Origin of the sequence: Prevotella sp. DNF00663, assembly GCF_001553265.1 — a bacterium.
In the GTDB taxonomy this organism is placed as follows: domain Bacteria; phylum Bacteroidota; class Bacteroidia; order Bacteroidales; family Bacteroidaceae; genus Prevotella.
In genome coordinates this window covers 58,635-113,375 of the sequence record NZ_KQ960663.1, presented here as the reverse complement: position 1 = coordinate 113,375, position 54,741 = coordinate 58,635, and the positions used below count along the sequence as shown (strand labels likewise).

Sequence of the window (54,741 nt, the reverse complement as noted above, 5' to 3'; positions counted from 1 at the left end):
CCAATATTTTGCAAAAAAACGAGATTTTAAGCGCAACATTGATGTGAGTCAAGGGAAAAGACAAGCTTTTTCGCAAAACAGCAAGAATTGACAAACCATAATATACAGCTTACAAACTAACAAAAGCAAACGGCAAAAGATCCTTTACAGAGTTTACAATATAAACTCCATCTGTACCATATAAATATACTTCCATATCAGAATGATAACGCTCTTCTATCTCTAACATCACTTGTCGACATGCTCCACAAGGGGTTATCGGCGATTCTAGCATTCCCTTATCATTTCGTGCCGCAATGGCAATTGCCTTTATTGCCTGCATAGGTTGTTGAGCTTGGGCAGCAAAGATAGCTGTACGTTCAGCACACAAACCAGAAGGAAATGCCACATTTTCCTGATTTGCCCCTATCACAACATCCCCATTATCAAGCAACAAGGCTGCTCCGACATAAAAGTGACTGTAATCTGCATACGAATTCTGCGTTGCGGCAATAGCTTTATCTATCAATTCTTGACAGACAGCATCCAATTCTTCTTTCTGACAATATTTATATGAGATTTCAATTTTACGATTTTCCATATTAACTATATCTTTATTTATATTCTAATCTTTTGTACTCTGTCTTTCATAAGCTCCAATATCAGGATGTTCTAATCTAGGTATTCCTGTCCTATCAGTATACGAGGATTTGGATTTATCTCCTTTATCATTTGCCAAAGATGCTGATGATAAGCGGAAATCATATACTAAATTTCGTTCGTCAACCTTCATAAAGTTCTTCTTTCCTGCAGCGATGGTATCATCCACATTCTCATATTGCACATTCAAAAAACGATTGACATTCTCACTTGTAGGCTCTACTGTGCGCAAAAGGCATGATGAAAATTGATAATTAAAGGTCGATGCTTTATTATTAGAACCTCCAATAACATCCTTAGCATAACCTGTTATCAAACTATTATCACACGTAAATAACTCAAGCGCACCACTCGAATTAGAGATATTCAAAGCATATCCACGCGCAGAATCAAAAGGATAGAACTGCGCTATCGTGCAACCTTGTACCTCTACGCGTCCACCATTCGCAAACAGACAATCATTCAAACTGTTCGATAATTGACTATCATGAATCTTTAAATGAGCCGATTGAGCAGTAACTCCATAGCCTTTACAATTATGTATGGTGGAATTAGAAATGGTCAACTCAGAATTCTCATCGCATTGCACACCAGTATGCGCCCCATGCAATTCGACATATTGCAGTCGATTGTTCGTAGATTCAGAGTAAAACCGTAGCCCACCCCACTGTCCACTCACACGGTCATAAGGCAAATAGTCGAACACTCTGTCCAATCTATCGCCACGCATCAAAACTTCAGAATCCTTGTTCCCCTCACAGACAAGTGTCCCTTTTACATCAATTCCGGCACCATCATGAAAATACAAAGATGTTCCTCCAGCAATGCGAAGCGTAGCTCCACGGCTAATCGTTACCTTACCATATATTATAATAGGTGTAGATGAAGCCAATTGGGTATCTTCACTAACTACTAGATTATTCATTTTCAAAGCATTCCAAGTCCACGCTTTCAAATGAACCTTCTGCTCTACTCCACTTTCCAACTTAAAAACAAGTTCATCCTGACACAGTTGTGGTTTATCTTGATTGGTCGTTGGGGCTGTAAATTCCACATAAACTCGCAGGCTATCTCCACTACGAACCTCCAAGTCGTTTACTTGATAACCCGCTGTTTTACCTAGATATACTCCGTCAATATTTGCTCTAAAACCGTTTTGATTTCCACCAGCCAACTTCGCATTGGCCAATTTAATTCCTTCTCCCGAACGATTATAAACCCAAAACGAACGCGTAGACGAAGGTATATTGGAAAACACAGTATCAATTGATACCGTATCAGCAGAATAGACTAACATCTTATTCGGTGAAGTTGTGAACGATTCTTCGTTCATACAAGACACTGATACAAGCGAGAATACCGCTACTAAAAATATAAAACAAAATGTTCTCATCACTTATAATAACGAAAATCACCTGTTTTTATTTCTTACATACCAAGAATGGGTGAAGAAATTGTATATGATTAAAGATAATACCACCAAACATAAAGCCAACAAAAGCACCTGCTCTCGACTGGCTTGAAGAAAATAAAAGCTAACAAACAAGCCAACCGCCAATCCTCCTTCCCACAGCAGAAAGAACGTACTCTGCGAAGTACCACGTTCACAATGACGACTTAACTTAATGAGAAACAACAAAGTACGCGAACTTACTAAACCAACACCTAAGCCTAATAAGAATGCCGAAATCCATAAATGTGTCAATCCATGACGAAGATACATAATCAATATAGAGGCTCCAATACAAAGAAAACCTGAAATATTTTCACTCTTCAAATCGGCATTTGCAAACGCAAACTTCTCTGCAAGGAGAGCTACCAAGAAGCCTCCCATCAATAAAGCATAGAATGTTTCCGAATGGCTCAAACTAAAAAGTAAGCCAACAGCAATAGTTGTTAATAAGAAATTAAAGAACAACATGGCTCCATGCGACAAGAAAAATCGGTCGAAACTCATAACATGTGCATCTTCTTCCGGGGCTCTAAAAGAAAAATGTACGACCGAAAGGAACACAAAAGCAAGCACAGCTAATACAGCCGAAACCAAAAATGTATCAAGAATATTGAATTTAAACACCACCAACATTCCCACAACCGGTCCCAACGACAAAGCAAAACGACGAAGCCAAGCTGCCGAATAATTTGCTTCCGTACGATAGAACGACTCGCAAGAATCAATGACCAACGTACTTGCAAGAACCATCTCGGCCAATCCAAAGAATGCTCCCAACAAGAAACGCATAGCCAACATGCCAACTGCAAGTCCCCCCTGTGAGAACAATCCTGCATTCTTAAACATCAACCACATCAACACATACAAAGCCGCTACTACCAAAATAGCCTCCTTGCACACCAAATGTCGACATCTGGATTTGACCAAATAAGAGCAAAATGCCCCCAAGGCAAACAGACCTATACCATAAGTTCCGAAAGCTAAACCTACAATATCAGAAGATGCAAAGTAGGTTTTACCCAAATAAGGTATCGACACCATCTGCACATACACAGACATGGTCAAGAACAATCCCACCAATGCCAGCATCCAAAAACTACGATGCCATAATCCTATGTGTATAGGGGAGTTTTGCGTATCCATTGCATTATCTCTAACAAAAATATCAATAACTTTCGTTGCCGTTTGGAAAATCAACCTCTTTGACTGCATTGATATAATCCTCTACCCCTGCCGTCATCTGCCCTCTTAATTCTGCAAACCGTCTCAAGAACTTTGGTTTGAACCCCTCTGTCAACCCCAGCGCATCTGCATAAACAAGGATTTGCCCATCAGTAGCATTACCCGCGCCGATTCCAATAGTTGCACAAACCACCGATTCAGTAACCTTTGCCGCCAATGCTGCAGGTATTTTTTCTAGCGTAATACCAAAGCATCCCGCTTCTTCTAGTGCATGAGCATCGGCCAACAACTTCTCTGCTTCAGCCTCTTCTTTCGCTCTCAACCCATAACCACCAAACTGATGGATACTTTGAGGGGTCAGACCAAGATGCCCCATCACCGGAATACCAGCATTGACAATAGCCTTTACCGTATCAACAATTTCAATACCACCCTCCATTTTCAATGCATCAACACCGGTCTCTTTCATGATTCTAATAGCATTTCGGAGCGCTTCTTCCTTGCTTATCTGGTACGATCCCATCGGCATATCACAAATTACCAAAGCATGCGAAACTGCTTTTGCCACCGATTTTGCATGATATATCATTTCATCAACAGTGATCGGGAGCGTATCAGCATTTCCTGCCATCACGTTGGAAGCCGAATCTCCTATCAAAATTCCATCAATGCCGGCAGCATCTATAATGCCGGCTGTCGTATAATCATAAGCAGTCAACATAGCTATCTTTTCACCGGAATTCTTCTTCTCAATGAATGTTTTGACCGTAACTTTCTTCTTATCTGTAGTTAAATATCCCATTTTAAATATTCTTTTATACATTCATACTCACTCATCTAGTAAGTATTCCATTTTAACTATATTTCTATCAATTTGGTGCAAAGGCCTAACAGTAGTGCTGCTTCCATTTTGCAGCGAAACTGCATAGGCTTGTCAGCAAGACTGCCAAACGTTTGCAGCAAGCTCATATCATTTCAACATGAAGCAGATTGTGGACTCTTACTCTGTTTAAAAGCACTTACTAACTCTTTAAAACCCTTATTTATATAATCCGTCCATACCACATCTGCATACGGAAGGATAGCTTCTTGGGGATTTGTCGTAGCCAAACCAACAACAAACATTTGCGCCGAACATACCGCACGCAGCCCATTATAGCTATCTTCTAAACCTACACAAACTTGTGGAGAGGCTCCAAAATGCTGAGCACCAAGCAAATAACATTCCGGATGGGGCTTACCATTCGTAAAGTCTTCGCTCGTAAAAACATGGTCAAACAAGTCTAAAAATTCCTTATGCTGCGCATATACATTCTGCATCTTAGGCCGATTACTGCTCGTTACTACGGCAGTCTTTACTCCATGCTTGCGTAAATCTAGAATAAATTCGACCACACCGGGCAGATAATCAAAGTGCATCTGAGTTTCAAATTTATTCAGTCGTTGAGTGATTTGTGGCTGTTCAGACCGAACATGCCCGAAATACTTATCGTAAATTTCGACAAGAGTTTGTCCCTTTATCTTTTGTTCCAAATTGGGAATATCAGGTTGATAACGTAAACACTCGCCTCTCCAAAACTCTGTATATTGAGGTTCCGTATCGAAAACCACTCCATCCAAGTCGAAGAGCGCGACTTTGAGTTCTTCCATTTTCACCTTATTTATTAATATTAGATGCAAAGTTACAATCTTTTTATGTAATTTTGCCCACGATTATGAAGAAATTACTGGTAGCGGCTTTGGTTGCATTGCTTGTAGTCTCATGCGGAAATTATGGTCATTCAATTTCCAAGTTGAAGGATATTGAGTTCGACAGTGTGACTGTGGATTCAGTATATAACTTGACGAAAGAGCCCAACTCGCCTCGTATTTCGATTTCATTCAGGATATTGTATGCAAAAGGTAAAAAGGCCAATATCATCAACGATAGCCTTCTTCAATCCGCAATGTTAGGATATAGAAGCATTAGTGCTCACAACAATCATCTATCCTTTAAACAGCGTATAGACACCATTGCCTCGCTACTAATTGCCGATTACAAGGATTCATATTCTGATATGTATATGCTAGACCGCAATAATCCTGATAATTATAATTTCAAATGTCACATCAGAACAAAGGTTGAAAGCTTCAAAAACAACATCATTACATATACGGCAAATGTGTATTATCGACTGAACAAGGAATTAGAAGTACACCTACCAGTTGCCCTAAACTTCAACGCAACTACCGGACAACTTATCCATTTGGACGATCTATTTGTCAGCGGATACCAACCATTGCTGAACGAAATAATAGAAAAGGAACTCATTGAGCAATTCCATGCTGGTGACCAAGCCGGCTTGAGAAAAATGAAAATATGTGCTTACACACCGATATATCCGTCTGAAAATTTCATTTTGAAGAAAGATAAAATTATATTTGTGTACGAACAAGAAGAAATTGCCCCACACGACAAAGGAGAAATACGTGTAGCCATTGACAACGAAGAACTAACAAAAATACTCAAATAGATATTTCATGATAGATATTATCACTAAATATTTCCCAATTTTATCTGAGACGCAGTTGGAACAATTCCGCCAACTGATGCCTCTGTATACTGATTGGAATGCTAAAATCAACGTGATTTCTCGAAAAGACATCAACAATCTCTATGAACACCACGTGCTTCACAGTCTAGCTATTGCCAAGAAGATAGCCTTCAACGATGGAACCAAGATACTAGATTTCGGTACCGGCGGAGGTTTTCCCGGCATTCCATTGGCTATACTGTTTCCAAACTGCGAATTCAAACTCATTGATGGGACGAGTAAGAAGATTCGCGTAGTTCAAGAAGTTGCACAAGCTATTGGACTGAAAAACATTACAGCCGAGCACCTAAGAGGTGAAGATGAAGATGGGAAATACGACTTCATCGTGAGCAGAGCAGTCATGCAACTATCATCATTAATGCACATTATTCGCAAGAATATCAAGAAAGAGTACTGCAATAAGCTGCATAATGGATTGTTATGTCTGAAAGGTGGAGACCTAACGAACGAACTTGCTCCATTCAAAAAACAAATACAAGTAACTTCACTCGACACCTATTTCGAAGAAGACTGGTTCAAACAAGATAAGAAACTCATCTATATTCCGATTTAATATGCTGAACATCAAGAAATTTGTATGCAATATGATTCAGGAGAATTGCTACGTTGTGAGCGATGAGACACGCCAATGTGTCATCATTGATTGCGGTGCATACTATCCTGAAGAGCGTCAAGCCATCGTACAATATATCAAAAATGAACAGCTCACTCCTGTCCATTTACTGGCCACACATGGCCACATTGATCATAACTTCGGCAACAATACCATTTATGACGAGTTTGGGTTGAAGGTTGAAGCGCACACCAACGAAGAGACAAATATGCAGCAACTAGACGCTCAGGTAAAGTCTTTTGTAGGTGTAACACTGGACTACACACTTCCACCTGTCGGGAAATATCTGCACGATGAGGATACAATAGCATTCGGTAACCACCGATTGACTATTATACCGACTCCCGGTCACACGGCTGGTGGGGTATTTTACTATTGCCAAAAAGAAAACTTGGCTTTTTCAGGAGACACGTTGTTCCGTCGCTCTATAGGGAGAACAGATCTTGGAGGCTCCATGTTCCAGATTATACAAAGCCTCCGTATGGTATGTCAGTTACCCGATGAGACTCGCATTTATCCCGGACACGGAGAGTCGACAACCATTGGAGAGGAACTAGCCGAGAATCCATATTTGGACAGATAAAGCTATAAAATTGAAACAGAGGGTTGAAAAAATAATACTGGGTATCGACCCCGGCACCAACATCATGGGATATGGAGTGCTGAAAACGAAAGCTAACAAGGCTTCATTGATTGCAATGGGTGTCATCGACTTGCGTAAGATAGGTGATATGTACTTGCGTCTAGGTACCATTTTTAAGAGAGTTACGGGCATCATAGACGAATATCTACCGGATGAAGTAGCCATAGAAGCACCATTTTTTGGTAAGAATGTACAATCAATGCTGAAACTTGGGCGTGCTCAAGGTGTAGCTATTTCAGCTGCAATCCTACGCGATGTGCCGATTCATGAGTATGCTCCACTGAAGATTAAAATGGCTATCACAGGACAAGGACAAGCCAGTAAGGAGCAAGTAGCAGGTATGTTACAGAAGATTTTACACATTCAAGAGCAAGACATGCCAAAGTTTATGGATGCCACCGATGCCTTAGGAGCTGCCTATTGTCATTTTTTGCAAATGGGAACACCCATAACCGACGCTACACACTATAATAGTTGGAAAGACTTTGCTAGAAAGAATCAACAGCGAGTTAGCAATAACGATTAAACTAGGATATGAATCATAAGATAATATCTATCCACCAAGGGATTGCCCGAATGCCGGAATGGCGTTTTACACAGCCCGTTGATTTCGAGATGTGTAAGGGAGAACAAATTGCCATCGTTGGTCCTAACGGTGGCGGGAAGTCGATGTTGGTAGATATTATCATTGGAAAACATCCACTCATTACCCACAGTCCTAAATATGATTTTACCCCTAGCAAGAAACAACTCGTTAGTGAAAACATCAAATACATCACATTTAGGGATTGCTATGGAGGAGATAATGACCGTACATATTTCCTTCAACAAAGATGGAATCAACAAGAAATAGATACAGAGACTCCTACGGTTGGCAGCAAACTAGAAGAGGCTTTCTTGCTATCCGGTGAAGATACACCTAAGCATAGAGCACTACAACAGCATATCTACGAATTGTTTGGGCTGGAGAATCTGCTAGATAAGTATATCATCTTACTGTCTAGCGGCGAGCTTAGAAAGTTTAAACTAGCCGGAATGCTATTCTCTAATCCTAGAATTCTGATATTGGATAATCCTTTCATAGGCTTGGATGCCGAAACAAGAGATAAGTTAAAGGTGCTTTTGAAAACGCTTGCAACAGAAGAAGGATTGCTGATTATCTTGGTTTTAAGTAAAACCGATGATATTCCAGACTTTATTACGCATGTCGTTGAAGTCAGCGATATGACGGTAAAACCTAAACGTCTCGCTGCTGACTTTATAAAACAGCAGGCCGAAGTACCTGCTCACATATTGGAAGAAAGCAAACGAAGCCTTATCTTAAATCTGCCTGCAAAAGATAAAGTCTACCATGCCAAAGAGATAGTAAGGATGAACCATGTCAAGATACAATATGGTGAACGTACAATTCTCAAGGATTTGGACTGGACAGTAAGGAATGGTGAGTGTTGGGCATTAAGTGGTCAAAACGGTTCGGGAAAGTCAACACTGCTTAGTTTGGTGTGTGCCGATAATCCACAGAGCTATGCTTGCGACATCACACTGTTTGATCAACCGCGTGGTAGTGGCGAAACTATATGGCAAATCAAGAAACATATTGGATATGTTTCACCTGAATTACATCGCGCTTATCAAAAAGATATGCCTGCCATTCGAATTGTTGCCAGCGGGTTAAAGGACTCTGTAGGCTTGTATAGCAAACCAAATCCAGAGGATTATGACGTTTGTCGATTTTGGATGCGTGTCTTTGGACTGAAAGGATTGGAAGATAAAAGTTTCTTAAAACTATCTAGCGGAGAACAAAGATTGGTTTTATTGGCACGTGCTTTCGTCAAAGATCCGGAATTACTCATCCTAGATGAGCCTCTACATGGTTTGGATTTAAGAAATCGAAGATTAGTAAAAGATATAATAGAAACATTCTGTAAACGCCCGAACAAGACGCTGATAATGGTTACACATTACAAAGAAGAACTTCCAGCATGTATCAACAACTATATATATTTGACGAAAAACTAACATTTGGAAATATGAAAAGAGTATTATTTGTTTTAGCCTTCATTGGCTTTACATTCACTTCGGTAAGCGCACAAAACGTTTACAGCGAAATCAAACGTTTGTCTGAGGCCGTAGCCAATGACCAAACAAAGGACATAGAAACACGAAAGATTGCCACTTTCAAGGTTGATGAACTGAACTATATGGCTGCCAAGAGTGCCGAGCTGATGCCGGATAGCAGCATGCGTATGCTTGATTATCAAGCTTATGCCATGTATGAATACGTGAATTTGTTCCTCGACAAACTCACCAAAGCAGAGAAGAAGACCGACAAAGACGAGGTAAAGGAAATCTTCAAAGTAGCTTCTATCAACAATAGTCGCTTCAATGACATGGACAAAGAATTGGTATTGGCCTATTATTCAAACCCAAACTACATAACACAGTTCAGTCTTGATACCGATTGGGTAAAAGCTTTGAGAGATGTAAAAGAATCTTTGGGGATTGAATAATCCCCATCCATCCTAGTTTGGAATACGGTTTCGGTAATAATACCAGAACCAATACGTGTCCCCATAAGAATCCCTTAGCATGCTATAGCGTTCTAAGGGATTCTTACTTTTATGTTGTAAGGACTCAAAATCTTGGAAGTCTGTATCAAGTATATCATTATGATAAGAGAGCAAAGGATTTTTTCGCAAATGATTATACAATACCAAAGCCTCTCTATAATGTTTAGGCAGATTCGTTAAAGAATCATGATGCTGTCTCAATGACTGTACGAACAAATCTAACTTACCATCAATCAGATAAGCACACAACCTATAATCATCAAGCTTCTTGTTCACCTTATGATGCTTACTCATATATTGGAAGTAGCGATAAGGGGGCATATATTGCTTAAACCAACCACCAAGAGACTTGTATAATCGGCTCTCTGGAAACATCATAAACTTGACACTACTACCATTAGGTAGCATAGACATAGTTCCACCAACCAAAGGATATTCGAATAACTTTTCTCCTAATTGATTCGTTTCGGACAATGCGGTGATACGAATAAGAGTGAGACTTGAATCAGAAGCATTCTCTCCCTTCCCTATTGTCAATGCCTTTTGATAGTCACCATCCAACAACGCCTGCTCAGCTTGCATTCGATAATGGAATACATCATCATGGTTTGCAAACAACCCAACTAGAAATATCATACAAGCCATCGTCAACAAGTTTATCCACATATCTTTTGAAAATAGTCCATGAGATGGTTTTAACGTATCAGGTAATTGTATTTGCAATACCAACCACACCAAACCTACATAGCAAACCACTAAAATGGGAATTGCATAAAGCCAACCACCCCAAGAAAGACCACCATCTATGTTTGGACTTATATCAGTAATGACTGTTAATATCAATAAAGATGGGAAATAAGTCAGTGCATGTACCTTTCCATCCAATCGTGTCCAAAAGTAGATTCCTAACTGTATCAGCCATAAAACGGTTGTAATCAAGGTAGCTCCAATCTCTCTATTATAGTGCGTTTGTCCCTTTGACAAGACATGTTGAGCTACAGCCAAGACATCGGCTTGGAAACTATAAAGGTATAAGAATGTAAAAACGAGAAAAACAATAGCGCATGCCATTCGAATAATGACAGTGCTATTGGTATAAGAAGATCTCATAAATCAATTTTTCTTTAGTACAAATGCAGTACGCGCAGGTAAATATAACTTCAACCATTCCTTATGTTCATTGACATACAATGGATCATAAGTAGTTAGATGTACGATAGAGTCATCATTCAATCCATTCCCTCCAAATTCCTTTGCGTCCGTATCTAACACCACATCATAGCCTCCTGTCGGCACCAAGAAACCATAATCTGTAAACGAATTGACCGGAGAGAAATTGAATACAAACAATAGATTGCCACGCATAAAGGCCAATACTTGGTCGCCATCATTGTGCCAAATCTCTTGAACATTCGTCAAATTGAATCGCTTCTCACTCTTGATAACTTTTAACATGGCTTTGTCAAAGTCACCCAAATAGTGATAATCCAATTCTAGATTATCCACAAGATTCCATTGTCTACGCGCATATTTATGGCTCCAACCATTTCCTTCTCGTGGGAAATCTATCCATTCAGGATGCCCAAACTCATTTCCCATAAAGTTAAGATAGCCACCATTGATGGCTCCGGCAGTCACAAGGCGTATCATTTTATGCAAGGCTATGCCACGGTGAACGGCTTCATTCTCATCCCCTTTCTTGAAATGCCAATACATATCAGCATCTATCAAACGAAAAATAATAGTCTTATCACCTACCAAAGCTTGGTCATGACTTTCGCAATAAGAAATAGTCTTCTCATCACTACGACGATTTCTCACTTCCCAGAAAATGGAGCTAGGCTTCCAATCCTCATCTTTCAGCTCCTTAATAGTCTTTATCCAGAAATCAGGAATATTCATAGCCATGCGGTAATCAAACCCATAACCACCATCTTCAAAGCGTGCTGCCAAGCCCGGCATGCCACTAACTTCCTCAGCTATCGTTATCGCGTGCTTGTTAACTTCATGTATTAACTTATTGGCTAAGGTCAGATAACATATCGCGTTATCGTCTTGTCGACCATTGAAATAATCACCATAGTTAGTAAAAGCCTCTCCTAGCCCGTGACTATAATACAACATGCTGGTCACACCATCAAAGCGGAAGCCATCGAAATGAAACTCTTCAAGCCAATACTTACAATTGGAAAGCAAGAAATGAACCACATTGTCCTTCCCATAATCAAAACATAAGCTGTCCCAAGCCGGATGCTCGTGACGGTCGCCCGGATAGAAATATTGATTCGGGTCGCCTGCTAAATTACCCAAACCCTCCTTTTCATTCTTCACAGCATGAGAATGTACCAAGTCCATAATGACTGCTACACCATGCGAATGAGCTTCATCTATTAATTCCTTCAATTCTTCCGGCGTACCAAACCGGGATGAAGAAGCAAAGAAAGAACTTACATGATAACCGAAACTTCCATAGTATGGATGCTCCTGTACGGCCATCATTTGTATACAGTTATACCCGTCTTTGATAACGCGTGGAAGCACTTGTTCCTTAAACTCACGATAAGTTCCCACCTTTTCTGCATCCAAACCCATTCCTACATGGCATTCATAGATGAGCAATGGGTCCTTATGTGGAGTGAATTTAGGCTTCTTCCAGATATACGCAAGTGCCGGATTCCACACCTGAGCAGAAAATATTTTCGTCCTTTCATCTTGTACAACGCGTGTTGCCCAAGCCGGAATACGCTCGCCTTCTCCCCCATCCCAGATGACGTACATCTTGAATAAGTCACCGTGTTTGACTGCTTTTGCACTCAATTTCAGTTCCCAATCCCCGGTCTCCGAGATACGGGTTGCACGATAACGGTCTGTTCGTTGCCAATCATTGAAGTCGCCTACCAAATAGATTTCTTTCGCATTGGGTGCCCATTCACGGAATACCCAACCTCTCGAAGTCTTATGTAAACCATAATACTGGTATCCATTAGCAAAATCACTCAGTGTCTTTTTACCTTGACTGGTCAATTGGTTAATTTTCCATAGCGCATGTTCATGCCGCCCCCTTATAGCATCTTCATAAGGTATCAAGTATGAATCATTCTTAACCAATCCTATGTGCGAAGGCGCAGTATTCGTCTTCTTCAATGCAGTTTCTTTTGCCTTCTTTACCATATCGTGTTTATTTTAATTTCCAGTTAGTACATAGCAACCTTGAAGATTGCCTTCTTTAATTCTGCAGACTCACATATCCCCGGTGCATGTCCGTCTTGTGGAAGACATATAACCATATTTCCGAGTTTACAAGTTAGGAATGTCTGACATGAGACTCCTTCCACTTTAGCGAAATCCTTCTGCACATCAAAATCCACACTTGGCAATTCCGCAACAGGAGTATAGCCATATTCTTCTTCCGAAGTCAGTGGTATTGCTATATCCATCATCTTATGGTGATATTCCAATACAGCATCTTCCCGCTGCTTACCTTTCACCAAATCTATATTCACATAGACATTCTCACCGTCTATAAGATGCCTGCCTACAGGCAAGTCAATTAAAGAATGCGTTTCTACAAATTTACAAACCAAAGCTATACGAGGATTGAGCACCGTATACATCTTTAGGTTTTCAAGTTTATCAATAATCATCTGATGCTAATTTTCAAATCGCCTTCCCAATTCATATCGCCCTTTCTTGACGATTTGACCATTCCGATCTTTCTCCACAAACTTACCATCACGCCGGCCATCTACATAACTTCCTTCAAAACGATTGCCGTCTTTATCTTCTTCCAAAGCAATACCATTGGGTACACCTTTCTTATATGTACCGCGGAACTTGCTTCCATTAGCATAGTGAATAATCACTTCTCCATTGAGTTCGCCATTCTTGAAAGTTCCTTCAAAGACGTCACCATTCTTCTTAGTCAACTTTCCTATACCGTTTTGCAAGTCATCTTTCCACAGTCCGGTATATATATCGCCATTCGACCATGCCAAAGTACCCTGCCCATCTTTGTTTCCTTCAAAGAAATGGCCGGTATATTTATCACCATTAGCGTATCTGAAAATTCCTTCACCAGTACGTTCGCCCTGCACATAGTCGCCTTCATACATGTCGCCATTTTGGAATTTATAGATTCCACGACCATTTTGTATGTCGTCTTTCCATTGTCCTATGTAAGCATCACCGTCTGCATACTTGTTTACTCCTTTCCCAGAACGCTGGTTATCTACCCACTGTCCATCGTAAGTAGTGCCATCTCCCCAATCAAAGATGCCCTTACCGCTCTTTTGGTCGTTCATCCATTGCCCATCGTAATAAGCCCCACTGGAATACGTATACTTTCCCTTCCCTTGACGTTTATTCTCTACCCAGTCACCGGCATACTTATCACCATTATAATAATACATCACTCCATGGCCTTGTTGCTTATCTCGAAACCACAGTCCTACATACTTATTATTGTTGAGGAAATAAAAGGTACCACGCCCATGACGCTGGTCTTGAAACCATTGACCATCATATTTTTTACCATCGGCATAGGTATAGATACCGGTACCTTGCCTTTTACCTTTCAGATATTCACCTTCATAGGTATCGCCATTGCCAAATACAGTACTTCCTTTACCTTGTGGCCGGCCTGAAACCATCTGCCCTTTATAGGTACCACCATCATGCGTGGTACATGAACCAAGCGTTATCTTCTGTGAAAAACCAGAAAGAGGGACAAGTAAGAGGAATAATGTTAATATCTTATTTTTCAATGTTTTTACAATTTAGTATACGCCAAAATTAAGAAATAATTGGATAACAACAAAATTAGTTAGTAAATTTTATTATTTTTGCATTGCATTCTCAGCCGTTAAATGTGCTGCAAGCCTAGTTATTAACTATCCAAAATTTGATATGAGATTTATAGGATTAATCCCCGCTCGTTACGGTTCCAGTCGATTTCCCGGAAAACCTTTGGCTCTATTGGGAGGAAAACCGGTCGTTCAACGTGTTTATGAACAAGCTAGCAAAGTGTTAGATGACGTATATGTAGCTACCGACGACCAACGCATTTACGAAGCCGTCGTATCTTTCGGAGGCAAAGCCGTCATGACCTCCACGGCACATAAGAGTGGTACCGATCGCATAGAAGAAGCTTACCAAACTATCAATCAGCCATTCGATGTGATTGTTAACATCCAAGGAGACGAGCCCTTTGTCAGCCAATCTCAACTCACGACCATTTGTCAAGCATTCGAAGATGACGACACACAGATAGCAACACTTGGCATATCCTTTAAAGATATGGCAAGTGTAGAGAATCCCAATTCACCTAAAATCGTTATCGATAATCAAGGATTCGCACTCTATTTCAGCCGTAGCATTATTCCGTTTGTTCGTGGCATCGAATCTAGCAAGTGGCTACAACACTATCCTTTCCTCAAACACATCGGACTCTACGCCTACCGCTCCAACGTTCTTACTGAGATAACAGCCCTTCCTCAATCATCATTAGAGAAGGTCGAATCATTGGAACAATTACGTTGGCTTCAAAATGGATACCGCATTAAAGTGGGAATTACGCACACTGAGACAATCGGAATAGACACTCCCGAAGACTTGGAAAAAGCAGAAACATTCCTCAAAACTAGGTTTAGGGAGTAGAAAACATAAGTTTCAAAATCTAGACTCAACGATTTTGAATCCTAACCCATAAACTCATAAACTAAAAAGCTCATGAACTCATCTTCCTGCACAGGCTTAGCAGCAATATTGAAAAGCCCGAACAGTAAAACTGCCAAGGCTCAACAGAAATGCTGTTGAGCCTTGGCAGCAGATGATTAAAAACCACATGAGGTCGTAATTACGGTAACATTGCCTTATAATTCATTCATATAAGCCGCACACATCTCGGCACATCGCTCCCCATCTATACCTGCCGACACGATTCCACCGGCATAACCGGCACCCTCACCACACGGGAATAAGCCACGAAGACGTACATGTTGCAAGGTTTCTCGGTCTCTCAAAATACACACCGGACTTGACGTGCGCGTCTCAGTAGCTATCAATACAGCCTCATTGGTTAAGAAGCCATGAGCATACTTACCAAATGTTTTGAAGCCTTCTTGCAAACGAGAACTAATCATATCGGGCAACCAAAAATGTAACGGACTACTGATGAGTCCCGGAGCATAACTGCTCTTGGGTAAATCATAACTCAATTTTTTGTTTACAAAGTCGGCCATACGCTGAGCCGGAGCCGTTTGACGCATGTTACCTTGCTGCCAACACATCTTTTCTAATCGCTTTTGAAAGTTCATTACCTTCAATACTTCCGGTACAGACGCATCCTTTTCCGAGTTCACAATATCTTCAGGATGCAATTCTACCACCATTCCACTATTACTCCAAGCTGTACCTCGATTACTCGGACTCATACCGTTGACCACTATTTGCTCCGGTCCTGTAGCCGCAGGGATAACAAATCCCCCCGGACACATACAGAAAGAATAGACTCCACGCCCCGCTACTTGCGTTACAAAAGAGTATTCTGCAGCAGGAAGATATTTACCTCGTCCCTGCTTATTGTGGTATTGTATTTGATCTATCAATTGCGATGGGTGCTCTAGTCTCACACCTACAGCTATTCCTTTAGCCTCCATCTCTACACGACTATCATACAGATAGTTATACACGTCACGAGCACTGTGTCCAGTAGCCAAAATAACGGGGCCTCGGAATTCCTTTTCTACTCCTGTCTGTAGCTCAACAGCCTCTACACCTACAACAGTATCACCATCGAAAAGAAGACGTTCCATCTTGGTTTCAAAATGTACTTTGCCTCCACTTTGAAGAATTTGATTCCTCATATTCTCTATGACGCGGGGCAATTTGTCCGTTCCGATATGCGGATGAGCATCGGCCAAAATACTCGTATTGGCACCGTGCTGACAAAAGACATTCAATATCTTGTCGACAGAACCACGCTTCTTGCTACGCGTATAGAGTTTTCCATCACTATATGCACCAGCTCCACCTTCGCCAAAACAGTAATTACTCTCGCCATCTATCTGATGGGTACGCGTGATTTGTGAAAGGTCTTTCTTGCGTTCTCTAACATCCTTCCCACGTTCCAAGACGATAGGACGGAATCCAAGTTCTATTAATCGAAGCGAAGCAAATAGCCCTCCGGGACCTTCTCCAACCACTATCACAGCCGGTTTGCCCGTCACATCGGGATATTCTGTATGAATGTAGCTATCATCCTGCGGCATTTCATTAATATATACGCGTATTTTAAGATTCACATAAATGGTACGCTGACGAGCATCTATACTCGTCTTTAAGATACGAATATGCTGAATGGTCCGTGCGTCCAGTCCTTTGTCTTGCGCAACAAACTGTTTTACACTCTCAACATTGTATGCTACTTGGGGTAAAACCCTTATTTGGTATTCTTGAATCATAGTTGCAAAGATAACATTTATCCCACAATAAAGACAACATTTTATAACTAAAGCACATCAATAAGATTCATTTTATTGTCAAAAACGTTGGTCATTGACATTTTTATCATTATTTTTGCCACTAAGTTTCGATACACCCTGCTTGTTTTAGGGATGTCGGAGCATTACATAAACATCTTTAAAATGAAAGTACTTAAATTTGGCGGGACATCTGTAGGTTCCGTAAAGAGCATTCTAAGCTTAAAACGTATCGTTGAGAACGAAGCCAAAAAGCAGCCTGTTATTGTCGTAGTGAGCGCACTAGGTGGCATCACCGACCAGTTATTAACAACCGCTCAACTCGCCCTAAAAGGCGATGAGACATGGAAAGACGAATTTGCCTCCATGGTAGACAGGCACCACAAGATGGTGGATACCATTATTACCAACCCCACAAAACGCGAGGCGCTCTTCACAACAATCGATTCCCTACTAGAGCAATTACGGTCTATTTATTTCGGAGTATATCTTATTCACGACCTCAGTGAAAAGACTCAAGATGCCATTGTGAGCTATGGCGAACGCCTAAGTTCAAACATTGTAGCCACTCTTATCAATGGTGCGAAATGGTTTGATAGCCGTAATTTTATCAAGACAGAATATATAAATGGCAGGCGGATGCTTGAGAGTGAACTTTCGGCCAAGCTTGTGAAGGAAGCATTTGCCGACCTTCCACGCATCAGTTTGGTACCGGGATTCATCAGTAGAGACGTGCATACGCGGCGCACAACGAACCTTGGACGTGGCGGAAGCGACTATACCGCATCCATTATTGCCGCCGCTCTAGATGCCGAAGTACTTGAGATATGGACAGATGTAGACGGTTTCATGACGGCAGACCCGCGTGTTATCAAGACCGCATATACCATCAACGAATTGAGTTATATCGAGGCTATGGAGCTTTGTAACTTCGGTGCAAAGGTCATCTATCCTCCTACAATCTATCCGGTATGCGTTAAAAATATACCAATAAGGGTGAAGAACACCTTCAACCCGGAAAATCCGGGCACCATTATCAAAAGTAAGATAGAGAATGATTGTAAACCTATCAAGGGTATTAGCTCTATCAAAGGAACTTCTTTGATTACTGTTACAGGCCTATCCATGGTTGGTATTATCGGTGTAAACCGCCGTATCTTCACAGCCTTGGCCAACAGAGGCATCAGTGTGTTCATGGTGAGTCAAGCTTCATCAGAGAATTCGACCTCAATAGGTGTACGCGACCAAGATGCAAACGAAGCCGTTGATGTATTAAACAAAGAATTTGCCAATGAGATAACAGATGGTGCAATGTTTCCAATGCACGTAGAGAAAGGATTAGCAACCATTGCAATCGTTGGTGAAAATATGAAACATACGCCCGGTATTGCCGGCAAACTGTTCGGAACATTAGGCCGTAGCGGTGTCAGTGTGATTGCTTGTGCCCAAGGAGCCAGCGAAACCAACATCTCGTTTGTTATAGATTCTGCTTCATTACGAAAGAGTTTAAATGTATTGCACGACTCTTTCTTCCTCTCTGAATATAAGGTATTGAACCTATTTATATGTGGTGTAGGCACTGTCGGAGGCAAACTGATTGAGCAAATCAAAAACCAATACGAAACATTAAAGGAAACCAACGGACTGAAATTGAACGTTGTCGGTATCGCAAGTTCCAAAAAAGCTATCTATAATCGCGAAGGATTAAACCTCAATCAGTATCAAGAGGAGCTTAAAGCAAGCGAAGCCAGTTCGCCGGAGAAACTGTATGAGACTATCACGGAGATGAATGTATTCAACAGCGTGTTTGTTGATTGCACGGCCAGTAAAGATATTGCAGCGCTATATCAGCGACTTCTGGAACATAATATCAGTGTCATTGCAGCTAACAAGATTGCTGCCTCAAGCGAATACGATAAGTATTTGAAGCTCAAGAAGACTGCATTGACCCGCGGAGTGAAGTTTAGATTCGAGACAAACGTGGGTGCCGGCCTTCCAATCATAGGTACTATCAACGATTTAAGAAACTCCGGAGACAAGATATTGAAGATAGAAGCTGTTCTAAGCGGGACTCTTAACTTTATCTTTAATGAAATAAGCAGCACCGTACCATTCTCAGAAACTGTACGAAGAGCAAAGGAACAAGGCTACTCGGAACCCGATCCACGCATTGATTTAAGCGGAACCGACGTGATACGCAAGCTCGTTATTCTTAGCCGTGAAGCCGGTTACAAGGTCGAACAAGAAGATGTAGAGAAACAATTGTTTGTCCCAGACTCGTTCTTCGAGAGCAATGTAGAGAATTTTTGGAAGAATCTGCCAACACTAGATTCCGACTTCGAAAAACGCAGATCGGCTTTGGAACAAGAAGGAAAACGCTGGAGATTTGTTGCAACCATGGACAGAGGAAAGACCAACGTGGCTCTACAAGTAGTCGATCACAACCATCCTTTCTACAATTTGGAAGGAAGTAACAATATTGTCTTATTGACAACAGAGCGCTATAAAGAATATCCTATGCAAATACAAGGTTATGGTGCGGGCGCAAGTGTTACCGCCGCCGGTGTATTTGCCAACATCATGTCAATTGCTAATATCTAAAATAGATGAAACATATCATTATTTTAGGCGATGGCATGGCTGACCATGTTGTCGCAAGATTGGGTAATAAGACCCTTCTTCAATATGCTGACACTCCCTACATGGACATGTTGGCTCGTAAAGGAAGAACCGGTCGACTGATGACCATCCCAGAAGGATTCCATCCGGGTAGCGAAGTGGCCAATACATCTATTCTCGGTTACGACCTTAATTTGGTATACGAAGGGCGTGGGCCATTGGAAGCTGCATCTATCGGATATGATATGGCACCCGAAGACATGGCTATTCGATGCAATATTGTGAGTTTGGAAGACGGACGAATCAAGAGCCATCATGGCGGACATCTGACCACCGAAGAGGGCGATGTGCTCATTCAATACCTGAATAAAGAACTAGGCAACGACAAAATTAAGTTCATTACTGGTATTCAGTATCGTCATTTATTAGTCATCAAGGGCGGAAACAAGCACTTGGAATGTGCACCACCACACGACCATCCCAATGAAGAATGGATGCCTTTACTCATCAAACCAGAAAAGAATTATAAAGATTCCGAAGAGGAAGATAGAAAAGATGGAAGAATGAGTGCGCAAGAAACAGCCGACCTACTCAACGACCTTATATTGAGAAGTCAGCAACTTTTAGCGCAACATCCATTCAATAAAGACAGAAAAGAGAAAGCAAATTCCATCTGGCCATGGAGTGGTGGCTACCGCCCGAACATGCAAACACTGATGCAACTATACCCCCAAATCAAGGCAGGAAGCTGTATATCGGCCGTAGACTTGATTCGTGGAATCGGGCACTACGCAGGTTTAGACATTATTAAGGTACCGGGTGCCACCGGATTAGCTGATACAAACTACGAAGGAAAAGCTCAAGCTGCCATTGAAGCACTTAAGAAACAAGACTTTGTCTTCTTGCATTTAGAGGCCAGCGATGAAGCCGGACACGACGGAGATCTTGAGTTAAAGCTCCGAACAATAGAAGAACTTGACCATAGAATAGTTGAGCCCATCTATCATGAAGTTAAGAATTGGGACACGCCTGTGTGTATTGCGGTGCTCCCAGACCATCCTACACCTGTAGAAATCAGAACTCATGTAAAAGAGGCCGTACCTTTCTTGATTTGGCACAAAGAGATTATTCCAGACAAAGTTCAACTATATGACGAAACAAGTTGTGTAGAAGGAGGTTACGGACTTATCTATCTAAACCAATTCATGGAAACATTCATGAAGCTCTAAAACAGAAAGCTATGAGATACTATAGTACTAACAAGCAGACGCCATGGGCAACTTTGCACGAAGCTGTAGTCAAAGGATTAGCTCCGGACAAGGGGCTTTATATGCCCGAAACCATTAAACGACTACCCCACTCTTTCTTCGATAACATTGAAAATCTTTCATTTCAGGAAATGTCATTCGAGGTTTCCAAAGCTTTCTTCGGTGAAGATGTAGAGGAAAATGCTCTCAAACAAATTGTCTTTGATACATTGAGCTTCGATACACCAGTTGTAAAAGTAGAAGAAAACATATATGCCCTCGAACTATTCCACGGTCCGACACTTGCTTTTAAAGATGTAGGTGCCAAATTTATGGCGCGTTTATTACAATATTTCATCAAACAAGAAAGCCATGACCAAGTCAATGTACTCGTAGCCACCAGTGGAGATACGGGTAGCGCCGTAGCCAATGGATTTCTTGGCGTCGACGGTATTCACGTATATGTATTATATCCTAAAGGAAAAGTTAGTAGCATCCAAGAGAGCCAGTTTACAACGCTAGGGCGGAATATTACAGCCATAGAAGTAGACGGGGTGTTCGATGATTGTCAAGCTTTGGTCAAACAAGCTTTCATGGATAACCAGTTGAACAACCACATGAAGCTTACTAGTGCCAACTCCATCAACGTTGCTAGATTTCTACCACAAGCATTCTACTATTTCAATGCCTACGCTCAACTCAAGCAACTCCACCAACTAGATGGAAAAGAGATCGTAGTTTGCGTTCCGAGCGGGAACTTCGGAAACACCACAGCAGGATTGTTTGCCCAGCACATGGGACTCCCTATCAAGAGATTCATCGCTGCTAATAACGCTAACGACATCTTCTATCAATACTTGCAGACTGGTATCTACTCGCCTAAACCAAGCAAACAGACAATTGCCAACGCCATGGATGTGGGCGCACCAAGCAACTTTGCAAGAATTATAGACTTATACAAAGGTGATTGGAATGCTATTAAAGCGGCAATATCCGGAGCAACTTACTCCGATACAGACATCAAACAAATCATGGCCGACTGCTATCGAACCAATCAATACGTGCTCGATCCACATGGTGCATGTGGCTATGAAGCACTGAAAATAAATCTACAAGCAAACGAAGTGGGAGTATTTCTGGAGACTGCTCACCCAGCCAAGTTCAAAGAACAAGTTGATAGCATCCTCAAAACTGATATTGAGATTCCTCAACCACTGGCTAAGTTTATGAAAGGACAAAAGCAAATTATCCCCATGAGCATCAGATTTGAAGATTTCAAAGAATTTCTGTTGCAACAATAAACAATAAAAGGCAAGTCTCCAATATTTTCCTTTGGTGACTTGCCTAAAAATGCTCTATCCCACTCTAGCCTCGTTTCTTCATTTCAAAATAGGCAGTGTGATACAACTCGCCTCCCATAGTTATTTTATAGCCTTCATCGCCTCGGCTCAAATCAAGATGACGTATTGATGTATGTTCCATACAATATTTAATGGTCTCATTAACTAGTTGATAACCCGGCGAATACCTTCCAAGTTTACCATCAATAGCCAACCATGGTATCACTACCCGTGTACCATCACGACTCACCATCCCCATCAATAAGGCAGCAATCTGTTCGTTATAATATAAAGTTGCTATGAAATTGTTACTACAGTTTCTAATACTTACGCAATCGTGCTTGGTGAACATCTTCATATACTTTTTGAGGCCTCTGTACTTACGGTATTTCTCCTGCTGCCTATCTGTATAAAAGAAATAGAACTTACTCCACTCTTTCAAGCAGAGAGGATGCCCACCTTCTACCATAAGCCGATACTCTAGTCCATCACTCTTCAACCTATTATATGAGGTGCGCAGATTTTGGCGTGCACTCTTACTCAAACCTTGGTAATAATCATCATAACTATCACTAAAGGGAATATTAACATAAGGGTAAAAAGTCACCTCTGTATCGGGGTATCGCTCTATATATCGCTGATAGACCTTAGATTGAACAGCAAAACGTGTCATCTTGATGATTCCAAACCGCTCCGTGAGTAGGTCGATGCATGCATCTATCTGTTCATCGGTTATGGTATCACGATAGATAAACTCTGCGACATCACATCCCTGTATTTCATTGAAGAGAGTTGGTAATTCACCTTGCTTTACTGAAACACTCAACGGGGCTATAAGCAGCGGTGTTTCATGATGGTAAATCACGACAAAAAGCGGATAACGCTTTTTACCAAAAATGCGCAATAAATGCTGTACCCAAATACACTTATTATAAAAATACGCCTGAAAAACACCCAGTGACTCATTATTATCATAAAGTTCTTTCCACACATGATGCAATTTCAATAGGTTGCTCGTCGTATATAAACTATAACATGATTTGGTATTTGCCATTTTCGTTAGTTGTATTTTGATTATTTACCCAATCCTATCCATTGATATATCCATTAGCAAGCTTTTATAGATAATAACCTTTCTTGTCGTAGTTCCATCCTCGTAACTGAAAAATATCATGAATAAGAGCGATAATTTGAGATGCAAAATTAATGAATATTCCTTTGATAACAAAATCAATATATTTCTTTATAAGAAACCCAACTTGTATATTAATGCTATCTAATAGGATTATCAACTTGTGAATTAAACAAATACAAGCGTAAAGGCATCATAAAGTTGGGAATTATAGATGCATTTCCTTTGTCAATAACTACAAAAATATTATCTTTGTGATGAACAGAATTGTGGAGGTTATCCATTATTCTTACATGCGATAAGCACAACCATAATTTCGTAATATAAAATCTTAACAATATGAATCTATCACCATCTGACCTAAAACAGATTTCCAATCACGGAATGACAAAAGAACAAGTAGAGCATCAGCTCAAAGAAATTGAAAGTGGTTTTCCATTTCTCCGATTAGAGCAAGCAGCTTCTACCAGTAGAGGAATTATTGCCCCTACACCCGAAGAACGCGATGCCTATATTAAGGCATGGAATACATATAAGGGAGAAGGACACACAATTGTAAAATTTGTACCGGCAAGTGGTGCAGCCAGCAGAATGTTTAAGAACATGTTTGCATTCTTGCAAGCTGATTACGATAAGCCAGAAACAGATTTCGAAAAGACTTATTTCGAGCATATACAGAACTTTGCTTTCTACGAGACACTCAACGATTGCTGCAAGAAGAATACCCATAAGGATATCCCGACACTGATAAAAAACAAACAATACAAGGATATCGTAGCTAACATGCTGAACGAGGAAGGGCTCAACTATGGTTCCCTACCCAAAGGTCTGCTGCTCTTCCATAACTACGAAGAGGGAGCACGCACTCCCATGGAAGAACATTTGGTGGAGGCGGCACTCTATGCCGATTCAAAAGGTGAGGCTAACATCCACTTCACTGTAAGCCATGACCACTTAGAACTCTTCAAACAAAGACTTGCCCAAAAACAAGCTTTTTATGAGAAGGAATTTAATATACATTACAATGTATCATTCTCTGAACAGAAACCTAATACAGATACCATTGCTACCAATCCCGATAATACGCCTTTTAGGAACGAAGATGGCAGCCTGCTCTTCCGTCCGGGTGGTCATGGTGCATTGATTGAGAACCTCAATGACATAGATGCTGACGTAACATTTATCAAGAATATCGACAATGTAGTTCCCGACCGGCTCAAAGAAGATACCATTGTCTACAAGCAACTCATTGCGGGTATTCTCGTCACTCTGCAAAAGCAAGCTTTCCACTATCTAAGAACGCTTGAGAGTGGACAATACAACCACGCTACACTAGAGGAAATCATCAGATTCGTACAACAAGATTTATGTTGCCGAAAGTCAGACATTAAGATGTTGGAAGATGCCGAATTGGTAATCTATCTCAAGAACAAGTTGAATCGCCCCATGCGAGTTTGTGGAGTGGTCAAGAATGTTGGAGAACCGGGCGGTGGTCCTTTCTTGGTCTACAACAGCGATGGCTCTGTCAGTCTACAAATACTGGAAAGCACCCAAATAGATACCAATAATACCGAATACAGCAAGATGTTTACCGAAGGTACCCACTTCAATCCTGTAGACTTGGTATGTGCAATAAAAGATTATCAAGGGAATCACTTCTATTTACCGGATTTTGTAGACAAGTCTACCGGTTTCATCAGCCACAAGAGCAAGAACGGTAAAGTTCTGAAAGCACTCGAACTTCCCGGTCTGTGGAATGGTGCTATGAGTGATTGGAATACCGTTTTCGTGGAAGTTCCACTCAGTACATTTAATCCCGTCAAAACTGTAAACGATTTACTACGGGAACAACACCAATAAAAGTAGCTACATCTTTATGAATAATAAGTTTGAATTCACTCCCCAAGAGAAAGCCGAAGCCCTGCAATTAAGGCGTCTATTACGTCAAAGCCTGACAGACTGCTTGATGGTAGACGACGAGAATAAAGTGAAACATTACCTCTACACGACCATGGCTTCCGATATTATTCAGAGAGATGTATTCGGACTGAACCCGATACTTGAAAGTCTCAGAACCGCCCAACTTGCGGCCTCTGAGATCGGTATCAAACGTGATGGTGTCTTAGCAATATTGCTATACACCAGTATATCGAATGATTCGGATACCTTAACCCGCATTGAGGAAGATTTCGGAGGCGGTGTTTTCCGCATCATTAGAGGCCTATGCCGTATCCATGAACTCTATGCCAAGAATCCTATCATAGAAAGTGAAAATTTCAGGAACTTGCTATTGTCATTCAGCGAAGACATGCGTGTCATTCTCATTATGATTGCCGACAGGGTCAACCTGATGAGACAAATTCGTGATACGAACGAGCTAGAGCATAAGCAAGAAGTAAGTGAAGAAGCAAATTACCTCTATGCCCCACTCGCCCACAAACTAGGACTCTACAAACTTAAAAGCGAACTAGAAGACCTCAGCCTGAAATATCTTGAGCATGATGCTTATTATCTAATTAAGGATAAGCTCAACGCAACTAAAAAAAGCAGAGACGCCTATATCCAGCGGTTCATCGAACCTACCGACGAGAAGTTGAAACAAGCCGGTTTGTCATTCCACATGAAGGGCCGTACAAAGAGTATACACTCCATTTGGCAAAAAATGAAGAAGCAGAAGTGTAACTTTGAAGGTATATATGACTTGTTCGCAATCAGAATCATCCTTGACTCTCCTCTAGAAAAAGAGAAAATGCAATGTTGGCAAGCTTATTCTATCATCACTGATATGTACCAACCCAACCCAAAGCGTTTGCGAGATTGGTTAAGCGTACCAAAGAGTAACGGATATGAAAGTTTGCATATTACTGTACTAGGACCGGAAAACAAATGGGTAGAAGTACAAATCCGTACAGAGCGAATGGATGAGATTGCTGAGCACGGACTAGCTGCCCACTGGCGCTACAAAGGGATTAAGAGCGAGGGAGGTATTGATGAGTGGCTCGCAAACATTAGAGCTGCACTCGAGAATAACGACGATTTGAAATTGATGGATCAATTCAAATTCGACTTATATGAGGACGAAGTATACGTCTTTACACCCAAAGGCGAGATTCTAAAATTTCCCAAAGGCTCTACCATACTCGACTTCGCTTACCATATCCATTCCGGTATTGGGAATACATGCGTGGGTGGACGCGTCAACGGGAAGGCTGTTTCGTTTCGAGAACAGTTACATTCGGGAGATTCCATTGAGATTATTACCCAAAATAATCAACGGCCAAAGAGAGATTGGCTCAATATTGTAAAAAGCAGCAGAGCCAAAGCGAAGATTAGACTTGCCCTAAAAGAGACGCAAGCCAAGGACGGTTTGTTTGCCAAAGAACTATTAGAGCGCAGATTTAAAAATCGGAAACTAGAGATTGAAGAGAGCATCATGGCTCATCTCATCAAGAAGTTGGGCTATAAGGAAAATTCAGACTTCTATAAAGATATTGCCGACGAGAAACTCGATACCAATAATATTATAGAGAAATATATAGAAGTCAGAGACCACGACTTGAATCTCAATGCTCCCAAAGCTGCTGAAAGTGCGGAGAATTACCAATACGATAATCCAGATGCGAGGATACTAAAGCAGAATGATGACGTATTGGTGATTGATAAGAACTTGAAAGGTCTTGACTACAAATTGGCAAAATGTTGCCATCCTATCTATGGAGATTCCGTCTTCGGTTTTGTAACAGTCAATGGAGGTATCACCATTCATCGCACAGACTGTCCCAATGCGCCTGAATTACGTAAACGATTCGGCTATCGAATTGTAAAGGCAAAATGGAGTGGGAAAGGTACAAATCAATATAGTATCACACTTCATATCGTGGGGAATGATGATATAGGTATCGTCAATAACATTACCAATATCATTTCGAAGGAGGATAAACTCTCCATGCGTTCCATCAATATAGATTCTCATGACGGCATCTTCAATGGCAATGTGGTCGTGATGCTTGAGAATATAGATATGCTTAATTCACTTATCAAGAAGCTCCAGACGATTCGCGGAGTAAAACAAGTAGTAAGACTTTAATATGTATAGGAAACTTTTATTCATTATCATCAGCCTAAATACAATCGTTGCTAAAGCGGCTGCCCAGCAAATACAATATACAAAATATGATAGCACGAAAGTGGTATCACTGTTGAAACAGGCTAAGACACGGAAAGCTAATACAAATTACGTATTGTTTTTTGCTAGACAATTAGTCAATATACCCTATGTAGCCAAGACTCTAGAAAATAATCAAAGCGAAAAATTGGTCATCAATCTGAGAGAATTGGATTGCACTACCTATGTAGAAAATGTACTTGCTTTAACTTTATGTGCAAAGAAAAAACAGATAACCTTTAAGGACTTCTGCCATTATCTGCAAACAATCAGATATGAACAAGGAAGTATTCACTACACAAACAGGCATCATTATTTTACGGAATGGATTATCAGTAATACCAAATTAGGACTGGTAAAAGATAGACAAACAACAAAAGCACCTTTCACTGGTATACAGAAAATAAATGTGAGCTACATGAGCGAGCACCCTCAATACTATCCTATGTTAGTGAAAAACCCGACATGGAAAACAGCTATAGCTCGCATGGAAAAAGATTTAAACGGATTGACATATCGCTATATACCCAAGAAGACAATTGCAAACACCTCCCTATTCAAAAACTCAATTAAAGATGGAGATATCATTGCAATCATCACCAACAAGCGCGGACTAGATACTTCGCATATTGGAATAGCCGTATGGCATCGAGATGGACTTCACATGCTGAATGCCTCACAAATCCGAAAAAAAGTAGTAGAAGAGCCAATGCTGCTGAGAACCTACATGAGCAAGCATCCTATACAAATCGGAATACGAGTTATAGAAATCAAATGAGACTATTTTCTACCAAAATTAAAGCCAACATAGATATTTAAATTCCCAAATGTAGTATTGGCATGGAATTGGCTTTTATGGTAATTATAGGTATGCAGAATGGCACTTGTCCCTGCATACCATTTCGTATTATTCCACACGATACCGAAACGACCGACACCATCTAGATTCATATTCTTGAAAGTAAAGTTACGAAAACTAAAGCTCTTGTGTGCTTCATCTCCCTTACTACTCTGATATCCTAAGGCTAAAGACAGCGAAGCAGCAAATAACCAGTTCTTGGCAAAAACCCAGTTATAAGCATAACCACCCATTACTGAAAAATCAGAATAATTAATTTTTGAGGCCAACAGACTCGTATCGGCCTTTATCGTTTCAACGACAGCACTATTCAGTCGTTCTTCTGCCAAATCGTATAGCTTACACCAATCCAAATCTAAGGAATGGTGTGTATACCCAATACCAACAAGGGGCGAACCGGTACTAATCTTTTGACAAGTGCTCTGACTAAAGGCTGCCGGATAAGAAAATCTTTTATGGTTGAAAATATAATACAGATTAAAACCTTTTACACTCGCTTTAAATCCATCAAAAGAAGCTTTATCCAAAGGAGATGTATCAATTCCACTGCCAACTTCCAACTCACTGATTCGATAATCATCACCTGTCTTGCGGTAGAACAAATCAATTCCTATCTGATTACTATACAAACTCAAATCGAACTCCTTACGATTATTACCATCCGACAAATGACTAAGGTCTATGGTATAGCCTAAAAACACCCACCGCCAACCGATATAAGGTCCTATCTTTATACTCGGTTTAGGAGACAATCGCATTGTAGTTCCTTGTCTAGAACGCAACCAATACATCTCATAAGTATTCGTATTCTGCAACATGACTGTAAAATTATAATGCTGCGGCTCTATATAATGGGTATCTACACGGCTAAATTCCTTGACAACCTCATATATCCGATTGAATGTACTGCGCTTCTCATGATGCACAGTATCAAGTTGTGCCCATAAAGAAAGGGCACCAACAAACATAAAAATCAAAAATAAGAAGAGTGATTTCTTCAACACTGTCTATCTAAAGTTTACCTAAAATTCTATCCATAACCCAATTGACAGGGGTAGCACTCACACTAGTACATGTACAAGCACCAATCCCTTGTAAGTCTTCTGTCACTGTCTTGATAATTGGTAACTGTACATAGTCTGGATTAGGAACTGTAATACTTGTCGTCCCTGCACTTGTAACAAGCATGATTGGATCATAGTTAAATACAGAAAACGATACCATGCCTTTGTCGCCAATAACTTCTATTCGGTCTTCTTTGGCACTTTGATGCCCAACAAAACACCAAGAACCACTTCCGGGTAGGCCATTTTCAAACAAAAAACAAGCACTGATAGTGTCTTCGGCTTGATACAAATGAGCACGATTGGCACAATACCCATGTGCCCGTGTAATCACTCCGAACAGTTCTTGTAACAAATCGAGCTGATGAGGAGCTAAATCATAGAAGTATCCACCACCAGCAATATCGGGTTGAAGACGCCAAGGAAGATTCTTAGCACTACTATAATCTAAATCCCTCGGAGGTACAGAAAATCTCACCTGAACATTTGTCACCTTGCCAATAGTTCCACTAGAGATAATATTCTTCACTTTTTGGAAATAAGGAAGATACCGTCTATAATACGCAACAAAACAAGGTACACCAGTCTGCTCACTTACCCGATTGATTCGAGCACAATCTTCATAGCTGGAAGCAAGTGGTTTTTCTACATATACGGGCTTTCCTGCCTTCATCGCCATAATAGCGAATGTGGCATGACTAGATGGTGGAGTGGCAATATAAATGGCATTGATATTGGAATCGTCTATCAACTCTTGGGCATCAGTATACCATTTTTTGATATGATGACGCTCTGCATAAGAACGGGCTTTCTCTTCACTTCTACTCATGACTGCTTCAACATGAGAGCCTTCAATCTCGTTGAAAGCCGGTCCAGACTTCTTCTCTGTGACCTCTCCACAGCCAATAAACCCCCAACTAATTAGTTTCATATCTTTAATTTCCTTCGATTTAATATCTAATAGTAAGATGGCATCTTCTAATACTATCAACCATTCTACAGGCTAATCAGTGCAAAGATAATGCAAATAAGATATAAATAAGAAATTCTAGAATGTTTATTGTTGCTAATGTATTGATTCCTTGTACTACTCTATAAACTTTCTACTAGATGCTACAAAATAAAGCTCCAACCTGTTTTAGGCCGGAGCTTATATCTAATCAAAGAGATGTTACTTAATATAACACTTTCAATTCTAGGCAATACTTAGAAGAACAAATAACGGTTATCAACAACCTTTGCCTTCATATAAAGTTCATTCATGAAATTCCCAGCATACTGAAGAGCTTTCTGACGAAGTTTTTGTTCCTCTGACTTATCATTGAACTTAGTAGAACCAGCCTGCTTGTTCATGACTTGGAACACATAAACACCGGCATTACCTTTCACTGGTTTAGCACTAAACTGTCCTTTCTTCGTAGCAGCAACAGCACCACTAAGAGCTGGCTCACTAGCACCTGTTGCTGGAATAAATACTGGTGCAGCAAATGTAACCTGATTTACAGGAGAAACAGTTGCACCCTTAGCCTTTGCAGCAGCCACAGTATTGGCACCTTGAAGTTTTGCCAATAACACTTCAGCCTTCTTATCTTTCAACACTTCAGCCTTGACGACTTCCTTTACCTGATTGTCTTCCAAAGTACGATAACCGATAGGATGAATCTTTGTAAGCACTACAACCAACAAGTGGTCGTTATCGCCACATTCATACATAGGAGAAACACTACCCTGTTTAGCCTCAAACAACCATTTCAAAGCCTCACGTGTACTATGTATATTAGCCAAATAATGCTGAGCAGTTGTAACATCATTAGCCTCTTGAACCTTAAATCCACTAGCTTGTGCATTCTTCAAGATAGCTTCGGCAGATTGATTTGCACTTACAAAAGAGCTGAACTTATTATAAGCTGCACTATAAGTCTCTCTAGAGAATTCTATACTCTTCTTGATAACAGCCGCAGTATACTTATTAATCATGCCCTTACGATCTACGACCTGAAGGATAATATTACCTTGAGTAATAGGAATATTAACGACTCCATTTACTGCCATGGTATTCAAGCTGTTGATAAATGTCTTCGTATCATTATCCATGGAAGGAGCATTCTGATACTGATTGGTGGTCATCCAAGTCTTCGCGCCAGTTTGGCCATACTTCTTAGCTAATGCCTCAAAATCAGCTCCACTCTTCAAAGCAGTATACACAGAATCAGCAGTCTTGCGAGCTACATCTACGGATGCGCCACTAATTTGAATCTGACGATACTGAATAGAATCAGGCAACTGCTGTTTTGCAACTAGTTTCACTATATTCATAGTATTGTCCTGATGGTTTACAGAAGGACCAAAAGTCTGACCTACAGCCATAGAATCCAAACGTTGCGCAATATCAGAGGGGAAAGCAGTCTTTGCTACAGGAATTCCAAGATAACTAATCAAAGAGGTACTCTTACGAACAACTTCCGCAGGATCAGCAGCGACAGCCAACTCACTAGCATAAGTAGCAAATTGCTTATTGATTGCAGACTTATCATTAGAAGAAGCTGTTACCTGATAATCAATAAACTTAATATCTCTACTTTCAACATACTGCTTAAAGCGAGGTTTCAATTCATCATACTTCGCTTTCAAATCTGCATCAGAAATCTTCACTTTATCGTCTGAAACACTGCTATAAGGCAATGAAGCCAATTGAATTTGATTTTCTTCTGTAGCATCCTTGAATGCCATCTTAGCTTCTACAGGATTAGACAAAAAGCTATGAGCCAATAGATTTTGGAACTTTTGTGCCAATGTTTGTTGACGCAAAGTCTTCTCTATAAAAGTCCAATACTTATAAATGGTTTCATATTGCTGTGCCATTTGAGGATTCGCTGTCTTCTGTGCCTTATACTCTGCAAGGAACTTTTGCAAAGCATTAGCATCAAAACGACCAGTTTGTTGATTAACAAAAGGAGTCTGCAATAACATTGGATTAGTTCCCTGTTTCAAAATATTCTGCATCTCCTTATCGGTAACTGTCAATCCAAGTTCCTTTGCTTCGTTTTCAACAAGCTTAGACTGGATATAAGTATTCCACACCATATCCTTCACTTGGTTCAACTGCTCATCGTTTAGGTTTTGAGTTCCCTGCTGCATTTTAATTACTTCAGTATACTCATCAACTAACTTTTGAAAATCCTGTACATTGATTTTCTCACCTAACACTTCACCGACTTGTTGACGTTGATTGTTTCGGTTTGTCTCACAAGAGCGAAACGCCTCTTCGGCAATGAAGGCAAAAAGACCTAGACCAATGATGATAATCAAGGTCACACCTTTGCTTCTAATTTTTCCTAATGCTGCCATTACTTTATTATGTTTATTTATTTTTATGTTTTTTCATCATACAAAGTGGCTACAAAAATAGCAATAAAAATATAAATAGAGTAACTTTTCTACCATAAAAGCTTACCTTATAAGCTATTTTCCTCATTGTTTGAATAGGTTAAACTATTTTTAAGTAGACTAATTCGCTATTATTTATCTATCCAAAGTCGCACTAATTCTATTTTTGTCATAGTATTCTTGATGATTTTAAATCTATATTTACCGATTTGTATCACTTCATTCAACTTTGGAAAGCTCTGATATTCGTGTAAAATAAAGCCTCCTATAGTCATATAATCATCACTTTCTGGCAACGCCAAATCGAAGAGTTCGTTCACTCGATCAATTTCCAACCGAGCCGACAACGTGTAACTTCCATCTTCATTTTTCTTGGAAATATATTTCATATTGTCGTGTTCATCTTCTATATCACCAAAAATTTCTTCCACAATGTCTTCCAAAGAGACTAGTCCACTAGTACCTCCAAACTCATCTACAACGATACCAAGACTTTTCTTTTCCTGTAAGAGCATATGCATTAAACGTTGAGCAGCCATCGTTTCAGGAACAAAGGGAATGGAATTGATATGGTCAGTCCAATGTGCAGGGTCACGAAACATTTCCGAAGAGTGTATATATCCCTCTACATGGTCAATATCTTCATTGTAAACAATAATCTTGGAATTACCACTCTCAATGAATTTCTGTTTTAATTCCTCCAACGTACAATTCTTCTCAACAGCATTGATTTCTGTTCGAGGAACCATACAATCCCTCACCTTTGTATCAGAGAAATCCAATGCGTTCTGAAAAATCTTCACTTCATCTTCTATATCATCGTCGCTCTTAGCATTCTCAATACTTGACTGAACAAGGAAATCAAGATCGACTTTTGAAAACTCACCGACACCATTACTTGTATCTATCTTTACCCCAAGTAGGCGTAATAAGATTTTAGAAAGGAACGTAGACAATCTACTAATAGGCCACAGGATGATATAAAAGACAAACACCAATGGTGAAAAGAATGCAAGGAGCTTATTCGGGTTGCTTTTAAAAAGCGTCTTAGGCATAAACTCTCCCACAAACAAGACAATAATCGTAGACAATATTGTGTCTGCCATCACCCTATATCCAGACTCCAACCCTACAAATATGGTGCTATCAAAGAAATGGGCAATCAAAATACCGTAAACAACAAGCACAATATTGTTACCCACCAACGTTGTACTAACAAAATCGTTAGGATGATGATAAAAGAAATCGACAATACGCTGAGTAATACTATTGCGATTTTTGTCCATTTCAGCTAACATCCTATTTGAAGAAACAAAGGCTATCTCCATCCCAGAAAAGAAAGCTGAGAAGAGCATCGTAATAATAATACTTATGATTAACGGTAAATCCAAATTATATAAATAATTTAATTTTAATGTTTTAAAACAGGTACACTCAGTCTACGAGGTTCGGTTTGAGGACGCCTAGCTTTTTGTATCGAATCCGTAGCAACTTTAGCAGAATCCGTCATATCAGCATTATTATCAAAATCCCCCTTTTCAAAAGAGCCCTTCGTATTTGACACATAATACTTAGTCATCTTCTCATCACTTCGGAAATAAGTACCTTGTAACGTGCGTTCGGGAGTTATTAATCGGGAGAATACATAGGAATAAAGTTCATGTTTATTCTCGTCCCAAAATAATTGCTCGCTTTGAAACTTCAGTCCATCTTTCGTTAGAATCTTCACACGAGAGTGTAATTCCCATATTTTCTGCTGGGTATAATAATAAGCTGTATCGCATTGAATGTACGATTGAACATGGAATTTCTCATCAAATTGTTCCAAGAATAGTCCTTTATCAAATATCCATCTTGGAGGATTACGGTTTTCATTTACCTCCCACTCTTCTGTAACAATACGATATTTAATGACACCAGAGTCGGAGATGAGCGTATTAACTCCATAAGATGTCATCAATGCCACAGAATCTTTCTCTAAAATGGCAGGTGCAGTATGCTCTTTCTGCTCCTTACAAGAATTAAAAGAAAGGAACAGTAATAGTAAACAGCCGGATATACACCAAGAAGACTTCATTAAGACAAACAGCCTTTTATTCCACTTTCCACTTTGCAAACCAACGTTCATTAAACGTTAATCCTATATTTATTCTGAAAGTATTCTCCTTAATGAATCCTGTAGCTGATTGATTAACCCACTGTGCACTGATATTTAACATCGAACGATTATTATAAGCATTCATGATTGGAATGCCAAAACCTACAGTCGCACTAATCTCCTTAGGACCATCTTGCCCATTTATGACTAAGTATGGTGTCGCATAACTTACACCGGCCCGATAATGAATACGATTAAATAAAGACCGTGAACGCTTAGACATAGGAGTAAAATCAAATCCGGCCGTGATCTTATGTCTATCCTTAAACAGACCCGATGTCTTCATATAGCTTACATTACCATTAGACTCATTATATTGTGGAAACTCTGTAGTACCCCATTTTTGCAAAGAATAATCAACACCAAATTTCAACATATCATGGTGATTCCACATAAAACCGGCCCCAATGCTTGTCGGCATCTCAAGTGCTTTAGCCGCTATGTAAGACGTCGTATCGGCAGTAACCGTTTGGCTATTGGTAGAAACCACTTTACAAGAGGCATCTGCATTCAACTTATGTCCTAAACCATAAGTAAGACCAATTGTCAATTGATCCTTCTCTTTCAATTTTGCAGTATACTGAACACCGAAATCCAATTTATAGTTACTTACAGAAGCAGTATAATACTTAGCCAGCGTATTAACATAAGCATCGCTATAACTATTAATAACCGAGCGAGTATAATTACCCCAAAGGAAACCTACAGTCGCACCAAAAGAGAAACCTTTAAATGGCTCCCAACCAAATCCCAAATAGACATCATGCAACCCACCTTCACCATTATAGGTATTGCTATAAGCCTTTGACGTGTTGCTAGAATTTGGATTCAAGGTTTCTGTTGTCGCATAGTTATACCCTATATTAGTGAAGGGTATCAAACCAAAACTAACTCCAAAATGCTTAGCTGCCCGAAATCCAGCTACAACATAATCAAAAGTTGCATTATTAGCATTTTTACGAACCCCATTTTCGGAAAAATTGGTTATTTGTCCAGAAAAGCCTGCATCAAAGATGAAACTCAAAGAATCTATGGCAGACAACGATGCTGGATTTAGGTAATTTACTTGATTATGTTCACGAAAACCAAGACCTAAACCATTCATACCACGACTAAAGCCTGCTCCCTGCTCAGTGAGCATACCTAGTCCGAATTGACTATAAGGAGAATTCGTTCCACTCTGTGCAAACGCTGAGTTAGAGATTGCAGCCATCAAGGCCATGCATAGAAGTATCTTTTTCATCTAGTATAAAATAAACGCTGCAAAATTATCAAAAAAAACAGAAACAAATGCAGGATAACTCGGAAATATAAGTTATTTTTGCATCGTGAAACATTTCAACCACATATTAAGGACAGCTTATTTTATAATTTTACTGTCTTTAACAAGTATTACCAATGCCGAAAATACAAGCGGTACTCCAAAGAATTTATCAAAAGATTCTATTGAAATCAGTTTGTTGACATGCGGACCTGGGTCTGAAATCTATTCCCTTTACGGCCACACTGCCATCAGGTTTCATAATATAACTAGGAATGAAGATTGGGCCATTAATTATGGAATGTTTTCATTCAAGCAAAGCTTTTTTATTTTAAGATTTGTATTTGGCCTTACCTATTACGAAATGGGGATCATCCCATTCAATGACTTTTTGGCAGAATACCAATCAGATCGTAGATGGGTAAAAGAACAAAAGCTTAATCTAACTCAAGCCGAAAAAGAGAATATAGAAAAGGCTCTAAGAACAAATTACCTACCAGAGAATCGAACCTATCGTTATAATTACTTCTACGATAATTGTACCACAAGGGCTAGAGATATTTTAGTCAGTAATCTAGAAGGAAAAGTAACCTTTCCACCTATCACAAATCCGGATGCCACCTATCGTTCTATGATTCATCAATGGAATGAAGATAGTAGATGGGCACGCTTTGGCAACGATTTACTGCTAGGTATTAAGGCTGATTACAGAACAGAGAAATCTGAGCAACAATTCCTACCAGACTCGTTATGCAACGATTTTTCCAAGGCAACCATCAATCGCGTAGGCATTGCTGAGAACTTTGTTTCTGAAACACATTGGCTTATCCCTCCCACCACGGTGGTCTCCGTACCTAATATCTTCCAAGGAACACCACAAGGAGATGCTGCTATTCTACTTGCCATAACTATCATTTTTACGATTATAGCACATATATATTCCCCCTTAAAAGGTGTAACTATTTGCTTTGACTACCTACTATTCCTAGTTACAGGAGTATGCGGTCTCATACTTTTGGCCATGATTTTCAGCCAACATCCAACAGTTAGCATCAACTTCCAGATTCTAATACTGAATCCCCTGAACATACTTTTCCTATTCAAGAGATTTAGGAAAAACCACAAATATGCTTATATACTGACTATTTGCTACACTTTTTTCTTCATATTAAGCTTCTTCCAGCAGTATGCAGAAGGAATGATGCTTTTGGCACTATGCTTGCTAATGCGTTGGACAGATAGAATATATTCTAAAAAACAATTAACAATAAATAGATGAATCGATACATTGCCATATTGATAGCTGCACTTACATCCGCTGAGATGCAAGCATTTCAATTGACACCAAGACTTGTTGTCAATATCAATATCGACCAATTGCGTACCGACTATATCGAAGCATTCTCCCCACTATTTGGCACTGATGGCTTCAAAAAGCTACTCTATCAAGGCAAAGTGTACGATGCAGCATCCTATAGTTTCACTCCTATAGACCGAGCTTCTGCCATATCATCTATTACAACTGGCACATCGCCTTATCATCATGGCATAATTTCGTCTACATGGTTAGATCATAAAACCCTCCGCCCTGCATCTTGTGTAGACGACATTAAATATTTTGCTTCACCTGCAAAGCTTCAGACCTCTACCATTGGAGATGAAATGAAAGTCAGTAGCAATGGTACAAGCATTGTATACGGACTTGCAGCTTACAAAGATGCCGCAATCCTTTCGGCCGGTCATGCAGCCGACAACGCTATATGGATTGACGAGAATACAGGGAAATGGCGTACCTCGACATATTACACACCCAAAAGCGAAAAATGGTTGCCTCAATCATCCATAGTAACAGCTACCAAACGAGGTAATAGTTTCAATGCAACAGAATACAATGAGCATATCGCCAATATGGCATTGACGGTCATTCAAGCGCGTGCCATGGGGGCCGATGAAACTCCAGATTTATTGAACATATCGCTTTCGGCAACTGCTTTTTCCCAAACATCCACCATGGAAAGAGTCTATACACAGCTTGACAAGACTCTAGGGAAATTAATTAGTAATATAGAAGCGCAGAGTGGAAAGGACAAGGTACTCTTCGTCATTACAAGTACTGGGTATGCCCAAGCAGATAATCGAAATTATACCCAATACCGTATTCCCACCGGCACGTTCTATATCAATCGTACCGCTAAACTCCTTAATGTCTATTTAAGTGCAATCTATGGACCGGGGGAATATATCGAGGCATATTATCACAACCAAATTTATCTGAATCATAGACTTATTGGACAGAAAAAGGCGACTCTCCATGATGTCCTTAGTCGGTGTCAAGAGCTTCTAAGTCAGACTGCCGGTGTCAGCGATGTATTTACAAGCAAGCGTTTACTCTCTGGGAATAACGACATACAAAAACTGCGTAATGGTTTTTATCCCCCTGTCAGCGGAGATATTACGATAGAAATTGCTCCGGGTTGGCAACTAGTCAATGAAATTATACCAGAACATTATACAAGTAGTACAACTTTCGTACCATTTCCTATTATCTTTTATGGGGCAGGGATTCATGCAGAGAGAGTTACTACACCTGTTACTGTAGACCAAATTGCGCCTACGATTTCCAAAGCTATCAAGATTCGTGCTCCAAATGCTTGTAGCGCAGCTCCTTTATTCTAAGATTCATATCTTGGATAAAGCCCCTATATGCTTTTAGTCAATATTTTATCGAATCATGTGAAATTTATTTAGTAATTTTGCACACTGATATTGATATACCACTACAATAAGAATAAAACAATATAATATATGAACTTCAATAATTTTTTAAAATCGTTGTTCGGCGACAAGTCTACACGCGACATGAAGCTGATTCAACCATTAGTAGAGAAGGTAAAGGCCGCTTACCCTGAAATTCAAGCACTTAACAATGACGAGTTAAGAGCTAAAACCAAAGAAATCCAAAAGTATGTACAAGATTCTGCTAAAGAGCAGAAAACGAAGATAGAAGAGCTGAAGAAAAATATAGAAGAGACTCCTATTGATGAACGTGAAGAGATTTTCAACGAAATAGATAAATTAGAAAAAGAAGCTTTAGAGATATATGAACAGGCTCTTAACGAGGTAATGCCTGTCGCATTCAGTATCATCAAAGATACAGCACGCCGCTTCTCGGAAAACGAAGAAACAATAGTTACAGCCACAGACTTTGATCGTGAGTTGGCTGCCGACCCTAAGAACGACTTTATTACCATTGAAGGCGATAAAGCTATTTACCACAATGAATGGACAGCTGGCGGAAATAAACAGAAATGGGGAATGATCCATTACGATGTACAGCTCTTTGGTGGTATAGCATTGCATCAAGGCAAGATTGCAGAAATGGCTACCGGTGAAGGTAAAACCCTCGTTGCTACCCTACCGGTATTTTTGAATGCACTTACTGGAAATGGCGTTCACATGGTCACAGTCAATGACTATTTGGCAAAACGCGACTCAGAATGGATGGGGCCTCTTTACATGTTCAATGGCTTATCAGTCGATTGTATAGACAAACATCGCCCAAATTCTCCTGAACGTCGCAAAGCTTATCAGGCAGATATTACCTTCGGTACCAACAATGAGTTTGGTTTCGACTATCTACGTGATAATATGGCAGTAAGTCCTGCCGACCTTGTACAACGTCAACACAACTATGCAATAGTCGACGAGGTCGATTCTGTGCTAATTGATGATGCTCGTACACCTCTCATTATCTCAGGTCCTGTGCCTAAGGGTGACGACCAAATGTTCGAGGAATACCAACCATTGGTAGAGCGTCTTTATGAAGTTCAGCGTAAACAAGCTACGGAATTATTGGCCGAAGCAAAACAAAAGATTACAGAGGGACGACAAAAGAAAGATCAAAAGATTCTCGACGATGGTTTCCTCGCGCTCTATCGTTCATACAAGGCATTGCCTAAGAACAAGCCCTTGATTAAATATCTGTCAGAGGAAGGTATCAAAGCTGGTATGCTTAAAACCGAAGAGTTTTACATGCAGAACAACAACCGAGAGATGCCTAAAGCTGTCAAGCCTCTGTATTTCGTTGTTGACGAGAAGTTGAACAGTGCTGACCTTACCGATAAAGGCACCGAATGGTTGGCACAACAAGTAAACGACAAAGGCCTCTTCGTTTTACCCGACATCACCTCTCAGCTTTCTGCGTTGGAAGCTGAACATGAATTGACAGATCAAGAGCGACTTGACAAGAAAGATGACCTACTCAATAAGTATGCCGTTCAAAGTGAGCGTGTACACACATTGCAGCAGCTTCTGAAGGCTTACACCATGTTCAATAAGGATGACGAATACGTGGTTATCGATGGAGAAGTAAAGATTGTCGACGAGCAGACCGGACGTATCATGGAAGGTCGCCGTTGGAGTGACGGGCTACATCAGGCTGTTGAAGCCAAAGAGCATGTACATGTAGAGGCTGCAACACAGACCTTTGCAACGATTACATTGCAGAATTACTTCCGTATGTACCATAAGTTGTCTGGTATGACTGGTACAGCTTCTACCGAAGCAGGAGAATTCTGGGACATCTACAAGCTCGATGTTGTAGAGATTCCGACAAACCGTCCCATCCTCCGTAAGGACTTAGACGATCGCGTATACAAGACTGCTCGTGAGAAATATGCAGCTGTCATCGACGAGATTGAAGCTATGCGCAACAGTGGTCGGCCATGTCTTGTTGGTACAACATCCGTTGAAATCAGTGAACTTTTGAGCAAAATGCTCAAGATGCGTCGCATTCCACATAACGTATTGAACGCAAAGAAACACCAACAAGAGGCACAAATCGTAGCCGAGGCAGGCCGTTCTACAGACGGACTTGGTGCTGTAACCATCGCTACCAACATGGCTGGTCGTGGTACCGACATCAAGTTGACCGATGAAGTAAAGGCTGCCGGAGGTTTGGCCATCATCGGTACCGAACGTCACGAGAGCCGTCGTGTAGACCGCCAGTTACGAGGTCGCGCCGGTCGTCAGGGAGACCCGGGCTCTTCTGTGTTCTACGTAAGTCTTGAAGATAAGTTGATGCGCCTCTTTGCCAGCGAGCGTATTGCCAAAGTAATGGACCGTCTTGGCTTTGAAGATGGCGAGCGTATCGAAAGCCCAATGATTTCTAAGAGCATTGAGCGTGCCCAAAAGAAGGTTGAAGAGAATAACTTCGGTATTCGTAAACACTTGTTGGAGTACGACGATGTGATGAACAAACAACGTACCGTTATTTACGAAAAGCGTCGCCATGCATTGATGGGCGAACGCATCGGTATGGATATTACCAACATCATTTGGGATCGTTGTGTCAACATCGTAGAGAAGAATGACTTCGAAGGAGCTAAAGAGCAATTCTTGAAAGTGCTTGCTATGGAATGTCCTTTCGAACAAGACGAATTTGAAAACGCATCTACATCCGACCTTGCCGAACGTGCTTTCCAAGCCGCTATGGCTGCCTTTAAGCGTAAAGTAGACCGTATTCAGAGTGTTGCATGGCCTGTTATCAAAGATGTTCAAGAGAATCAAGGACAACTCTATGAACGTATCATGGTACCAATCACAGATGGTAAGATGATTTATCAGATACCTTGCAATCTCAAAACAGCTTACGATACAGAAGCCAAAGATGTCGTTAAGCAGTTCGAGAAAGTCACAATGCTCCGTATCATTGATGATAACTGGAAAGAGAATCTACGTCAGCTCGACGAATTACGCCACTCTGTACAGAACGCTTCATACGAACAGAAAGACCCATTGTTGATTTTCAAGCTCGAAAGTGTGAAGATATGGGATACGATGATTGACGACATGAACAATCGTACAGCATCGATTTTGATGCGTGCTCAGATTCCTGAAGTACAGCAACAAGTACAAGAAGCTGCTCCCGAAGAACATTCTCAGCTCTACCACGAGCAGAAAGAAGACATCAACGAGCAACTAGAAAGAGCCGCACAGCAAGCTGCCGCACACCGCGATACGCGTGAGGGATACAATGAAGTAAATCATACACCGTACGTAGCAGACAAGATGCCACGCCCCAACGACCCTTGTCCATGTGGTAGTGGTAAGAAGTTCAAGAATTGCCACGGACGCAATATCGAATAAAAACAAGAAAGCCATGGAGTCAACTCCATGGCTTTCTTGTTTTTATTTGATACATAGATCATCAAATTTAAGGCCTTATCTCAACTTACTTCTATCTCTTCTATCTTGCTTGTAATAAGCATTGAGCAACCCTTAATACACTCTGGCTATTTAATCTCTGCCAAAACAAGAAATAAAGCCACGCTGTTGAGAGCTATCAAAAACTACAGAGGAGATTAGAAAGAATAAGCAAATCCTAAACTAGCATACTCTTTCAACTGCCAATATCCATGATGATTATCCCTTTTAGAGCCATCATCAAAGCGCGGATAGATAAAGATATTAGTAGATATATACCTGTTGAATTTAAACACAAAGGTATTTTCCCATTCCAATTCTGTACGACTGTAAGTGGTATAACCATAGAGACGAGTCTTCCAACTAATCATATCACTGAATTTCCAGTTCAAGTCTACGGTGATTTCCGAACCTATATCATGCAACTGATGTTTTCCTTCATCAAGTCCAAATCGCGGTGCAAGAGCCAAACGGCTGACATATTTAAAATTATAAGCTGCAGGAGCTAGATGAACAGTACCTGTAAGTTTCTTCTTAAAAAAGTCAACCGTATAATCCATACCGACAGACAGATTGGCTCCAAAAGGACTCATGAAATCACTAAACACAAAGGGATTATTCGAAGCATAGCCACGCATGAACTGAGTATAGGCTATCAACTGAATTGTATAATACCATTTCTTAGTAGCTTGGAATCCCAACTTTCCAGTATAACGAATCAAGTCTTCGCTGGTCTTCAAACTATGAAGGCTATCACCTCTTGAAGTCTGTAGTCCTAGTTTCAGCTCTAACTTATTGTCCCATTTCACCTTCTGCTTATTGTTATAATTAGCTTGAAGCGTCACAGCACCAACCATCGAGTAGCTGCTTTCGCCCGCCTTATACCAGTTGCTAGAGACATAATTCTGCAAGAATTGCAAATAATAATCTCCACTAAAAGTCCAAAAATTAGGCTTATGAATAATCGGTGCTGCAGCTATCAAATCTGGTTCTATAGGCGTTGGGGCCACTTGTTCTACCAAATCAGGATGTGACTCCCTTGTCTGTTCACCTACTTCCAATGTCGGCCCAATAATATCAAGTTTACTTTGGGTCGTAGATACCAATTGCGGATGATTCATATAGACAGATAGCAGAGCTCGCTCCAAGGCCAGTTCAGTAGGCGATATCTTCTGCATATCACTATCTAGCGATAGCATACGATGGCTTACATTCTTATAGTAAGCCAATGGTAAAAACAGTCTTGCATAAGTAGGCGACGGTGTAAACCTACTAAATCCTATTTGAGGAGTCATATCAGACGACATCGTATCGGGCCTATGCTGTGCCAGAGAGTCCATATAGCTTTCTACAAAGTGAGAATCTCGAAGATTCATCCCTTCCCTATTAGTATGTTGTGCAACTACAGGCAGACACGATGCCATGCAAAATAAAATCAAAAACTTCTTGCTTGTCATTTTTATCATTATAGTAGAGTACTCTCTGCAAAAGTAAATAAAATAATCGTAATATCTAATGTAAATGAGAAAATTACGTTCCTACGAAGCTGTTGCTATACTTATAACAACGACAATATCAAGCTATCAACTCAAAATCCAAATCTTTTTATTTTCCCATTACATTGCAGTAAATACTTTATAGTATTGACAGCACTTCACTGCAAAATCGAGGCAGAAAAACTGCAAAGGCTTACCAACAATGCTGAATAAGCCATGCAGCAACGCTGCCCAAACCTTGCAGCAAGGTAAGTATAAATATAGTGATTCCTAAATGTAGAACAAAAAACAAACAAACTTCATGCTTCAAAGTATCCAACAAGTATCTATTCAGCTATTTTTTGTATCTTTGCACCGTGAAGTTACGAAAAGAGTGTAATTTATTGGAAATGAGCGTAGGTTAATTGCTCTTGATAGTAATAGGTTACGATTTAGTTAGTTATCTACTGCATTATCCTTCTGCGCGTTGCGTAACCTTCAAAGAACTCTTCGTATGCAAAAGTAGCTATTTAATTCGAGATTTTGATATAAACTCCCGTTTTTTATCCCCTCATTCATAAGAATTTTCCGTAAAAGCGGTATTGTCCGTCGGCACACCATTGCCCAAAACGAGTTTGGAACAAACGTGTGCCGACTACCGCATAGCTGGAGAAAAGGGCATTGCCTCACGCCTAAACGATGTTTAGACAGATGAAGCAATGCCCCTTTCTTTTGCGCCTATGCCAAGAGGTGCTTTTACGGGTTTTCAAATGATTTTTCTTTTTTCGCTGTCTCTTTTGCCGGAAGCGGAAAGTGAATGCAGAGTGTGTCAGCCTGCCCCATGAATGAAACAGGCGCCCACACACAGCCGGACAAACCGGGAAGAATGATTGTTGCCACCCGGCTGAACAAGTTCCGTCGGATCGGAAACAATCATACTTCCTTTGTTGTGGTTTGCCCTTTTCACGCTTCCGGTGATGTCTTTTTCCTTTTGGTGATTCTTTTTTTTACGGATTTTCCCCTGAAGTTTTTTTCTACACAATCTGCCTCTGTTTTCGTTTACCTCCATTTTGCGCCTTTCAGTAAGCCGCATCAGTCAGTCATTTTCGTTCTGGGCGCAAAGGTAATTCCGGGATTGGACGGGAAAGCAAGGTCAAGCCTCCTGTTTTCGGTAAAAATCTCCAGCCCTGCGGGTAGTATTTTGACCGAAAAACCTTGCATTCCCTAATCCCTACCTTTTCAAGCACCCGAAACGAAAACGACCGATGCGACAGAAAGACGCATAAAAAAAATGTCGGATAAACGAGAGGCAGATAAGATAGTTTGAAACTCAACTCCCTCAGCTCTTGAATCCGCATTAAAAACAAAAAAATCAAAAACAGCGAAGATATGACGGCAACGGCAAATTTCAGACAAATGGCGCAACACATCGGGTTGGCGATATGCGGCTTGATGATGCGCACCGCCTTCGGGGTGTTCGGCATCCTTTGGGGCATCATCAGAGAGATTGTAAACGGAGTGTTCCGAGTGGCGATAGGTGTAATCGTGGCTATCCTTTCCACCATTGCCTTCTTTGGCTTCATCCTTTGGTTATTCACCCTTTAACCCTTACCGACATGGCAAAAAGAAACAGCAAGACGGCAGCGCAGCAGTGCAGATATTACGAGGTGGACAACATCTTCGTGTATATGGTGGAAACGTACATCAACGGCAATTTTGAAACTTTCCGAAGATTGTACCACGAACTGAACAAGGACGCACGGAGGGATTTCATGGACTTCCTTCTCAGCGAGGTAGAGCCGACCTATTGGAGAGAGATACTGAAACAGATAATCTAAAAATGACAGCGATATGAAAGGAACAGACCATTTCAAGAGAACGATATATATGTACTTGGAACAGCGTGCGGAGGAAGATGCGCTATTTGCAAAGAAGTACCGCAACCCTGCCAAGAACATGGACGAGTGCGTGACCCACATTCTGAACTATGTGCAGAAAAGCGGTTGCAACGGTTTCACGGACGGAGAGATATTCGGGCAAGCCATCCACTACTATGAGGAAAACGAGATAGAGGTGGGCAAACCGATGGACTGCCAAGTGGTTGTGAACCACGTTGTGAAACTCACGGCAGAGGAAAAGGCGGAGGCACGTCAGAACGCTGTCCGCAAATACCAAGAGGAGGAACTCCGCAAGTTGCAGAACCGCCACAGACCGTCAGCGAGAAAAGAAAACCAACCCCAACCCTCATTATTTGATTTAGGCTTATGAAACCGAAGACCAAGATACAGAAAGAGGTGGCAAGACTTTCCGCCAACCTTCGCCCCATATCAGCGACACAAATAGATTGGGCATACCGCCACTGCGTTGAGCATATCGGCTACCGCACCAAGAAAGGGAACATCACCTGTTCCGACTGCGGTCACGAGTGGCACAGCGACAGCGGACTATGCGACACCCTTGAAGGCTGCACCTGCCCCAAATGCCATGCCGAACTCAAAGTGCAGGACACACGCAGACGCATCTACAAGGAAACGCAGAATTTCAGCGTGATAACCACCTGCAAAGGGTATCAGGTAATCCGCGTGGCGCAGGTCAGATGCGAGAGCAGGAAAGGCGAACCGATGCGTTTCTACTGCCACGAGGTCGTGCAGCGTTGGATTTCACCCGACGGCAAGGTTACGGACATGGCGTTGCTCCGTGGCTTCCTTTTCTGCTATTGCGATGTGTGGGCATTAGGCAGCGATATGGAGGTAAGACCGCACAACAGCCTATACGATGATGTGGTGGCAAGAAGCTGTGCATATCCAAAGATGAGGATATTGCCCCAACTCAGACGTAACGGCTTCAAGGGCGATTTCCACGGCATCTCCCCCGTGCGTCTTTTCAAAGCCTTGCTTTCAGACCCAAGAATTGAAACCCTTATGAAAGGCGGTGAGATTGAGGTCATGAAACACTTTCTTTTCAATACCCGTACTGCCGATGAATGTTGGGCATCATATCTGATTGCCAAGCGTCACAAGTATCAGATAGACAACCTCTCAATGTGGTGCGACTATCTGCGTATGCTCAAAAAACTCGGTCAAGACCTCCGTAACCCGAAGAACATCTGTCCCGAAGATTTCATGGCGGCACACGACAACGCAACCCGAAAAATTGAAGCCATACACGAGAAGGAAAGAGCCGCAGAGCAACGCCGTTGGGAGATTGAAAGGCGTGAGCGTGAGCAACAGCGACAACTCCAACGAAAGAAAGATGCGGAGGATTTCATCGCCAACAAATCCAAATTCTTCGGCTTGGTAATCACGGACGAGGAAATAATCGTCAAGGTGCTTGAAAGCATAGACGAGTATTACAACGAGGGCAAGACGCAGGGCATCTGCGTGTTTGGCAGTGGATACTACAAGAAAGCCGACACCCTCATACTATCGGCAAGGATTGGCGATGAGATTATTGAAACCGTAGAGGTGGACTTGCGAACCCTCGAAGTGGTGCAGTGCCACGGCAAGCACAACCAGGACACCGAATATCACGAGCGCATCATAGACCTTGTGAACAAGAACGCCAACCTTATCCGTGAGCGGATGAAAGCGGCATAGCATAACCCCTAAAACAACATTGATATGGAAGTAAGAATTGAAAGTATGATTTGTGTGTGGGATGATGCAATCCCCACGATGTTCCTTGAATTTGTGAACCTCCTCACTCTCACAACGAGTGAGGGGGAATTGAGAAAGAGCGTAAAGGAGTTTGCCGAGAAGCACGAACTTGACAAGTTTTTCCTTTACGGCTTCGGCTCACACCATTTCTACCTGCACCAACGCTACACAAGCAACCCCGAAATGGTGATGAAGAACAGAGTTCTGTCAGTACATTTTTAACCATCTAAAAAGCAACATTATGACAACACGAATGACCATCAACGGAGTAAGCACCTGCGCGGAAGCAGGTACGGAGAAATACGAGCGTTTCCAATCGGGTATCGGAAGACGCAGGCGGACACTTGTGCAGTACGACTACCGCCACCCCATAGACAGAGAATTGTTCTCTTGTGTCAAACCCACGTTGGACGAGTGCCGAGCCGCACGGGACAAGTGGCTGAACGCAAAGAAGGGAAAGGAGGACAGACTATGAACACGACCTATCAAACGCTGATAGTCAAGTTCAGCGAACCTATCACGGCATTGGACGGTATCTTTGACGATACCGGAGCGTGGGGAACGGACACCCTCAAGGGGTGGATAGATGATTACGAAAGCACACGTTTCACCGCCACCGACAGCCATACGGCAGTCATCACGAGCGAGTACAATATGGAATGTGTGAAAGAGTGGCTACAACGGCAGACCCCCATTTCCGAAATGCGAGAATTTTGAACGGGATGGCGGTGTCCGCACCGCCAATACTTAAAACCCTAAAAACAAAAGATATGATAGCCAAGACGATATTACAGCAGATAGGCGGAAAACGCTTCACCGCCATGACAGGTAGCCGTGATTTCATAGATATGGGCAACGGCTTACGGATGAGCCTTGCAAGGAACAAAACAAGTGCCAACCGCCTTGACATCATCTATGACGAAGGGGCAGACCTCTACAATATGCGCTTCTACCGCAGGACGTTCAGCAAAAAGACCTTTGAGTGCAAGACAAAGGACATTGCCGTACACGAGGGTATCTATTTTGATATGCTGGAGGAAATGTTCACGATGGTGACGGGACTTTACACACGCTTTTGAGTGGCGGGGCGGCGAGAGCCGCCCTACTTTCTTTCAGTGAGCATGATGGCGGACAAAGAAAGTAGCAAAGAAACCTTTGTCCAATCTGCGATAACTAAAAAATCCGCAAGTAAAACTTGCGGAGGCTATATATTGGGTCGTTATTTTTTGGTGGAGGGGAATGATAATCTCGAACCGTTGAACTACACATTTCTGCTTCGTCTCCATTTCCCCCAACGATTTGATACGTTCAATCATTTTTGTTGTTCCTTTCTGAATTTTCCTAAATACTTTCTTCATAATTTCGCTATACTTTTTATGGTTAATAACTATGTTTTGTATTGCTCTCACAACACTTACAACTTGAAGTGTTATTTGGAAACCGATAGGCAAAAATGGCTCAACGATGTCAATTAACGAGAAAATCCTACGATAATCTATCAAGTGATAGAGCAAAAGACGTGCCAAGTTAAATATGGCACGTCTTTTGCCAGTTTTGTCAGTCCTTTTATGGGATATACAACAGCGCAAACTCCGCCTTTCTCCGTTTGAGCAGCATGGCGTGGCGTTTTCCTTTGTAGTTGCAGAAGGCTATATACTCACGGTAGATGTTCCTGTCACCAGCTTCCAGCTTCTTGATTAAGGTGCTTTTGGGGATTGTTTTGCTGCCTAACAGCTTCGCCGGTCCCACATTGTAAGCTAACGTGCCAAGCAAAATCGAATCAACCCCGAATTTACGGAACATGGCGACAAATTTGCGCAGGTCTTTCCGCAAAAGTTCATCCGCATCCCGTTTTGTCATGGTTCGTGCCGAATACTTCTCGTTTGGCAAAAGTTTGTGACCCCAACCGACGTATGGGTAGTGTTTTTCTGAGTGCCAGCCTTCAAAGTAGCGGCAGCATAAAAAAGCACGTTCCATAAGCGGCAGTCGGTAGATTGCCGCCTGCCCGTCCGTTCCCTCTTGGCGGCTGATCTGCGCGGACACAGAACAGACCGTCAGAAGTGAACAGAGCATTGTCATGAATACACGCATCATTTCAACAAGGGGCTGAAGTTGCCGATGGGAACGATGGTAAGATCGTCGTCCTTTACATTCCTGTTGTTGAAGTCAAATTCCAGTTCGTAGGAGTTGCTAAAGTTATCCTCCACCACCACGATGAAATTATGCGCCTCATCACCCGCCGCCGTGTAGTACAGGCGGAATTTTTCGTTCTCCAGCAGGTAGCGGTCGTTAGGCAGGAAGGTGATGCCGTTATCCATTTTGAGCGAGCCTTCCCCCTCGAACTGGAAATAGCGGATGGTATAGAGCGTACCCGAAAAGTCGCCCTCCTTTTTCAGTTCACAGCGGATTTCCACTGTCTGCCCCTTTACTACCTTGTTCGGCACGGGCATGACCTCCACCGTGAAGGGATAGGACTGCTGGATGTCCATGTCATCGTCACATGACACGAGGGTGAATGACATGGCGGCTATCAGGCATAACGCCACTGCCTTGAATATTGATGTTCTCTTGTTTCTGTTGTTCAGTATGTTCATTGTTCTTCGATTTTTAGATGGTTGTTTTTCTGTTTTTTCGTTGTCAGTTGCAGGTACTCGTTCAAGTCCTTGCAACCGTCATAGAGGGAGGAACGGTCGGTGACACGTTCCCCGTATCGCATGGTAAGTGCGGCAAGCGTCCGCCGTCCGGCTTCGTCACGGTTGAGGAAGCAGCCGATGCGCCCGTATCCGTCCAGCAATCCCGCCGCCTTCTCCACGTTGGCGACTGAGTTCAGCACAAGACAGTCAGCGTTACCGGTTACACCAAGCGTCACGGCAGAGAGAAAGTCCATGAAGCCCTCGAACACGAGGCACTCGTCAGCCGGGATGTCATTCGCCTTTACCAGTGATACAGACTTCGGAGGTATGCAACCCTTGAAATATCGGCTTCTGACTTCATAGCCACCTGCCATGTTCGGAAAGCCAACGGCAAAATACCGTTTCCCACGCACACCGTAGTTCAAGCGGCAGCAGTGACGGGATGCGATGGCGTAAGGGATGCCCCGTTCCTCTAAATACTCCGTCAGCAGTGAGCGGAGCAGCGGAGCGACCTCCACATCCTCAAAAACGGATTCGGTCGGCTTCGAGAGATAGACGGGCTTTTCCCATCCGGCAACCGTCATATTGGCGGCTTCCGCTATGAACTTCGCTTGCTTCATGAAGTCATCGCTTTGCAGAAACTCCCCGGCAAGCGTGAAGATGTCGCCGCCCTTGCCCAAACCGAAGTCGTACCAGAGCTGTTTCGCCACGTTCACACGGAAAGAGGATGTGCGCTCGCCCCTGTACGGGGCAAGATACCACAGCTCGTTACCGCTCCTTCTGACAGGCTCATGCCCCAGCCGTGCGAGAAAATCCGCAAGCGGCATCCTTCTGACAGCATCTATTTCCGTCCTTTCCATGCCCGTGTCAGTTGATGATGAACTTGATACCGACCCCGAACTGCGTGTGGAACTTCCGTGTGTCGCCACCCCAAAGGCAACGCTCCCGCAGGTTGGCAAGCAGGGCGATACGGTCTGCCACGTAACACTCCACATCGAGCGTCAGCGCACCGCCGTAGATGAAGGCGTCCCGGTCGTGCAGCGTGGAGCCGTCATGCAGCACCTTCTTCCCCCAATTTACCGCCTCATATCCGGCGAGAGCCGAAGCCCCGGCATAGACGAAAACAATCTTTCGGGCGTCCGACAGTATCTTGAAGTAATAGCCGCCCTCCGCCGTGAACTGCGCCACGGGTATCTTGGTGTCCTTGTAGGGATTGTTCTTCAACAGGTATTCGCCACCGAACACCCACTTGTTCCCCTTCTTCGTGTAGGTGGAGAGAGCCGCCCCGAAGCTGTACCCGCCGTCCTTGCCGCCGAGATTGAAGCCGTCCGCCATGTCCGCCCTCACCTCGATGCCCTGCATCTTCGGCAGACACCGCTGGGCGTGCGCCTGCCCTGTAAAAAGGGCAAGCGACGCGATGATTATTGCGATGTACTTTCTCATGGTCAGCGTACTTGAAGTTCGTTGATGGTACCCGCGCGTACCAAATCCTCGTTCTCAATCACGAAGGACTGGTGACGGCCGCCGTTCTTCTCGTTCAATTCCACCACGAGGCACTTGTCATCGGGGATGGTGAACTTCGCCATCGTGAAGACCGTGCGCTCGCTCTTTTTGCCCGGCACGAGGGTGGCGTAGTTCTGCGCGCGGAGCGGCAGAATAATCTGCTCCTGCACGGCAGTACGCTTCGCAACCTTCTTGTCCACGATTTTCCAAGTGATGTAGTCCACATCGAAAGGCACGTTGCTCTGGTTCTTTATCTCCGTGTGGAAATAAAGCAAGCCGTTGTGCGTGTAGATGCCTTTCAACAGGTATTGGATGCCGAAACGCTTGCAGCCGATATGCTTCACCTCGCGCTTGTTCTGTTTGTGGATGGACTTCATGATAAGGCGCACCAGCATCGGGCTTTCGCTGCCCAGCTCTTTCAGATAGATTTCCTGCGCGTTGTTCGGGCGGTTCACCGTGCTGCCGTCATGGATGAAGTCGCACATCTCCACGTTGAGCAACAGCGGTTCGGCGGCGTACTTCACGTTGAAGGTGTAGAAACTGCCGTCCTCCGTGATGACGGACATATTCGTTTCGTTGGGAAAATTCCTTACGGTAGCCTTCACACGGATGATGTTCTCCGCTCCGTCGGCTTTCCCGGCAATCAGGTCGGGCGAGCCTAAATCGACATAGCGCACCTCCGCCGGAAAAATGACGTGGACGGTCTTGTCGTAGGTCACTTCCAGACCGTGCGGCGGTATCATGCGGTCGAAGGTCAGCTTGCGTGACAGCCCGTGATATAGGTCGCCGTCCGCCTCCTTCTGCGGATAGACCTCCTTCGTCAAGGTCGGTTGTTCACTTCCGTTGGTCGTTTCAACGGTTACATTCTCCTGCGCGTTGGCAGTTATGATGCCCATAGCGAGGGCAAACATGATGATTACTTTTCTCATTACTTTTGGATTTTAGTGGTAATTTTTATTGTTTTCAATATTTTTCTTGGTAAAGCATGACCCTGTACCCGGCTTTCAGATGCACCTTGACGGTTCGCATCTTTTTGGCGATGTACTGGCTCGTGCCTTGTATCAGCCCCTTGCCCAAGTCGGAGGCGAGCTGCGCCCCGGCATTGGTGGAGATGTTGATGCTGCTTCCCAGCGAGCCGCCCATGTTGGCGGCGACCTCCCGGACGGCGTTCATCTCCATCGAGTTCGGGATGAAGATGCCGGGCTGTCCGTCCGTGTCATAGACCGCAAGCTCCACGGGGATAATCGTGCCGTCGTATTCCAGCGAGGTAATCTCGATGTCGAGCCGCTCACCCTGTATCTTGCCCGTGCCGACCACCACCGCACCCCGGGGTATTGTCCTGCCTGCCACCGCCATAGGCTCCAGCAGGCGCAGCCTTACCGTCTGCCCGTCCGTCACGCTCTGCGCCCCATGCACGCACGCCGGTATGGTGTTCCTGTCCAATACCTCCGCCGTGCCGACAGCCGTGTTGAAACCCCGGTTGCGTTCCTGCGATAAGGCGGCGACAAACTCCGCGTTACTCATAGGCTGTGAGAGTGAAGAAACTACTTGATGCTCCACCTGTCTGATAGGCATTGCCTTGTTCTTCTTCCCTTTCTGCACGGTAGTTGGCTCTGCCCTCTGTTCCGCCGATGGCTGTCCTCCGTTCTGACCGCCCATGTACTTTGCCGCCAGCTCGTAGGACTTCTCCATAAGAGCCACCTGCTCGTCCATAGAGGAAGCCTTGCCCCTCTCGCTTTCCAGTTCCGACTCCAGCGATGCGATGCGCTCCAACAATTCGTCCATCTCCGCATTGTCGTTTTTCGGCTGGTCGTAGAAGTTTCCGAGCGTGGCGTTCAGGTCACGGTAGGCGGCTGCGGAGGACTGGATGGTCTGCGGCGTGGCTGGCTTTGCCCTTTCTTCCTTGCCGCCCGGATTGGCGAGGTCGAAGTCCACTCCGTTCTCCGTTCCCGCTATCTCGCGGTCGAACATGTCGCCCAGCTGCCCGATGGCACGGTTGCGGCTCTCCTGACGCTCTTCCATCTCCCCATGCTCGTAGGCTTTCAGCTTGTCGCCGATAATCTGCCGGTTCGCCTTGTCAGCGTCGGGCATCTCGGTGTTGTATCCGTCCGTTCCCGGCGGTTGCTCCTTGCCGGAGGACGGGGCGAATATCAGCCACATCGCCCCGATGAACACCAACACCATAGCGGGCAGCACGATCATCTTCTGCCGTTTCAGCCGTTGCGCCTCTGTCAGCGGTTCGCGCTCCTTTTTCGGTTTCCCCGTTTCGGGAGCAACTTTGTTCTCTTTCGTCGGTTCATTCTTTGTCTGTTCCATATAAATAAGGTGTTAAGTGATTGCCTGTTTCCGCCGGGGTCGGCAGTTCCACCCGTCCGGCGTGTCCCGTTTCCATATGTGAGCCGTCGTTCCTGCCGATGTCATAGACGGCTCTGCCGAAGGTGTAAAGGGCAAGCACCGCGAAGGCGGCGAACATCCCCAGCACGATGCGGCGGCGTGTTTCCGGCGGCAAGCCGTCCAGATACCCTTTGAGACTTGCCGCCAAGCGTTTCCGTTTGTCGTGGAGTTTCCAATACATGCCCCACATTGATTTTCTGATACTTTTCATGTCCTGTTACCGTTTGATAGTCTGTAAATCCTTGTTCTCAATGATGGTGAAACCCTCGATGGTAAAACCGTTCGGGTTGTCATCCGACCGCGATGCGTTCAGCAGGCGGCAGGTGGTCACGAGGCTGCGCTCGGTGACGTTGCTCTGCCGGATGATTTTCTGTGTGGCGTAGGTCACGGCACGGTAGGGATAGGCGTTGAAGTCGCACACCACGCTGTCCACCTTCAGCACTTGGTTGATGTTCCCGGCGATGATGCGGTT

General features: G+C 42.4%; 53 protein-coding genes (1 of these 53 cut by a window edge). 25 read left to right on the top strand and 28 right to left on the bottom strand.

Translation table 11 applies throughout. From position 1 onward, the window contains the following. Positions 1 to 109 precede the first annotated feature (109 nt). From cdd to HMPREF3034_RS11700, 5 genes are all read right to left on the bottom strand, one after another. Positions 110 to 580, bottom strand: a complete 471-nt coding sequence (cdd, locus tag HMPREF3034_RS11720) for a cytidine deaminase (RefSeq protein ID WP_062435719.1) — start codon at positions 578 to 580, stop codon at positions 110 to 112. Between the two features lie 24 nt (positions 581 to 604). Beyond that, complete coding sequence (locus HMPREF3034_RS11715) at positions 605 to 1,972, bottom strand: right-handed parallel beta-helix repeat-containing protein (protein WP_231725676.1); 1,368 nt, start codon at positions 1,970 to 1,972, stop codon at positions 605 to 607. A 78-nt stretch (positions 1,973 to 2,050) separates the two neighbouring features. Beyond that, positions 2,051 to 3,235 carry an MFS transporter gene (locus HMPREF3034_RS11710; protein WP_036896416.1) on the bottom strand — a complete coding sequence of 395 codons (1,185 nt, stop codon included), beginning with the start codon at positions 3,233 to 3,235 and terminating at the stop codon, positions 2,051 to 2,053. Between the two features lie 22 nt (positions 3,236 to 3,257). Next, on the bottom strand, positions 3,258 to 4,076 hold the full coding sequence (panB, locus tag HMPREF3034_RS11705) for a 3-methyl-2-oxobutanoate hydroxymethyltransferase (protein WP_062435716.1): 819 nt from the start codon (positions 4,074 to 4,076) through the stop codon (positions 3,258 to 3,260). A gap of 173 nt (positions 4,077 to 4,249) precedes the next feature. Then, positions 4,250 to 4,924 (bottom strand): HAD family hydrolase, encoded by a 675-nt coding sequence (locus tag HMPREF3034_RS11700; protein WP_062435713.1) that lies wholly within the window; start codon positions 4,922 to 4,924, stop codon positions 4,250 to 4,252. 65 nt (positions 4,925 to 4,989) lie between these two features. Between HMPREF3034_RS11700 and HMPREF3034_RS11695 the strand changes: the two genes are divergently transcribed. Genes HMPREF3034_RS11695 through HMPREF3034_RS11670 form a run of 6 tightly spaced genes read left to right on the top strand, consistent with a single transcriptional unit; the run spans position 4,990 to position 9,634 of the window. Continuing rightward, on the top strand, positions 4,990 to 5,787 hold the full coding sequence (locus tag HMPREF3034_RS11695; RefSeq protein WP_062435711.1) for an RsiV family protein: 798 nt from the start codon (positions 4,990 to 4,992) through the stop codon (positions 5,785 to 5,787). A gap of 7 nt (positions 5,788 to 5,794) precedes the next feature. Then, positions 5,795 to 6,421, top strand: coding sequence for a 16S rRNA (guanine(527)-N(7))-methyltransferase RsmG (gene rsmG, locus HMPREF3034_RS11690; protein WP_062435707.1), 627 nt, complete (start codon positions 5,795 to 5,797; stop codon positions 6,419 to 6,421). Between the two features lies 1 nt (position 6,422). After that, complete coding sequence (locus tag HMPREF3034_RS11685; RefSeq protein WP_062435704.1) at positions 6,423 to 7,064, top strand: MBL fold metallo-hydrolase; 642 nt, start codon at positions 6,423 to 6,425, stop codon at positions 7,062 to 7,064. Between the two features lie 10 nt (positions 7,065 to 7,074). Next, positions 7,075 to 7,650 (top strand): crossover junction endodeoxyribonuclease RuvC, encoded by a 576-nt coding sequence (gene ruvC, locus HMPREF3034_RS11680; protein WP_082721780.1) that lies wholly within the window; start codon positions 7,075 to 7,077, stop codon positions 7,648 to 7,650. An 8-nt stretch (positions 7,651 to 7,658) separates the two neighbouring features. After that, positions 7,659 to 9,143, top strand: a complete 1,485-nt coding sequence (locus HMPREF3034_RS11675; protein ID WP_062435701.1) for an ATP-binding cassette domain-containing protein — start codon at positions 7,659 to 7,661, stop codon at positions 9,141 to 9,143. 11 nt (positions 9,144 to 9,154) lie between these two features. Then, positions 9,155 to 9,634 carry a hypothetical protein gene (locus tag HMPREF3034_RS11670; RefSeq protein ID WP_036896521.1) on the top strand — a complete coding sequence of 160 codons (480 nt, stop codon included), beginning with the start codon at positions 9,155 to 9,157 and terminating at the stop codon, positions 9,632 to 9,634. Positions 9,635 to 9,646: 12 nt separating this feature from the next. Here HMPREF3034_RS11670 and HMPREF3034_RS11665 read toward each other — a convergent pair whose 3' ends face one another. From HMPREF3034_RS11665 to HMPREF3034_RS11650, 4 genes are read right to left on the bottom strand one after another with little or no spacing between them, the layout of a single operon-like run. Continuing rightward, a complete protein-coding gene (locus HMPREF3034_RS11665; RefSeq protein WP_036896430.1) occupies positions 9,647 to 10,804 on the bottom strand; it encodes a DUF6057 family protein in 1,158 nt (385 codons plus the stop codon). Between the two features lie 3 nt (positions 10,805 to 10,807). Continuing rightward, the gene (locus HMPREF3034_RS11660; protein ID WP_062435698.1) at positions 10,808 to 12,865 is read right to left on the bottom strand and encodes an alpha amylase C-terminal domain-containing protein; all 2,058 of its coding nucleotides are present in this window, start codon (positions 12,863 to 12,865) and stop codon (positions 10,808 to 10,810) included. Positions 12,866 to 12,888: 23 nt separating this feature from the next. Then, positions 12,889 to 13,338, bottom strand: coding sequence for a NanQ anomerase/TabA/YiaL family protein (locus tag HMPREF3034_RS11655; protein WP_062435695.1), 450 nt, complete (start codon positions 13,336 to 13,338; stop codon positions 12,889 to 12,891). A gap of 6 nt (positions 13,339 to 13,344) precedes the next feature. Then, positions 13,345 to 14,457, bottom strand: coding sequence for an MORN repeat-containing protein (locus tag HMPREF3034_RS11650; protein WP_062435692.1), 1,113 nt, complete (start codon positions 14,455 to 14,457; stop codon positions 13,345 to 13,347). A gap of 142 nt (positions 14,458 to 14,599) precedes the next feature. On the opposite strand from HMPREF3034_RS11650, the gene kdsB reads away from it, so the two are divergent. Next, on the top strand, positions 14,600 to 15,349 hold the full coding sequence (gene kdsB, locus HMPREF3034_RS11645; RefSeq protein ID WP_062435688.1) for a 3-deoxy-manno-octulosonate cytidylyltransferase: 750 nt from the start codon (positions 14,600 to 14,602) through the stop codon (positions 15,347 to 15,349). A gap of 215 nt (positions 15,350 to 15,564) precedes the next feature. Here the strand turns inward: kdsB and HMPREF3034_RS11640 are convergent, their stop codons facing one another. Next, positions 15,565 to 17,154: an NAD(P)/FAD-dependent oxidoreductase gene (locus HMPREF3034_RS11640; protein ID WP_062435685.1), complete on the bottom strand. Its 1,590-nt coding sequence runs from the start codon at positions 17,152 to 17,154 to the stop codon at positions 15,565 to 15,567. Between the two features lie 183 nt (positions 17,155 to 17,337). Here HMPREF3034_RS11640 and thrA point away from each other — a divergent pair, with 183 nt between their 5' ends. The 3 genes from thrA to thrC are packed head-to-tail and all read left to right on the top strand — an operon-like array spanning position 17,338 to position 22,339. After that, positions 17,338 to 19,773 (top strand): bifunctional aspartate kinase/homoserine dehydrogenase I, encoded by a 2,436-nt coding sequence (thrA, locus tag HMPREF3034_RS11635; protein ID WP_062435722.1) that lies wholly within the window; start codon positions 17,338 to 17,340, stop codon positions 19,771 to 19,773. Between the two features lie 5 nt (positions 19,774 to 19,778). Beyond that, on the top strand, positions 19,779 to 21,020 hold the full coding sequence (locus HMPREF3034_RS11630; RefSeq protein ID WP_062435679.1) for a cofactor-independent phosphoglycerate mutase: 1,242 nt from the start codon (positions 19,779 to 19,781) through the stop codon (positions 21,018 to 21,020). An 11-nt stretch (positions 21,021 to 21,031) separates the two neighbouring features. After that, complete coding sequence (gene thrC, locus HMPREF3034_RS11625; protein WP_062435676.1) at positions 21,032 to 22,339, top strand: threonine synthase; 1,308 nt, start codon at positions 21,032 to 21,034, stop codon at positions 22,337 to 22,339. A gap of 64 nt (positions 22,340 to 22,403) precedes the next feature. On the opposite strand, the gene HMPREF3034_RS11620 is transcribed toward thrC, so the two are convergent. Continuing rightward, the gene (locus tag HMPREF3034_RS11620; RefSeq protein WP_082721779.1) at positions 22,404 to 23,432 is read right to left on the bottom strand and encodes a GNAT family N-acetyltransferase; all 1,029 of its coding nucleotides are present in this window, start codon (positions 23,430 to 23,432) and stop codon (positions 22,404 to 22,406) included. Positions 23,433 to 23,849: 417 nt separating this feature from the next. Between HMPREF3034_RS11620 and HMPREF3034_RS11615 the strand changes: the two genes are divergently transcribed. The 3 genes from HMPREF3034_RS11615 to HMPREF3034_RS11605 are packed head-to-tail and all read left to right on the top strand — an operon-like array spanning position 23,850 to position 28,453. Beyond that, positions 23,850 to 25,370 (top strand): DUF4301 family protein, encoded by a 1,521-nt coding sequence (locus HMPREF3034_RS11615; RefSeq protein ID WP_036896448.1) that lies wholly within the window; start codon positions 23,850 to 23,852, stop codon positions 25,368 to 25,370. A gap of 16 nt (positions 25,371 to 25,386) precedes the next feature. Further along, positions 25,387 to 27,597, top strand: coding sequence for a RelA/SpoT family protein (locus HMPREF3034_RS11610; RefSeq protein WP_062435670.1), 2,211 nt, complete (start codon positions 25,387 to 25,389; stop codon positions 27,595 to 27,597). Between the two features lies 1 nt (position 27,598). Further along, entirely contained in the window at positions 27,599 to 28,453 is an 855-nt protein-coding gene (locus HMPREF3034_RS11605) for an N-acetylmuramoyl-L-alanine amidase-like domain-containing protein (RefSeq protein ID WP_062435668.1), read from the top strand. Between the two features lie 2 nt (positions 28,454 to 28,455). Here the strand turns inward: HMPREF3034_RS11605 and HMPREF3034_RS11600 are convergent, their stop codons facing one another. From HMPREF3034_RS11600 to HMPREF3034_RS11575, 6 genes are all read right to left on the bottom strand, one after another. Further along, positions 28,456 to 29,502, bottom strand: coding sequence for a DUF4421 domain-containing protein (locus tag HMPREF3034_RS11600; protein ID WP_052052761.1), 1,047 nt, complete (start codon positions 29,500 to 29,502; stop codon positions 28,456 to 28,458). Between the two features lie 43 nt (positions 29,503 to 29,545). Next, a complete protein-coding gene (locus HMPREF3034_RS11595) occupies positions 29,546 to 30,529 on the bottom strand; it encodes a Gfo/Idh/MocA family protein (RefSeq protein WP_036896524.1) in 984 nt (327 codons plus the stop codon). A gap of 275 nt (positions 30,530 to 30,804) precedes the next feature. Next, positions 30,805 to 32,946 (bottom strand): peptidylprolyl isomerase, encoded by a 2,142-nt coding sequence (locus HMPREF3034_RS11590; RefSeq protein ID WP_062435665.1) that lies wholly within the window; start codon positions 32,944 to 32,946, stop codon positions 30,805 to 30,807. A gap of 170 nt (positions 32,947 to 33,116) precedes the next feature. Beyond that, positions 33,117 to 34,376: a hemolysin family protein gene (locus HMPREF3034_RS11585; protein WP_036896457.1), complete on the bottom strand. Its 1,260-nt coding sequence runs from the start codon at positions 34,374 to 34,376 to the stop codon at positions 33,117 to 33,119. 20 nt (positions 34,377 to 34,396) lie between these two features. Further along, positions 34,397 to 35,062: an OstA-like protein gene (gene lptC / locus HMPREF3034_RS11580; RefSeq protein WP_062435662.1), complete on the bottom strand. Its 666-nt coding sequence runs from the start codon at positions 35,060 to 35,062 to the stop codon at positions 34,397 to 34,399. A 16-nt stretch (positions 35,063 to 35,078) separates the two neighbouring features. Next, positions 35,079 to 36,386 (bottom strand): hypothetical protein, encoded by a 1,308-nt coding sequence (locus HMPREF3034_RS11575; RefSeq protein WP_036896459.1) that lies wholly within the window; start codon positions 36,384 to 36,386, stop codon positions 35,079 to 35,081. 85 nt (positions 36,387 to 36,471) lie between these two features. Here HMPREF3034_RS11575 and HMPREF3034_RS11570 point away from each other — a divergent pair, with 85 nt between their 5' ends. The 3 genes from HMPREF3034_RS11570 to secA all read left to right on the top strand — a co-directional run bounded on the left by HMPREF3034_RS11570 (position 36,472) and on the right by secA (position 42,551). Beyond that, positions 36,472 to 37,683: an Lnb N-terminal periplasmic domain-containing protein gene (locus HMPREF3034_RS11570; RefSeq protein WP_062435658.1), complete on the top strand. Its 1,212-nt coding sequence runs from the start codon at positions 36,472 to 36,474 to the stop codon at positions 37,681 to 37,683. Further along, positions 37,680 to 39,080, top strand: coding sequence for an alkaline phosphatase family protein (locus HMPREF3034_RS11565; RefSeq protein WP_062435654.1), 1,401 nt, complete (start codon positions 37,680 to 37,682; stop codon positions 39,078 to 39,080). The genes HMPREF3034_RS11570 and HMPREF3034_RS11565 overlap by 4 nt, the downstream gene beginning before the upstream one ends. 129 nt (positions 39,081 to 39,209) lie before the next feature. After that, positions 39,210 to 42,551, top strand: coding sequence for a preprotein translocase subunit SecA (gene secA / locus HMPREF3034_RS11560; protein WP_036896469.1), 3,342 nt, complete (start codon positions 39,210 to 39,212; stop codon positions 42,549 to 42,551). Between the two features lie 215 nt (positions 42,552 to 42,766). On the opposite strand, the gene HMPREF3034_RS11555 is transcribed toward secA, so the two are convergent. Next, positions 42,767 to 43,948, bottom strand: coding sequence for a DUF3078 domain-containing protein (locus HMPREF3034_RS11555; RefSeq protein ID WP_369793913.1), 1,182 nt, complete (start codon positions 43,946 to 43,948; stop codon positions 42,767 to 42,769). 633 nt (positions 43,949 to 44,581) lie between these two features. Next, positions 44,582 to 44,794: a hypothetical protein gene (locus HMPREF3034_RS13185; RefSeq protein ID WP_007567577.1), complete on the bottom strand. Its 213-nt coding sequence runs from the start codon at positions 44,792 to 44,794 to the stop codon at positions 44,582 to 44,584. Between the two features lie 106 nt (positions 44,795 to 44,900). Between HMPREF3034_RS13185 and HMPREF3034_RS12740 the strand changes: the two genes are divergently transcribed. The 9 genes from HMPREF3034_RS12740 (at position 44,901) to HMPREF3034_RS11515 (ending at position 48,818) form a co-directional block, all read left to right on the top strand. Further along, the gene (locus HMPREF3034_RS12740; RefSeq protein WP_004291538.1) at positions 44,901 to 45,311 is read left to right on the top strand and encodes a hypothetical protein; all 411 of its coding nucleotides are present in this window, start codon (positions 44,901 to 44,903) and stop codon (positions 45,309 to 45,311) included. Between the two features lie 161 nt (positions 45,312 to 45,472). Then, positions 45,473 to 45,688, top strand: coding sequence for a hypothetical protein (locus HMPREF3034_RS11545; protein WP_004291535.1), 216 nt, complete (start codon positions 45,473 to 45,475; stop codon positions 45,686 to 45,688). An 11-nt stretch (positions 45,689 to 45,699) separates the two neighbouring features. Beyond that, positions 45,700 to 45,921, top strand: coding sequence for a hypothetical protein (locus tag HMPREF3034_RS11540; RefSeq protein ID WP_004291534.1), 222 nt, complete (start codon positions 45,700 to 45,702; stop codon positions 45,919 to 45,921). A 13-nt stretch (positions 45,922 to 45,934) separates the two neighbouring features. After that, the gene (locus tag HMPREF3034_RS11535) at positions 45,935 to 46,351 is read left to right on the top strand and encodes a PcfK-like family protein (RefSeq protein ID WP_004291533.1); all 417 of its coding nucleotides are present in this window, start codon (positions 45,935 to 45,937) and stop codon (positions 46,349 to 46,351) included. Continuing rightward, positions 46,348 to 47,679: a PcfJ domain-containing protein gene (locus HMPREF3034_RS11530; protein WP_004291532.1), complete on the top strand. Its 1,332-nt coding sequence runs from the start codon at positions 46,348 to 46,350 to the stop codon at positions 47,677 to 47,679. The genes HMPREF3034_RS11535 and HMPREF3034_RS11530 overlap by 4 nt, the downstream gene beginning before the upstream one ends. A 24-nt stretch (positions 47,680 to 47,703) precedes the next feature. After that, positions 47,704 to 47,961 (top strand): hypothetical protein, encoded by a 258-nt coding sequence (locus HMPREF3034_RS11525; RefSeq protein ID WP_004291531.1) that lies wholly within the window; start codon positions 47,704 to 47,706, stop codon positions 47,959 to 47,961. Between the two features lie 19 nt (positions 47,962 to 47,980). After that, positions 47,981 to 48,214 (top strand): DUF3873 domain-containing protein, encoded by a 234-nt coding sequence (locus HMPREF3034_RS12430; RefSeq protein WP_004304291.1) that lies wholly within the window; start codon positions 47,981 to 47,983, stop codon positions 48,212 to 48,214. After that, positions 48,154 to 48,456, top strand: a complete 303-nt coding sequence (locus HMPREF3034_RS11520) for a DUF6956 domain-containing protein (protein WP_005783104.1) — start codon at positions 48,154 to 48,156, stop codon at positions 48,454 to 48,456. The genes HMPREF3034_RS12430 and HMPREF3034_RS11520 overlap by 61 nt, the downstream gene beginning before the upstream one ends. A 53-nt stretch (positions 48,457 to 48,509) precedes the next feature. Further along, on the top strand, positions 48,510 to 48,818 hold the full coding sequence (locus tag HMPREF3034_RS11515) for a hypothetical protein (protein WP_004304290.1): 309 nt from the start codon (positions 48,510 to 48,512) through the stop codon (positions 48,816 to 48,818). Positions 48,819 to 48,851: 33 nt separating this feature from the next. Here HMPREF3034_RS11515 and HMPREF3034_RS13180 read toward each other — a convergent pair whose 3' ends face one another. The 9 genes from HMPREF3034_RS13180 to traK form a co-directional block, all read right to left on the bottom strand. Then, entirely contained in the window at positions 48,852 to 49,241 is a 390-nt protein-coding gene (locus HMPREF3034_RS13180; RefSeq protein WP_004291527.1) for a hypothetical protein, read from the bottom strand. A gap of 64 nt (positions 49,242 to 49,305) precedes the next feature. Beyond that, positions 49,306 to 49,833 (bottom strand): glycoside hydrolase family protein, encoded by a 528-nt coding sequence (locus HMPREF3034_RS11505; protein WP_004291526.1) that lies wholly within the window; start codon positions 49,831 to 49,833, stop codon positions 49,306 to 49,308. Continuing rightward, on the bottom strand, positions 49,830 to 50,333 hold the full coding sequence (locus HMPREF3034_RS11500; protein WP_004291525.1) for a DUF3872 domain-containing protein: 504 nt from the start codon (positions 50,331 to 50,333) through the stop codon (positions 49,830 to 49,832). The genes HMPREF3034_RS11505 and HMPREF3034_RS11500 overlap by 4 nt, the downstream gene beginning before the upstream one ends. Further along, the gene (locus HMPREF3034_RS11495) at positions 50,330 to 51,232 is read right to left on the bottom strand and encodes a toprim domain-containing protein (RefSeq protein ID WP_062435652.1); all 903 of its coding nucleotides are present in this window, start codon (positions 51,230 to 51,232) and stop codon (positions 50,330 to 50,332) included. The genes HMPREF3034_RS11500 and HMPREF3034_RS11495 overlap by 4 nt, the downstream gene beginning before the upstream one ends. Before the next feature lie 7 nt (positions 51,233 to 51,239). Beyond that, positions 51,240 to 51,815: a conjugal transfer protein TraO gene (locus tag HMPREF3034_RS11490; RefSeq protein ID WP_004291523.1), complete on the bottom strand. Its 576-nt coding sequence runs from the start codon at positions 51,813 to 51,815 to the stop codon at positions 51,240 to 51,242. A gap of 2 nt (positions 51,816 to 51,817) precedes the next feature. Further along, a complete protein-coding gene (traN, locus tag HMPREF3034_RS11485; protein WP_004291522.1) occupies positions 51,818 to 52,804 on the bottom strand; it encodes a conjugative transposon protein TraN in 987 nt (328 codons plus the stop codon). Positions 52,805 to 52,838: 34 nt separating this feature from the next. After that, on the bottom strand, positions 52,839 to 54,191 hold the full coding sequence (gene traM / locus HMPREF3034_RS11480; RefSeq protein WP_062435651.1) for a conjugative transposon protein TraM: 1,353 nt from the start codon (positions 54,189 to 54,191) through the stop codon (positions 52,839 to 52,841). Next, positions 54,172 to 54,480, bottom strand: coding sequence for a TraL conjugative transposon family protein (locus HMPREF3034_RS11475; protein WP_004291520.1), 309 nt, complete (start codon positions 54,478 to 54,480; stop codon positions 54,172 to 54,174). The genes traM and HMPREF3034_RS11475 overlap by 20 nt, the downstream gene beginning before the upstream one ends. A 6-nt stretch (positions 54,481 to 54,486) precedes the next feature. Beyond that, on the bottom strand, positions 54,487 to 54,741 hold the 3' end of the coding sequence (traK, locus tag HMPREF3034_RS11470; protein WP_004291519.1) for a conjugative transposon protein TraK. The gene runs 369 nt beyond the window's last position; 255 of the gene's 624 nt are visible here — the last part of the coding sequence; the start codon falls outside the window, past its right edge; the stop codon is at positions 54,487 to 54,489.

Excerpts from the sequence above, each read along its gene's own strand:
- cdd (WP_062435719.1), bottom strand. The coding sequence starts at position 580 with ATGGAAAATCGTAAAATTGAAATCTCATATAAATATTGTCAGAAAGAA.
- HMPREF3034_RS11715 (WP_231725676.1), bottom strand. The coding sequence starts at position 1,972 with ATGAACGAAGAATCGTTCACAACTTCACCGAATAAGATGTTAGTCTAT.
- HMPREF3034_RS11710 (WP_036896416.1), bottom strand. The coding sequence starts at position 3,235 with ATGGATACGCAAAACTCCCCTATACACATAGGATTATGGCATCGTAGT.
- panB (WP_062435716.1), bottom strand. The coding sequence starts at position 4,076 with ATGGGATATTTAACTACAGATAAGAAGAAAGTTACGGTCAAAACATTC.
- HMPREF3034_RS11700 (WP_062435713.1), bottom strand. The coding sequence starts at position 4,924 with ATGGAAGAACTCAAAGTCGCGCTCTTCGACTTGGATGGAGTGGTTTTC.
- HMPREF3034_RS11695 (WP_062435711.1), top strand. The coding sequence starts at position 4,990 with ATGAAGAAATTACTGGTAGCGGCTTTGGTTGCATTGCTTGTAGTCTCA.
- rsmG (WP_062435707.1), top strand. The coding sequence starts at position 5,795 with ATGATAGATATTATCACTAAATATTTCCCAATTTTATCTGAGACGCAG.
- HMPREF3034_RS11685 (WP_062435704.1), top strand. The coding sequence starts at position 6,423 with ATGCTGAACATCAAGAAATTTGTATGCAATATGATTCAGGAGAATTGC.
- HMPREF3034_RS11675 (WP_062435701.1), top strand. The coding sequence starts at position 7,659 with ATGAATCATAAGATAATATCTATCCACCAAGGGATTGCCCGAATGCCG.
- HMPREF3034_RS11670 (WP_036896521.1), top strand. The coding sequence starts at position 9,155 with ATGAAAAGAGTATTATTTGTTTTAGCCTTCATTGGCTTTACATTCACT.
- HMPREF3034_RS11665 (WP_036896430.1), bottom strand. The coding sequence starts at position 10,804 with ATGAGATCTTCTTATACCAATAGCACTGTCATTATTCGAATGGCATGC.
- HMPREF3034_RS11660 (WP_062435698.1), bottom strand. The coding sequence starts at position 12,865 with ATGGTAAAGAAGGCAAAAGAAACTGCATTGAAGAAGACGAATACTGCG.
- HMPREF3034_RS11655 (WP_062435695.1), bottom strand. The coding sequence starts at position 13,338 with ATGATTATTGATAAACTTGAAAACCTAAAGATGTATACGGTGCTCAAT.
- kdsB (WP_062435688.1), top strand. The coding sequence starts at position 14,600 with ATGAGATTTATAGGATTAATCCCCGCTCGTTACGGTTCCAGTCGATTT.
- HMPREF3034_RS11640 (WP_062435685.1), bottom strand. The coding sequence starts at position 17,154 with ATGATTCAAGAATACCAAATAAGGGTTTTACCCCAAGTAGCATACAAT.
- thrA (WP_062435722.1), top strand. The coding sequence starts at position 17,338 with ATGAAAGTACTTAAATTTGGCGGGACATCTGTAGGTTCCGTAAAGAGC.
- HMPREF3034_RS11630 (WP_062435679.1), top strand. The coding sequence starts at position 19,779 with ATGAAACATATCATTATTTTAGGCGATGGCATGGCTGACCATGTTGTC.
- thrC (WP_062435676.1), top strand. The coding sequence starts at position 21,032 with ATGAGATACTATAGTACTAACAAGCAGACGCCATGGGCAACTTTGCAC.
- HMPREF3034_RS11620 (WP_082721779.1), bottom strand. The coding sequence starts at position 23,432 with ATGGCAAATACCAAATCATGTTATAGTTTATATACGACGAGCAACCTA.
- HMPREF3034_RS11615 (WP_036896448.1), top strand. The coding sequence starts at position 23,850 with ATGAATCTATCACCATCTGACCTAAAACAGATTTCCAATCACGGAATG.
- HMPREF3034_RS11610 (WP_062435670.1), top strand. The coding sequence starts at position 25,387 with ATGAATAATAAGTTTGAATTCACTCCCCAAGAGAAAGCCGAAGCCCTG.
- HMPREF3034_RS11605 (WP_062435668.1), top strand. The coding sequence starts at position 27,599 with ATGTATAGGAAACTTTTATTCATTATCATCAGCCTAAATACAATCGTT.
- HMPREF3034_RS11600 (WP_052052761.1), bottom strand. The coding sequence starts at position 29,502 with ATGTTTGTTGGTGCCCTTTCTTTATGGGCACAACTTGATACTGTGCAT.
- HMPREF3034_RS11595 (WP_036896524.1), bottom strand. The coding sequence starts at position 30,529 with ATGAAACTAATTAGTTGGGGGTTTATTGGCTGTGGAGAGGTCACAGAG.
- HMPREF3034_RS11590 (WP_062435665.1), bottom strand. The coding sequence starts at position 32,946 with ATGGCAGCATTAGGAAAAATTAGAAGCAAAGGTGTGACCTTGATTATC.
- lptC (WP_062435662.1), bottom strand. The coding sequence starts at position 35,062 with ATGAAGTCTTCTTGGTGTATATCCGGCTGTTTACTATTACTGTTCCTT.
- HMPREF3034_RS11575 (WP_036896459.1), bottom strand. The coding sequence starts at position 36,386 with ATGAAAAAGATACTTCTATGCATGGCCTTGATGGCTGCAATCTCTAAC.
- HMPREF3034_RS11565 (WP_062435654.1), top strand. The coding sequence starts at position 37,680 with ATGAATCGATACATTGCCATATTGATAGCTGCACTTACATCCGCTGAG.
- secA (WP_036896469.1), top strand. The coding sequence starts at position 39,210 with ATGAACTTCAATAATTTTTTAAAATCGTTGTTCGGCGACAAGTCTACA.
- HMPREF3034_RS11555 (WP_369793913.1), bottom strand. The coding sequence starts at position 43,948 with ATGGACTCTCTGGCACAGCATAGGCCCGATACGATGTCGTCTGATATG.
- HMPREF3034_RS12740 (WP_004291538.1), top strand. The coding sequence starts at position 44,901 with ATGCAGAGTGTGTCAGCCTGCCCCATGAATGAAACAGGCGCCCACACA.
- HMPREF3034_RS11545 (WP_004291535.1), top strand. The coding sequence starts at position 45,473 with ATGACGGCAACGGCAAATTTCAGACAAATGGCGCAACACATCGGGTTG.
- HMPREF3034_RS11540 (WP_004291534.1), top strand. The coding sequence starts at position 45,700 with ATGGCAAAAAGAAACAGCAAGACGGCAGCGCAGCAGTGCAGATATTAC.
- HMPREF3034_RS11535 (WP_004291533.1), top strand. The coding sequence starts at position 45,935 with ATGAAAGGAACAGACCATTTCAAGAGAACGATATATATGTACTTGGAA.
- HMPREF3034_RS11530 (WP_004291532.1), top strand. The coding sequence starts at position 46,348 with ATGAAACCGAAGACCAAGATACAGAAAGAGGTGGCAAGACTTTCCGCC.
- HMPREF3034_RS11525 (WP_004291531.1), top strand. The coding sequence starts at position 47,704 with ATGGAAGTAAGAATTGAAAGTATGATTTGTGTGTGGGATGATGCAATC.
- HMPREF3034_RS12430 (WP_004304291.1), top strand. The coding sequence starts at position 47,981 with ATGACAACACGAATGACCATCAACGGAGTAAGCACCTGCGCGGAAGCA.
- HMPREF3034_RS11515 (WP_004304290.1), top strand. The coding sequence starts at position 48,510 with ATGATAGCCAAGACGATATTACAGCAGATAGGCGGAAAACGCTTCACC.
- HMPREF3034_RS11505 (WP_004291526.1), bottom strand. The coding sequence starts at position 49,833 with ATGATGCGTGTATTCATGACAATGCTCTGTTCACTTCTGACGGTCTGT.
- HMPREF3034_RS11500 (WP_004291525.1), bottom strand. The coding sequence starts at position 50,333 with ATGAACATACTGAACAACAGAAACAAGAGAACATCAATATTCAAGGCA.
- HMPREF3034_RS11495 (WP_062435652.1), bottom strand. The coding sequence starts at position 51,232 with ATGGAAAGGACGGAAATAGATGCTGTCAGAAGGATGCCGCTTGCGGAT.
- HMPREF3034_RS11490 (WP_004291523.1), bottom strand. The coding sequence starts at position 51,815 with ATGAGAAAGTACATCGCAATAATCATCGCGTCGCTTGCCCTTTTTACA.
- traN (WP_004291522.1), bottom strand. The coding sequence starts at position 52,804 with ATGAGAAAAGTAATCATCATGTTTGCCCTCGCTATGGGCATCATAACT.
- traM (WP_062435651.1), bottom strand. The coding sequence starts at position 54,191 with ATGGAACAGACAAAGAATGAACCGACGAAAGAGAACAAAGTTGCTCCC.
- HMPREF3034_RS11475 (WP_004291520.1), bottom strand. The coding sequence starts at position 54,480 with ATGAAAAGTATCAGAAAATCAATGTGGGGCATGTATTGGAAACTCCAC.